We start from the raw sequence: 51,917 nt of genomic DNA, 5'->3' as shown, positions 1-51,917 counted from the left end.
CACCGGACGGGTCACGCCGCGCAGGGTCAGGTCGCCGACCACCGTGGCTTCGTTGGGCTCATCGGCGTCGATGGTGATCGACCGCGAGACGAAGGTGGCCGTCGGATGATTGGCGGTGTCGAAGAAGTCGGCGGTCTGCAGGTGCCGGTCCAGACCATCGGAGTTCGAATCGACCTCGGTCAGCGGAATGGTGGCGGTCAGGCTGGAGTTCGCCGGGTTGGCGGCATCCAAGGTCAGCTGCGCCTGCACGTTCACGAACTGGCCGTAGTAGGTCGAGAAGCCCATGTGATCGACCGACCAGGTGATCTTGCCGTGGCTGGTGTCGAGATCATAGGCGCCGGCGCGCACTTCCGACGGGACCTTGGTCAGGGCCGATTGGGCGAAGACCGCGCCTCCGGCGAGCAGAGCAAGGGCGGCGACGCCGGCGGCGGCATGGCGAGCGATGGGACGCATGAAGGAGAGCTCCGGTTAGAACTGTAATAGAGATTGCTACAAATAGCGCCCGCAACCGTGGCCGCAAGCCCTGAAACGCCCCGTCCGGTTGACAGTTCGGATTCGCGGGCTCATTTGCGCGTCCCGCGCCCTTACGGGCCGCCCTCGCTCTCCTCCGTCCCCGGGCCCATGACCTACATCGTCACCGACGCATGCGTGCGCTGCAAATTCATGGATTGCGTCGAGGTGTGCCCGGTCGACTGCTTCTACGAGGGTGAGAATTTCCTCGTGATCGCGCCGGACGAGTGCATCGACTGCGGCGTCTGCGAGCCCGAGTGCCCTGTCGACGCCATCGTGCCGGACACCGAGGACGAACCGGACGGCAAGTGGCTGCAGATCAACGCCCAGTATGCCAAGGTCTGGCCGAACATCACCGTCAAGGGCACGCCCCCGGCGGACAAGGAAGAGTTCGAACGCGAGACCGGCAAGTTCGAGAAGTACTTCTCCGAGAAGCCCGGCAAGGGCTCCTGATCGCCGATTCAGCAGCGGCTGGCCGAATCCGGCGAGGATTTCCACCCGTCCGGGCACGGACGCTGTGGACGTTTTGAAATTCCGCAGATTTGTGATAGGTTACTGTCATTGGGTCGGGCGGTCTGCGAATTTCTCGCGCCGCCCGAGTTTGCGACAGAATCCCGTCCACGTAGGCGGGATCGGCCAGAGGTTGGGTGATCCGTTTCCGCATTTGACGACCAGAACCTTTCACCGACGGGACAATCTTCCGGCGGCGATCGACCTGTTGTCCATGCGCCTGCGCCGCTCCACCGCTGAGCCAGGAAAGGAAGTGACATGACGAGCAAGACCGGACTCGAGTTCAAGGTTGGCGACGCGGTCGTCTATCCGGCGCATGGCGTCGGCAAGGTGGCGGCTGTCGAGACCCAGGAAGTCGCGGGCATGTCGCTGGAAGTCTACGTCGTGACCTTCGACCACGAGAAGATGACCCTGCGCGTCCCGACCAAGAAGGCCAAGACGGCCGGTCTGCGCTCGCTGGCCGCCGACGACGTGGTGACCAAGGCGCTGACGACCCTGAAGGGCCGCGCCCGCATCAAGCGCACCATGTGGTCGCGTCGCGCCCAGGAATACGAAGCCAAGATCAACTCGGGTGACCTGATCTCGATCGCCGAGGTGGTCCGCGACCTGCACCGGGCCGACAGCCAGCCGGAACAGTCCTACTCGGAGCGTCAGCTGTACGAGTCGGCTCTGGACCGCATGGCCCGCGAAGTCGCCGCGGCCAACCGCATCGACAAGGACGCCGCCGTCGAGCTGCTGGGCAAGTCGCTCAGCGCCAAGAAGGCCATCGTCCCGGCCGCCGAGGCCGAAGCCGCCTGATCGACGCGCATCGCCGAACAGACGAAAGGCCCGGGAGCGATCCCGGGCCTTTTTGTTTGCGCGACGCGATCCTGCCGCGCCCGCCTGAGGTGGAGATGGGCATGAAACAGTTTCGTGCAAGGATTGGCGGGCGGCCTTTTATGCGCAGAGTCCGGGACCCTCGATGACAGGGAGAGTGACCGGATGCGTTTTCTTCTGACAACCTGGGGGTCCCGCGGGGACGTGGAGCCGATGGCCGCGCTGGCAGTCGCTCTGAAGGCGCAGGGCGCCGAGGCGGTCGTCTGCGCGCCGCCGGAGAAGGAGTTCATCGAGTTGCTCGACAGGGCCGGCGTGGAATTCGCCCCGGCCTTCATGAGGGTGCGCGACTGGATCGCTCTCGCCGGCAAGCCGCCGATGGATCTGCCGAGACGCGCGACCGAAATGGCTTTCGCCCAATTCGGCGCTCTGAAGGTCGCCGCCGAAGGCTGCGACCTGATCCTGGGCACAGGCCTGATGCCGTCCTGCATCGCGGCGCATACCCTGGCCGAGCGGACGGGCGCCCGCTGGGCCCACGTCTCCTTCTGTCCCATGCTGCTGCCGTCCGAGCACCATGCGCCCTTCGTCTATCCGGGACAGGCTCCAGCGGATGGGACCGCCGACAACCGCACACTCTGGGCGCACAATGTTGAGGTCATGGACGCCCTGTTCGGCGGAGCGGCCAACGACCTGCGCGCCTCGGTGGGTCTGCCGCCCGTCGATAATGTTCGGGATCACGTCTTCGGCGAGCACCCGTTGCTGGCATCCGACCCGGCGCTGTGGCCGTGGGAGCCGACGGATCTGTGCCGCCCGGTTCAGACCGGCGCATGGGTATTGCCCGACACACGGCCCCTGCCGGAGGGACTGGACGCCTTTCTCGGAGCCGGCACGCCGCCGGTCTATGTCGGCTTCGGCAGCATGGCGATGGGCGCCTCGCGGGATGCCGCACAAGCGGCGATCTCTGCGGCGCGGGCCCATGGACGACGCGTGGTTCTGGCGGGCGGATGGGCCGGATTCTCTTTGCCAGACGAAGGCGCCGACTGTTTCCTCGTCGCGGATGTGAACCAGCAGGCGCTATTCCCCCGCGTCGCCGCCGCAATCCACCATGGCGGAGCTGGCACAACCTTCGCCGCCGCAAGGGCTGGCGTGCCGCAGATCATCGCGCCGCAGGTCGTCGATCAGCCCTTCTGGGCCGCCCGGATCGAAGCCCTGGAAGCCGGCGTCGCCCATGATGGGCCGACGCCGACCCACGACAGCCTGAACGCGGCGCTCGCCACGGCCCTGTCTCCCGTAGTCGCCACCCACGCTGTTACGCTGGCGAGCCTCGTCCATATCGACGGCGCCGCCCGGGCCGCGGCCGCTCTGCTGGGTCAGGATGAAAACCGGGCGCCTGAACCCACGCGCTGATACACCGTTGTCAGCCCACGCCGCGTCCCGCGCTCACTCACCAGCTTCCAACGGTCTCCCATGCCCTCTGGTCTCATCGCCCTGCTCGACGACGTCGCAGGCATCGCCAAGCTGGCGGCGGCCTCGATCGACGATGTCGGGGCGGCGGCGGGCAAGGCCGGAGCCAAGGCCGCGGGCGTGGTTGTCGACGATGCGGCGGTGACGCCGAAGTATGTGACCGGGCTGGAGCCCAGCCGCGAGTTGCCGATCATCGGGAAGATCGCGGTCGGGTCGATCCGTAACAAGCTGTTGCTGATCCTTCCGGTCGCCCTGCTGCTGACCGCCTTCGCGCCGTGGGCTCTGACGCCGATCCTGATGCTGGGCGGGACCTACCTGTGTTTCGAAGGCGCCGAAAAGCTGCTGGAGATGTTCGGCGGCGGACATCATGCGGACGACGGCCCGGCGCTCGACGATCCCGCGCATCTGGAGAAGACCACGGTCGCTGGTGCGGTGCGGACCGATCTGATCCTGTCGGCCGAGATCATGGTCATCGCCCTGAACGACGTCGCCGACCGCCCGTTGGCCGTTCAGGCCGGGGTGCTGATCGTGGTCGGTCTGGCCATGACGGTGGCCGTCTACGGCGCGGTCGGCCTGATCGTGAAGATGGACGACATCGGCCTGCACATGGCGAAGAGGCCCTCGCGCGCCAGCCAGACGATCGGACGCGGGCTGGTGAAGGGGATGCCGGTGGTGATGTCGGCCCTGTCGGTGATCGGCACGGCCGCCATGCTGTGGGTCGGCGGCGGCATCCTGTTGCACGGCTCGCACGAACTGGGCCTCGCCTGGCCCGCCGAACCGGTCGAACATCTGGCCCACGTCGTGGCGGCGGCGACCGGCCCGCTGGGTGCCATGACCGGCTGGCTGACGACCGCCCTGCTGTCAGCCGTCATCGGCGTGATCGTCGGCGCGGTCGTCGCCTTCGCGATACACCAGCTGGGTCGCCTCAAGCCCGGCCACTGAAAGCAGAAGGCCCGGGATCGCTCCCGGGCCCTCGTTGATCAGAAGTATTCCGCGCCGGCCGGGCACTGGGCCGCCAGTCGGCGGGCCGTGATCGAGGCCGGCAGATAAGGCGTGCCGCGCGCCAGCTGGGCGCCGCCGCGGAAGGTGAAGCTCTCCTGCGTGTAGGTCCCGTTCAGACGCACGTTCACGCGGCGATTCTTGTGATCGGTGCAGGTGCCCTCGAAGCGGGCGTTGCCGTTACCGACCTGACGCACCGGATAGGTGCAGCGCCAGCGACGCGTCGACAGGCCGCCGAAGAAGCGGTTGATCTCGCTGGGTCGCACGCATTTCTGCTCGGTGTCGCGCACGCCGACAGCCGAGGTCGTGTACTCCCAGTAGCCCGGCAACACGGTGTCGGCGCTGGACTGGACGGTCATGGCGGCCTGCGGCGTGGTCGGCGCGGCCAGGAACAGCGCTCCGGCGAGCGCGGGCGCGGCGATGGCTGCGGTGCGGATCAGCATGGTCTTCATTCTCGTGCCCCTCGGGCTTTCGTTGGCCTTCTGGTTACAGCCGATATATGGCGGCATTTGAACAGGCGCTGAACGAGTCTGTTTGGGCGGAGCAAGCCTTGACGGGCCGAGGAGTCTTCCTCTATACGCCCCCCTCTCGCGCGGGATGCCCTCCCGCGCGCACCTGTTTCATGCGTCTGCGCACTTCAGCGGACGCCTCCGAAGGATAGTCAGATGTCGCGTCGTTGCGAACTCACCGGTATCGGCCCCATGGTCGGCAACAGCGTGAGCCACTCGAACATCAAGACCAAGCGCCGGTTCCTGCCGTCGCTGAAGGCCGTCAAGGTGACCTCGGACGCCCTGGGTCAGACCTTCTCGCTGCGTATCTCGAACGCCGCCCTGCGCACACTGGACTTCAAGGGTGGTCTGGACGCCTTCATCGTGAAGGCCCGTGACGAGCAGCTGTCGGTCGCCGCCCAGCGCATCAAGCGTCAGGTCAAGGCCAAGCTGGCCGAGCAAGCCGCCGCCTAACTGGCGCTGCTGATCGAGTTCTGAAGGGGCCGGTGGAAACACCGGCCCTTTTGTTTTGTCCGGTTCATCGACGCATTCCGGCGCTTCATCGACGAGCGTTGGACCGGGCTACAAGGTCGTGACAGGGAGCGGTCCAGTCTCCCCCCGATGCGCCACGGCAACCGATGCTGCTCCTCGATCTGATCCTGTTGGCCGTCGTTCTGGCCGTCGCCATATGGCGTCTGTTCGCGCCAGCATGGCGGCCCGAACGGCGAATTGCCGGGGCCTGCCTTGGGTTGCTGCTGGCGGCGGGCCAATGGATCCTTCTCGGCTTCACCTGGCAGAGCTTGCCGGCATGGCTGCTTCTGGCGCTGAGCGCCCTGCGCGCCCTGCGCACCCACGTCGTCCTGCGCTGGATCGGCCGACTGGCGCTGGTCGGGATCGCCGCCGCAAGCGTCGGCGTCTGGGCGCTCCTGCCCGCCGTGCCGTGCCTGCCCCAGCCCGACGGTCCGCACGCCGTCGCGACCGAGGTCTATCGCTGGACCGACGCTTCGCGTGACGAGCCCCACACCGACGATCCGGCCGACCGCCGCGCCGTCATCGCCCAAGCCTGGTACCCGACCACCGCCCGCCCCTCGGGCCAGCCCGTCCCCTACATCGATGGTCTCGGCCGGATGCCCGGTCAGGTCAGCGTCATGCCGGGCTTCCTGCTGAACCGATATGGCCAGATCGACACCCACGCCGCCGCCTCGGCGCCGATCGCGACGCGCGACCGTCCGTGGCCCGTGGTGATCTTCTCACCGGGGTACGGCGCGCCGCGGGCGGTCTACACCGGTCTGGCGAGCCGACTGGCCAGCCGCGGCTTCGTCGTCTTCGTGCTGGACCATCCCTATGAGTCGGCCCTGACCGAGCTGCCGGATGGCCGCGTGGTCGGTCTGGTGGAGAACATTCCCGCCGATCACACACAGTACATGCCGCAGCAGCAGGTCCTGCGCACCGCCGACATCCGCTTCGTCATCGACCAGATCGCTCGCCCGGAGCTCCTGTCACCGCGTCTGCGGGGCCAGATCGAGACTGCGAAGGTCGCCGTGATCGGCCATTCCTTCGGCGGAGCGGTCTCGGCCATGGCGATGAGCGAGGATCCGCGCGTCGCCGCCGCCGCCAACATTGACGGCACCCCCTATGGCGACCTGCCGGACCGCCAGCTGACCCGGCCCTTCATGCTGATCCAGAGCGACTATGCCGAGACGCACCACAGCGACCTGTTCGTCAACGGCAACAGCCGGCTGCTGAGGCAGTCGATCGCGCCCGGCTTCCGCTACGAGATAAAGCGCGCCAACCACTACAGCTTCACCGACACGCCCTTCTTCTTCGCCCCGCCGGGTCGGTGGCTGCTGACGCAGGTAATGGGCGGCGCGCGGGGGCCGGCGGCGACGCAGCAGGCGACGGCTGACATCGTGGCGGCCTTCCTGACCGGCCCGCTGACCGGCGCGCCCGCCGATGTCGTCGCGACGGCCGCCCGCTATCCCGACATCGAGGGCGGAACCGTGCGTCGCCCCATAGGGCCGACGAACGGCTGATCTTCCGGGCTTGCCCCCTCCACCACTTCGTGGTCCCCCTCCGCCAAGGGGGAGGATCAGAATGACCCGCGACGAGATGTTCGCCTATGCCCTGAGCCAGCCGGGCGCGGAGGACTCCACACTTCACGGCGGGCGCTGCATCCGCGTGCGGACGCACTGGATCGTCAACGACTCCAGCGAACCCGGCTCCCTCGCCCTCGCGCTGGACAAGCCGACGGTCGAGTTCCTTATCGAGACGGAGCCGCAGACCTACTGGCAGACGCCCCATTTCGAGGGCTGGCCGGCGGTGCTGGTGCGCTACAAGGCCGCTGACGATGGCCGCCTGAAGGAGCAGATCGACAAGGCCTGGGCCCGGCGGGCGACGAAGACCCAGCGCAAGGCGCGCGGATTCGACTGAGGGCGCCCGGTTGCGCCCAAGCGCCGGCCCGGCCAGTCTGCCGCCCTGTTTCAGGAGAGCCGCCCTTGTCCCTGTCCGTTCGTTCGCTGTTGCTGGCCGGCGCCTCCGCCCTGCTGCTGACCTCCGCCGCCTCGGCGCAGGAGACCACCGCCCCGGCCGCGCGCGAATCGACCGCCTTCACCCTGGCCACCGACCAGCCGCGCACGCCCGAGCAGGAGGCCGTGCGGTTCGACAAGGCGGACCTGTCGATCAGGGTCCTGCCCGAGCAGAAGGCGATCGACGCGGTCGCCGTTCTGGACTTCACCGCCCTTTCGCCTGTCAGCGTCCTGCCGGTCGAACTGGATACCCGCTTCGAGATCTCGTTCGTCGCCGTGGACGGAACGACGCTGGACGCCGCCGACTGGCGCAATGACGAGGGCCGGCTGTGGATCCAGCTGGGCCGCGACCTGGCCCAGGGCGACACTGTCAGCATCCGTATCGCCTACGCCGGCCAGCCCCGCGAGGCGCCGCGCGCGCCTTGGAATGGCGGCTTCGTCTGGGGCACGGCGCCGACCGGCGAGCCCTGGATCGCCACGTCAGTGCAGCCGGAAGGCTGCGACCTGTTCTGGCCCTGCATCGACAATCCGTTCGGCGAGCCGGGCCGGGTCGATCTGCACATCACTGTCCCGTCCAACCTCGCCGCTCCGTCCAACGGCCGCTTCCTCGGCAAGCAGGACCACGGCGACGGCTGGACGACGTGGAACTGGTCGGCGGCCAACCCCAACACCTATGCGATCGCGCTGAACATCGGCCCGTATGAGGAGATGACGGCGCAATACGAAAGCCGCTTCGGCAACACGATCCCGCTGTCCTACTGGTATTTGCGCAGCGACGACCCGGCCAAGGTCCGCGCCCTGTTCGCCGAGTTCGCGCCGATGATGGACTTCTACGAATCCACCGTCGGCCCCTTCCCGTTCGGCGACGAGAAGATGGGCGTCGTCGGGACCCCGCACCTGGGCATGGAGCACCAGACCATCAACGCCTATGGCAACGACTACCGGCTGGACGGCAAGGGCTACGACTGGCTGCTGCACCACGAACTGGCACACGAGTGGTTCGGCAACCAGCTGACCAACGCCAACGCCGACGACATGTGGCTGCATGAGGGGTTGGGTTCCTACATGCAGCCGCTCTACCTGCGCTGGCTGCACGGCGAGCGCTACTTCCAGGCCGAACTGCTGGAGCAGCGCAACGACCTGATCAACCGCTTCCCCGTCGTCTCGGGTGAGCGTCGATCCGAGGACCAGGTCTACCAAGGCGACGTCGGGCCCGGCCTGGACATCTACAACAAGGGTTCGCTGATCGCCCATTCGCTGCGCATGCTGGTCGGGGACGAGGCCTTCTTCCGGTCTGTGACCCGGCTGGTCTACGGCCGGCCCGACCCGCAGCCGGGGAACTTCACGACCCGCCACGCCTCGACCGACGACTTCCTGGCCATCGTCAACGAGGAGGCGGGCCGCGATCTGACCTGGTTCTTCCGCGGCTACCTCTATCAGGCGGCCCTGCCCGATCTGCGCGAGACTCGCGAGAACGGCCGGCTGCGGCTGGAGTGGGTGACCGGCGACGGCGCCGCCTTCCCCATGCCGATCGAGGTCGAGGTGAACGGCGAACGCACCACCGTCCCGATGACCGGCGGCCGGGGCGAGATCGCGGTCGGCGAGCGCGCCCATGTCCTGATCGACCCGGACAGCAAGGTGCTGCGCCAGCTGGACTTCATCGAGATCTGGAAGGGGCGTCAGCCGCGCTGACTATTCGGCGACGGCCATCACCGATTGCCGCACGAAGGTGCAGGTTCCCTGCGTGGTCAGGAAGGCGATGTCCGCCGCATCGCGGCCGCAGGCGATGCGGACCAGCCCTTCGACTGGCGCCAGACCGGTCGGATCGACCAGCCACCAGCCGTCCGACAGCCAGACCTCGAAGATGGCGTGGAAGTCCGGCGGCGTCAGTTGATGCGCATAGGCGCTGACCGCCCGCGCCGGGATGCCCGACGCCCGGCACAGGGTGATACCCAGATGGGTGAAGTCGCGGCAGACGCCGGCCCGGTCGATGAAGGTGCGCGCCGCCGTGGTTTCGCTGTCCGACACGCCCGGCTCGTAGTCGATATTGGCGCGGATCCATTCGAGGATCTTCAACACACGGTCGCCGCCCGTCGTGCCGGCGAAGGTGCGCTCGACGAACCGGCCGAACTGATCGGACGGGCAATAGCGGCTGGGGTTTAGATAGGTCAGGACCTCGGCCGGCAGCTCGTTCCAGTCGTGCTGGACGGTGACCGGCGGCAAGCCCTTGAGGATGCCGTTATCGACCACGGCCTCATAGGTCAGCGTGACCTCGCCTGACAGACGGGCGCGCAGGGTCCGGGCGCCGAACTCGTCGTCCTCGTTCTCGATGAAATCGACGGACGGCGTCGTCTCGAGACGCTCCTCGAGCAGGTTCTGCCCGGGCCAGTGGGCGACCTGGATCTTGTAGATGGCGTCGGTCGGAGGATCGAACCGATAAACCAGCTCAGCGCGCACGCGAATTTTCATCGACGCTGCCTGACCTCACCTCCGACCGACGTCAAGGAAATCAGTCGCTTTCCGAGTCGTCGTCGCTGGCGACAACGATCACGGCGGCGAGAACGCCAATCCCGGCGAGAATGCCGACGAGCGGAATACCGGCGAACTCGCTGGATTCACCCGACTGGGCGCCGACGCGGTCGGCGATCCGGGGAGCGGCCGAGGTTTGACCCGCAGCAACCGCCTGGCCGGCGACGAGCAACAGACCCGCGGTGACGGCGGCAATGGTTTTCTTCATGTCGCGTTCCTTCTGGGAGGGAGAGAGAGAGCCCCGTCACCAAAAGCGCGGCGCGGCGCGCGGGTTCCCCGGCGAACGGGGAAAGGCGAGCTTGCTCCCCGCTTGGACGAAGGGAGCGACCGCGTTCACCTCTCCATTCCCCCAGGAATGGAGAGGACAGATCGGCGCGCAGCGAAGATCAGGAGAGGCGACGCCGGCAGATGGGATCGGAGCTCTGGTAACCGCGGCCACCGCCGCACCTGACCGCTTCGCGGCCTGTCCGCCATCGCCTTGAGGCGGGCGATGGAGAGATGAGCCCATTGCAGATGTCCGCAAATCATCCACCGCGAACACACTCACGGCTCCAGTTCGATGTCCCAATAGAGGTAGTCCAGCCAGCTCTGGTGCAGGTAGTGCGGCGGGAAGCGGCGGCCGAGTTCCTGTAGCTGGAACGAGTTGGGTCGGTGGGGCGCGCGGCGGACCAGCATGCCCGCCTGCGCCGGCGTCCGGCCGCCCTTGCGCAGGTTGCAGGGGCCGCAGGCGGCGACGATGTTCTCCCATGTGGTCCGGCCGCCGTAGCAGCGCGGCACGACGTGGTCGAAGGTCAGTTCCTTCGCGTCGCCGCAGTACTGGCAGGTGAAGCCGTCGCGCAGGAAGACGTTGAAGCGGGTGAAGGCCGGCTGGCGGTCCTGATCGACGTAGCTCTTCAGCGCGATCACGCTGGGCAGCCGGATTTCCATCGACGGGCTGCGAACGACCTTGTCGTACTCGGAAACGACGTCGACACGGTCCTGGTACACCGCCTTGACCACCTCCTCCCACGGCCAGATCGACAGCGGGTAGTAGGACAGCGGCCGGAAGTCGGCGTTCAATACCAGAGCGGGCCAGCCCGAAGGGGGACGACTGAGGACCTGCATCAGGCCCGCTCCGCGTGACGGAGGGTTATGGAGGCGACAGGACTGAAGACACGTCTCCTTCCCTGGTCAGGCAAGTGAACGGTAGCCGTGATTCGAGGGCTTGGCGATGACGTGGAGGCGAAGGTTTCGCGACGTCAGCGCGTGACGGTGCCCGGGAAGGCCGGCAGGCTCCAGCCCCAGACCAGCGCTCCTGCCCGCAGGGCGAAGCCGCAGGCGGCCGCGAGGAAGGCTGCGGGCCATGCCCAGAGGCCGAAGGCCTGGGCGACCACGAAGACCGTCGCCGCCACCAGCGCGGCGGACACGGTGATCTCGCGCCTCAACAGGATCGACGGCTCGCCGGCCAGCAGGTCGCGCACCACCCCGCCGAAACAGGCCGTCAGGGCGCCCATGACGATGCAGATCAGCGGCGCGATGCCGGCGGCGTCCGCCTTGGCCGCGCCCAGCACGCCATAGGCCGCCAGACCGATCGCATCGAGCCACAGCAGAGCCCGGAAACGCCACGGCCGCGCCCCGACCAGCCAGACCGCCAACGAGGCCGCCAGACAGACGGCGATATAGCGCCAGTCGTGGACCCAGAAGACCGGAGCGCCGATCAGCAGGTCGCGCAGCGTCCCGCCGCCCACGCCGGTGATGGCGCCGAAGAAGGCGAAGGTGACGAGGTCGTGCTTCTGCCGCGCGGCGGCCAGCGCCCCGGTCGCCGCGAACACGGCGACGCCCGCGAAATCCAGCGCGCCGAGAACCGTCTCGGGCGTGGCCAGGTTGGGATCGACAAGCGGCGTCACGGTGCGGCGGCATCCTCCAGCGCGACCTCACCGCGCTTCACCGCCCCATACCACCCCCAAAGCAGATGCGCCGCAACGCTTCGATGCGGCTTCCATGCTTCGGATCGCCGATACGCGTCCTTTTCACGCGGCCGCAGCGTCGCCCCGTCCGCCCACTTCATCGCTTCCTGCAGGGCGATGTCGCCGGCCGGGAAGACGTCGGTACGCCCCTCGCAGAACATCAGGAAGGTTTCAGCCGTCCAGCGCCCGACCCCCTTGATCGCCACCAGCCGCGCCGTGGCCTCCTCATCGGACAGCCGTTCCAGATGGTCGAAGTCGATCCGGCCATCGACGTGGGCGCGCGCGATCTCGTGGCCATAGGTCGCCTTCTGGATCGACAGTCCCATGGCGCGCAGGGCCTCGATATCCGTGGCCAGCACCCGCTCCGGCGTCAGTTCGTGGTCCAGCCCCTCGGTCACCCGCTTCCAGATCGCCGCCGCCGAGGCGAGCGACACCTGCTGCTCGACGATCATCCGGAACAGGCCCTCGTATCCGCCGACGCGTGTGCGCCATTCGAAGACCGGGGTCGCGGCGTGCGCGCGCGCAAGCGCAGGGTCGATTTCGACCAGCGTTTCGCGGGCGGCGGCGATCTCCTGCGGGCCGGGCGTAATGTTCATGAAACCTCGTCGACAGCCGTGCGCGGGGCATCTAGCGTCCGCCCATGTTCACTCTGGATGATCTGCTGGCGCCGGTCACGACCGAGACGTTCCGGGCCGACTACGACGACCGGAAACCGCTGCACGTGCCGGCCGACGCGACGGGGAGCAAGCGCGCCCTGCTGGACTGGAGCCGGTTCAACGCCCTGCTGGACCAGTCATCGATCTGGACGGCCCAAACGCTGAAGATGGTCTTCAACGGCGAGCCCATCGACCCTTCCGCCTACTGTAGCGAAGCGCGCAGCCAATCCGGCTCCACCCTCCGCCCCGCGCCCGCCAGGGTCCAGACCCTGCTGGCGAACGGAGCCAGCCTGATCGCTGGCGACGTGCAGTCCCTGACGCCCGAATTGCGCGCGATCAGCAAGGCCCTGTCCAAGACCTTCGCCGGCCTGACCGGCGCCAAGGTCTACTGTTCGTTCGGCGGGGTGCAGGCGTTCGACACCCATTTCGACCTGCACCACGTGTTTGCGGTGCAGGTAGAGGGCCAGAAGGTCTGGCGGCTGTATCAGAACCGCGCCGACGCGCCGATGAGCCTGCCGGATGACAGCGACGAGGCGCGCCGCTGGTTCGCCCGCACCCGTGGTCCACTGATGCAGGAGGTCATCATGAGTCCCGGCGACGTGCTGTACCTGCCGCGCGGCTGGTATCACGATGCATTGGCGACCGAGGGCGCATCGCTGCATGTGACCTTCTCGGTGACGCCGCTCTACGGCCGCGTGCTGTTCGGCCTGCTGGAGTCGGCCGCGTTGCAGGATCCAACGTTCCGCGCGTGGTTGCGCCCGGCCGACGAGGCCGGGGGGAAGCCGCTGCGGCAGCAACTCGCGGACCTAGGCCGGCGCCTCGCCACCCTGACCGAGCGTCCCGAGTTCGCCGACGAGATCGCCATGAGCCAGGAGCGGCTCATACCGCGCGACCCCGACTATGGACTGCCGGCGCGTCAGCCCCTGACCCTCTATCAGTCCACCGGCCTGGCCGCGCCGCGCATCACGGGGCCCGGCGCGGTCGCGATTGAATGGGCCATGACCCAGCGACAGGTGGCGCTGGAGGACATGCTGGCGCAGTTCGACTTCATTCCGCCCGATACGCTCCGGCAGGCGGTCGAGACCGCCGCCAGCGCCGGTGCGTTGAAGCGGCTATGACCGGCCTCGTCACCCGCTTCGCCCCCTCGCCCACCGGCCTGCTGCATCGGGGCCACGCCTTCTCGGCCCTGACGGCGTGGACGGCGGCGCGCGCGGCGGGCGGGCGGTTCGTGCTGCGGATCGAGGACATCGATCCGACGCGCTGTCGGCCTGAGTTCGAGGCCGCCATCCTGGAGGACCTCGCCTGGCTGGGTCTTGACTGGGAGAAGCCGGTGCGGCGGCAATCGGATCATCTGGCCGACTTCGCCGCCGTGGTCGATGCGCTGGATCGGCGCGGCCTTCTCTACCGCTGCTTCCGGACCCGCAAGGAGATCCTGGACGCCATCGGCGATGCGCCGCACGGGCCGGCGGAGGCGGTGCGGCCGGGGCCCCATCCGGCGGAGGAGGAGGCCGCCCTGCTGGCCGAGGGCCGAGGTTACGCCTGGCGCCTGTCGCTGGACCGCGCCCGCGAGGTGCTGGGCGGCCGGGCCTGGGAGGCGCTCGCCTTCGTGGAGGAGGGCGAGGGCGACGAGCGGGGCCTGATCCGCACCCGGCCCGAGACCGCCGGCGACGTGGTCGTGGCCCGCAAGGACGCCGGCTCGGCCTATCATGTGGCCGTCACCCACGACGACAACCTGCAGGGCGTCACCCGCGTCATCCGCGGGCTGGACCTGTTCGAGGCCACACACATCCAGGTCCTGATCCAGGCGCTGATGGGCTGGGAGACGCCGGTCTACCAGCACCACCGCCTGCTGACGGGAGCCGACGGGCGGCGCTACGCCAAGCGGGACCGGTCGGTAACCCTGGCCGAGCTGCGCGCGGCGGGAATGAGTCCGCAGGTGCTCAGGGGCGAGCTGGGGTTCGGCTGATCAGTCGAACAGCCTTCCCTTGGCCTTGCCCGCGCCGAAGACCACGTCGCCGTCCGGCTTGTCCGCCTCCACGCCCGGCCCGCCGATGGCGCGCAGGACATGGCGGATGATGTTCAGCCGCGCCGTCTTCTTGTCGTCGGTCGAGATCACCGTCCAGGGCGCGGCTTCGCTGTCGGTCTCCTTCAGCATCCGGTCGCGGGCGGCGGAATAGGCGTCCCAGCGCGCCTGCGCCTCCGCGTCCAGCGACGAGACCTTGAACCGCTTCAGCGGATCCTCGACCCGCGCCTCCAGCCGCTTCGCCTGCTCGCCCCTGGAGATGTCCAGCCACAGCTTGATCAGCTTTACCCCGTCATCCGCCAGCATCCGCTCGAAGCGCGGCGCGGCCTTCAGGAAGGCCTCGTACTGCTCGGGCGTGCAGAAGCCCATCACCGGCTCCACCCCGGCCCGATTGTACCAGGAGCGGTTGAACAGCACCGTCTCGCCCGCCGCCGGCAGGTGCGGGACGTAGCGCTGGAAATACCATTGCGTCGTCTCGCGCTCGGTCGGCTTGGGCAGGGCGACGACCCGCGTCTGTCGCGGCGACATGTATTCGGTCAGCCGCTTGATGGCCCCGTCCTTGCCCGCCGTGTCCCGGCCCTCGAACACGATCACGGTCCGCAGGCCCTTGTCGATCGTCTTGGCCTGGGTCTCCACCAGCCGGATCTGCAGCGCCTCAAGCGCCCGGTCGTAGTCGTTGCTCTTGCCCATCGGTCCACCCTGCGCCCCGGAGGCGGAACGGGCAATGTCGCCATCGTGTTTCAACACTGCAACCCGACGGACCGGATCGCGCCCCGATCCTGTCGGCGTTGTCACGGGTCTTCGCGGTCCGCCGCGGCTACGCTTGAGCCTCAATCCTCCGGGGGAAGCCTCATGATCATCCATCGCCGCTGGCTGCTGGCCGGCCTCGCCGCTGGGCCGGCTCTCGCCGCCCTGCCCCGTTTCGCCTTCGCGCAGGACACGGCCGCACAGGCCGATGCCGCCCTCGACGCGGCCTTCGCCGAGCATGCCCCGCCGGCCATGATCTCGGCTGTCGTCGGGCGCGAGGGCGTGGTCTGGTCCGGCGTGCGCGGCGTGCGTCGCACCGGCCAGCCGGAGGCGGCAACGACCGACGACCTGTGGCACCTCGGCTCGAACGGCAAGGCGATGACGGCGGCGCTCTACGCCAAATTGGTCGAGCAGGGCCGCGCCCGCTGGGACGCCCCGCTGTCGAGCCTCTTCCCCGACCTGAAGCTCGATCCCGGCCATGCCGAGACCACCATCGACGACCTGCTGCGCCACCGCGCCGGCATCGACGACCGTCAGGCCGTGAGCCGCGATGTGCTGATCGGCGCCCATCAGGACCAGCGCCCGATCCGCGAGCAGCGCACCGCCTTCGCCGCCGACCTGCTGGGCAAGGCCCCGACCGGCCAGCGCGGCGCCTTCGCCTATTCCAACGCAGGCTACGCCCTCGCCGGCGCCGCCATCGAGCGCATCACCGACCAGTCGTGGGAGGACGCCATCCGCGAGCACCTGTTCGCGCCGATGGGCGCTGCCTCGGTCGGCCACGGCGCGCCCATGGGTGACAACCCGTGGGGCCACCGGATGATGGGCGAGGTGCTCACCGCCGTGGATCCGGCCCGCGGCGCCGACAACCCGCCTCTGCTGGGTCCGGCCGGGCGTATGCATATGACGCTGGCCGACTACGCCCGCTTCCTGCGCCTGTATCTGAACGACGGCGACGGCCAGCTGAGCCCCGCGACGATGACCCGTCTGGTCACGCCGCCGGAGGGCGCGCCCCCGCCCTATGCCTATGGCTGGGGGACCAGCACCCCGCCTTGGGCGCAGGGGACGGCGCTGGCGCACGAGGGCTCCAACACCATGTGGCATGCCATCGCCGTGGTCGCCCCGGCACGGGGGCTGGCCGTGGTCTCCATCGCCAACGACCGGGTGAAGGGCGGGCCGGCCAATCAGGCGATGGCGCGGGCGTTGACGGGGATCTTCGCGGGCTGAGGGTGGTGGATCCGTCGGGTTCTTCGCCAAGGACACCAAGGGGGCACGAAGGACACGAAGGGGGCGGTGCGGAGGTTCGAGCGCGCCCGGGCGGCTGACAGAAGTCTCCCGGCCGCTTCGCGGCCCTTCATGTCCTCGACCGCGCCAGCCGGACTCCGACGCCCCAACACGCTCGTTCCCTTGGTGTCCTTCGTGAAACCTTGGTGCTCTTGGTGATGAACCAACCCCGCCCCGAAGCCGAACCCGATAGCGCCCGCCCCCGTCCTCGGTTAACGCTTTCCCCGCATGAAGCGCGACTTCGCCGATTTCTGGAACCTGCTTTGGGAGGCCGCGCTGGGCGTCTGCGCGGCCTTCGCCCTGCTGAACGCCTTCGCGCCGGATCAGGACCTGCCGTGGAAGCCGCTGGATCTCAGCCAGCCGATCGGCCAGGCCACCGCCGCCAAGGTCGCGGACTTCGAGCTCGGCCACGCCTCGGCGCCCGAGGACGTCGCCGCCACGACCGACGCCTGCATGCAGGTCCTGCGTGAGGCCGGCGTCACGGTCGAGCGGGCCGAGGACCGCGACGACGGCGGCTTCTGCATCGTGCGCGGCGCGGTGCGCATCACCGGCGGCGCCGTCACCCCGCTCAGCCCCGGCGGCCTGGTCATGCAGTGCCCGCTGGCCGTCCGCTATGTCATCTGGGACCGGCAGGTGCTGCAGCCCGCCGCGGAGGAGATCCTCGGCTCGCGCGTCGCCCGGGTCGAGAACTACGGCTCCTACGCCTGTCGCCGCATCTACAACTCGGACAAGCCGCAGGACCGGCCCAGCGAGCATGCGCGGGCCAATGCGCTGGACGTCGCCGCCGTGCGGCTGGAGGACGGCCGCACCGTCAGCCTGACCAATGACTGGACCGGCGAGGGCCGCAACGGGCCCGAGGCCGGGCGCTTCCTGCACCGCATCCGCGACGGCGCCTGCCGGGTGTTCTCGACGGTGCTGACGCCCGACTACAACGAGGCGCACCGCGACCATCTGCATCTGGACGGGGCGCCGCGCGGTCTGTGCGCGTGATAACGAGGGTCCGTCCCGATCTGGAGTAACGCCGGTTCGCGTGCCGCGCGAATCGCTTTCCTGTTGACCGGTCCCGCTTTGCGGGTGAGAACTTCGCTCGCAGTCCGGATTTCGCGCGGCCTCCAACCCCGCGCATCGCTCTTTCGCCTGAACGAGCTTGTCCAGATGGGCTGACGGACGACCCCGTCGGGGCGTCCGCCTGGAAAGCGCGTTTACGGAGACGCAATTATGGCGACCGGCACGGTCAAGTGGTTCAACCCGACCAAGGGTTTCGGCTTCATCCAACCGGACACCGGTGGCGCGGACGTTTTCGTCCACATCACGGCTGTCCAGAAGGCCGGCCTGGCGGGTCTCGATGAGAACGCCAAGGTCGAGTACGAGCTGGAATCCCAGCGCGGCAAGACCTCGGCAGTGGACCTCAAGGTCCTCTAGGAGCTCGAACCCTACAAGGTTGAAGGCGCGGCAGCTTCGGCGGCCGCGCCTTTTTCTTTGGGTGAAATCTCCCTCCCCGTCCCGGGGAGGGAGAGCGGCTCACCGCCTCACGGCCACCACTCCACCACCCCCTCCGGTATCCCGTTGTCCTCGCGCCAGTCGTCCCGGTTGGCCTGCAGCGTCAGCATATCCATCCGCTTCACCGACGCCAGCGAGCCGTCCTCATGCCAGAAGGCGTGGGTCCATTCGTGCGGCTCCAGATAGGCCCGGTCCGCCGCCTGCGCCTCGGCGTCCAGCCGCTGCGCCCGCCAGTCCAGCACGAAGCCGACATGCCAGACCGGCACGCCCTTCAGCGACCCGCCGTTCATCGCCGCAGCCAGGGTGACCGCCAGCGTCCGGGTTTCCTCCAACTGCTGCTCGAACGCCGCCAGCCTGTCCCGCCCGTACCGCTCCCAGCCCTCGACCGGCTCCGGCGCCCGCTCCGGCTCGGGCCGCCGCACCCAGTTCTCGGACTGTCGCCGCCGCCACAGGTTCGACAGCCCGACGTCATAGCGCGCCGCCAGCGAAGACCCGGTCGCCCCGGCCTCCCACTCCCGCCGCACCCGCTCCCAGGTCTCATCCGACCTGATTTTTCGATCTTCGTAGGTCATGACCCGACGGCATAAACCACCGCTACGTCAAATTTGGTCGTATCCCCACCGCCTCAACTCCTCATCGCCCCTTCAAGGCGATGGAGAGGACAGACGCCGCAGGCGTCAGGTGAGGGCGACGCCGGCGGCAGCCGCAGAAACTCAGATCACCCCGCCCGCCCCGATCATTCGTCGCAAACCGATTGAAGCCCGGTCGGCGCCATCTGACGATCCTCTCACCACTTGCGATCCGTATCTTTTATAGTACACTACTGGAGCTCCGCCCGACGAGCGAACCCAAGTGGGAGAAGGCATGGTCAGACACACAATCCCCAAGGATTGGACAGATGCACACCGTCCGCTTCTACCAGACACCCGCCGGCCGTCCCGTTATTCAGGAGTGGCTGCGAGCCTTCGATAAGCCGGACCGCGCGATCCTCGGAGAAGACCTCAAGCGGATCCAGTTCGGGTTTCCGATGGGGCTTCCGCTTTGCCGCTCACTGGGCGGCGGCCTGTGGGAGGTTCGGTCGAGCCTCGGCGGCAACCGCGAGGTCCGGATGATCTTCTTCCACGAGCCTCGGCAGAAGATGCTCGTCGTGGTCCACGGCTTCATCAAGAAGACGCAGAAGACACCACACACCGACATCGAGATCGCGTCCCGGCGTATGAAAGAGTGCAGCCTCTAGAGAGTCGCCTCATGACAGAGATGAAATTCCGCGACCTGTCGCACCTCGGCACCCTCGACGACTTCCTCGACGAGGACGGCATCCGCGAGGAGGTCACGCTACGCGCCATCAAAAGCGTCATCGCCCTTCAGCTCCGCCAGGCGATGAAGGACCGCAACCTGACCCTCTCGGCCATGGCCGCCGAGATGGACACCAGCCGCGCCCAACTGAACCGGGTGCTGGACCCCGACGCCGCGAACGTGACGCTGGAAACCCTCAGCCGCGCCGCGAAGGTGGTTGGGCGGGGGCTGAAGGTGGAGCTGGTTTAGCCCCCTCACCGCCCGAACCACGCGCCCCAGTCGCGCCGGTCGTACCGGTCCCAGCGCCAGTGCCGGCGCAGCTTCTCGGCCACGAACGGCTCGCCCACGGCCCAGCGCTCGACCTCCGTATGCGTCGCGTCGGTGACGACCACGGCCACCCGCGTCGCTGGTTGCCGGCACTCGCCACAGCGGAACCGCCCGGCCAGCCACAGCTCCCCGATCGTCACGCTGCGTCGCACGGCCGGCAGACAGGCGCTCGGTACGCGAACGGTGCGGTTGCAGGGCTTGCAGCGGATATCCAGCGTCATCCGCCGATGCCGCGCCGCGCCGATCGTCACCAGCGGCGGCGGCTTCTCGGGTCCCAGGGGCGCATGCAGCATCGCTCAGAGCCACCCGCACGGATTGTCGCCCTTGGGCCGCCGCAGCACATAGCTGACATGCGCCACCCGCCCGCCGCACAGACAGCGGAAACGGTGCGACAGCCCCTCGGCGGGCCAGGGCCGATCGCCGAACACCTCGCCCGGCTTCAGCACGGCGTCGTGCCCGCAGGAGGGGCGGAGGCAGCACACATGCAGCAGTCGGGCGCCGTCGGTCGGCTCAGGGGGCAGGGTGTGGGTCACGGGTCTCCGATAGCGCGGAGGTCATGCATCGGAAATCTTTTTGTTCCGCGTTTGTTCTCTCGATTGTGGACGGCCCAATCTCCCTACCCGCCCCGGGGAGGGTGGCCGAGCCAAAGGCGAGGCCGGGTAGGGGCGGCCTCACCCCCTTGGCGCCCGATCCCACAGCCACCCCTGGCCGGCCGTTCCGCGACCGCCCTCCCCCAGGGGGAGGGAGAGCGACAATCCCGACCGCCAGGCGCCCCGGATCAGGCTCCACGTCTCGGGACTGGCCGTCCGGTAGTGGGTTACACGCGTCGTCGTCATCCCGTCCTCCCCTGCGCTGGCGACCCGGTCTGCGGGTCAGGCGCGGAGGCTAGAGGGATGGTGGGTCAGATTTGGTCGTACGCACGGCAAGTAGCGTGATTGTGCATCCAATGCCGCCCAGCCCGACAGCCATGCGTTGAAACACGCGCGCACCCCTGATACGCCGGTGGCGTACGTTGAGGACTTGCATGCCGAAATCCCAGAGAAGCAGCCGACATCCCTTCGACACCGGGGTCCGCTTCCCACAGTGGAGCCTCAATGTCGAAGGTTTCGGAAAAATTCGGCGAGCCCAGATTCACATGGCGCCGCTTGTTATGCTCGTGGGAAAAAACAACACGGGGAAAAGCCATATCGCTTCTCTGATATGGGCTCTAATGAATGGTCAAGAGTTGCTTTTTAATCGCTCTGAGAGGCGGGGTAAAGCAACACCGGAGTGGTTCAGGCGTATTCTGTATAGCGCAGATGCGACTGGCGAAGATTCCGTCTACAATCTGACCAGCGATGACCGCTCGATGATTGAGCGCGACATCAACAACACAATCAAAGATCGCAAAGATGCACTCCTCAGGCACGTCCTTTCCTATGACGATGTGTCTGCGCGAAAGATAGAGATCGGACTAGATAGCGACTGTTTTCCGAAATCAATCCAATCCGTTTACATGGCGGAAGCGCGCCACGGACTGTTTGCTTGGGGAGAAGAAGAATCTGACCCCGATCTTAAGGTTGGATTGAAATCTGATCCTGAATCCAACTCAATTCTTGAGTCTGTTTTCTACAACTTTTTCTTGTCTGGAGTGCTTTCCGGTGGCCTTCAACCGTCTTCGGATAGAGGCGCGATCTATGTGCCGGCCGCACGTACCGGACTCATGCTCGCTTTCCGATCGCTGGTATCAGGCCTAATCGACAAGTTAGGCATTAGTGGCGGAGCGACAGCGTCTGCCGAGTTTCCCCTACCAACGATCCGATTTCTGCAGGCGTTGAATGACGCTCCGAGAACTTCGGAACCGAAGTTCTCAAAAATTGCGCAAGCCGTTGAGAAGGAAGTGCTCAACGGGACGATCAAGTCTGGATCAGGGGTCAACCGGCAGTTCAGCTATGTAACAAGCTCAGACGGCAAGGCACTCCCACTTCATGTGTCTTCCTCTATGGTCACCGAACTCGCACCGTTCATGATCCTGCTACGATCAGGCCAACTGAGATCCGGAGTTATATTCGAAGAACCCGAAGCGCACCTTCATCTGTCAGCGCAGAGAAGCGTGGCTCGGGCTATAGCTAGGCTAGTGAACGCTGGGGTACCCGTCGTGCTGACTACCCATAGCGACACTTTCTTGCAGCAGATGAACATCTCCATGCAACTGCACGATCACCCGAGAAAGACGGCGCTGTGCAAGGCCTTCGGTTACGCTAAAGATGAAGTCTTGGATCCTGCCATGGCTCGAGCTTACGAGTTTGCTTCCGAAGAAGACGGGACTGTCGTCAAAGAACTGGGCAAGTCATCCGGTGGATTTGTTGTCCCATCCCTAAATCAGCCATTGGAAAGCCTCTCGAGCGAGGTTGTTGCGATGGACTCACGATAATGAAAGCGGCTTGGGAGGGGAAAGATAAGCTGTGCAAATTATTTCTGAAAGAAAAGACTGTTCAGATAGTCGAGTCGTCGCTGATAGTTGAAGAGAAGGATCCCGGAGGGGCGGGATCCATTAAAATTCAGATCAGTGGAGACGCGCTACAGTTTGGGCCCAGCGAGACCGCTGTGAAATGGCTTGCGTCAAACGAGTGCGCTGACGGTGCATTTTTAGAATTTTCTGAGAATGGCCTGTCACTTCATATTATTGAACTGAAGAGCAAACTCGACACCAAGAAGTGGGAAAAGGCTAAGTCCCAGTTCAGAGGCATGTTCCTGCGAGCAACAGCAATTTGCTCTGTGCTGGGAATCGGCGAACTAAAGAATGTAACCTGCTACATCGCTTACTGTGAAGACGCCATAACACCACACCTAAAAAGCAATCCTATATTACTAAAGAGGACGCTGGGCGATGGAGGTTTGACGTCAAAATACGATGACTGGACGAAAAGAACTGTCAACATAACCGACGCGGTCGTCGCAAATGTTGTCGATGTTGTCAGAGACAATGCTGGAAACTCCACATTGGACCTCGCAGCTTAAACTCACCGCCTCCCCTTCCGGAACGCCTCCACCTTCTCCGCCCGCGCCTCGGCCCTCCACCGCTTCGGCGCTGACGTATCCACCTCTTCCCCGGCCCCCGTCAGGGCCTCGTTGGCGAATTCGAGGTCGAGGAGCTTCATGCGCTTGATCTCGTCGCGGAGGCGGGCGGCTTCCTCGAACTCGAGGTTGGCGGCGGCGTCGCGCATGCGGCCCTCGAGGTCCTTGAGGGCGGCCTGGAAGTTGGAGCCGACGAAGGGTTTGGCGTCCTCGGCGACGCCCGGGCGGGTCAGGCGGTCCATCTCGCGGCTCTCGTAGGGCGAGGCCATGATCTCCTTGATGTCGCGCTTGACGGACTCTGGCGTGATGCCGTGCTCGGCGTTGTACGCCTCCTGCTTCTCGCGCCGGCGGTTGGTCTCGGCGATGGCGCGCTCCATCGAACCGGTCATGCGGTCGGCGTAGAGGATGACGCGGCCGTCGACGTTGCGGGCGGCACGGCCGATGGTCTGGATCAGCGAGGTCTCGGAGCGCAGGAAGCCCTCCTTGTCGGCGTCGAGGATGGCGACCAGGCCGCACTCGGGGATGTCGAGACCCTCGCGCAGCAGGTTGATGCCGATCAGGACGTCGAATGAGCCGAGGCGCAGGTCGCGCAGGATCTCGATGCGCTCCAGCGTGTCGACGTCGGAGTGCATGTAGCGGACGCGGACGCCCTGCTCGTGCATGTACTCCGTCAGGTCCTCGGCCATCTTCTTGGTCAGGACGGTGACCAGGGAGCGGTAGCCCTGGCGGGCGACGGCCTTGACCTCGTCGATGACGTCGTCGACCTGGTTGCGCGTGGCGCCGGTGACCGGGCGGATCTCGACCGGGGGGTCGATCAGGCCGGTGGGGCGGATGACTTGTTCGGTGAAGACGCCGCCGGTCTTCTCCATCTCCCACGGGCCGGGGGTGGCCGAGACATGGACGGTCTGGGGGCGCATGGCGTCCCACTCGTCGAACTTGAGCGGGCGGTTGTCGATGGCGCTGGGCAGGCGGAAGCCGTACTCGGCCAGGGTCGACTTGCGGCGGTAGTCGCCGCGGTACATGGCGCCGATCTGACCGATGGTGACGTGGCTCTCGTCCACGAACAGCAGGGCGTTGTCGGGGATGTATTCGAAGAAGGTCGGCGGCGGCTCGCCCGGCGCGCGGCCGGTCAGCCAGCGGCTGTAGTTCTCGATGCCGGCGCAGGAGCCGGTGGCCTCCATCATCTCCAGATCGAAGCGGGTGCGCTGTTCGAGGCGCTGGGCCTCCAGCAGCTTGCCGTTCTCGACCATCCAGTCGAGCGTCTCCTTCAGCTCGGCCTTGATGCCGCCGATGGCCTGGTTGAGCGTAGGACGCGGGGTGACGTAGTGGCTGGCGGCGTAGACGGTGACCTCCTCGAGGTCGTTGGTCTTCTTGCCGGTCAGGGGGTCGAACTCCTGAATGGCCTCGACCTCGTCGCCGAACAGGCTGATGCGCCAGGCGCGGTCCTCGAGGTGGACCGGGAAGATCTCCAGCACGTCGCCGCGCTTGCGGAACATGCCGCGCTCGAAATGCACGTCGTTGCGCTTGTACTGCAGCGCGATCAGATCGGCCCGCAGCTTCGCCTCATCGATCTGGTCCCCGACCTTCAGCCCGAAGGTCATGGCCGTATAGGTCTCCACCGACCCGATGCCGTAGATGCAGCTGACCGAGGCCACGACGATGACGTCGTCTCTTTCGAGTATAGCCCGGGTTGCAGAATGTCGCATCCGGTCTATCTGCTCATTTATCGAGCTGTCTTTCTCGATATAAGTATCGGTTTTCGGTACATATGCTTCAGGTTGATAGTAATCATAATACGATACGAAGTATTCGACCGCATTGTCCGGGAAGAAACTCTTGAACTCGGAATAGAGCTGGGCCGCGAGGGTCTTGTTGTGGGCCAGTATGAGGGCCGGGCGCTGGGTCTGTTCGATGACCTTGGCCATGGTGAAGGTCTTGCCGGAGCCGGTGACGCCCAGCAGGACCTGATCGCGCTCGCCGGCCTTCGCGGTCTCGACCAGCTCGGCGATGGCGGCGGGCTGGTCGCCGGCGGGGGTGTATTTCGTCTCCAGCCGGAAGGGGATGCGCTTCTTGTCGCCGGGCCGTTCGGGGCGGTGCGGCTTCCAGTCAGAAGGAGCGCCGGGGGCTTCCTCAGGCGTAAGGCGCGGCCCGGAGACCGGCGCGAACATCGGCATTTTCCCGCCGACGGGCCCGTCCTGCACGAAGGGCGCCTGCGCCTCCTGCAGACCGGGGGCGTGCACGGGCTTGGGCGTCCCCTGCGGGGTCGACTTGCTGGGGGAACGGGCCATGAACGGAATGTAGGCGGCGGCGGGCGCTCACGCCAGCCGCGCGGCGCCGACACTGCCGCCACAGGATGGCAGCAGTGTCAGCAGGTTGGCGTCAGCGACGGACGCGGGCGCGGGTTTCCAGATCGCTGATCCGGCGCTCCAGATAAGCGCGGTCGTCGGACGAGGGCTGGATGCGGCCGTAGGCGGCCTCCAGACGGACGAGATCACCATGCTCGACCAGCAGTTGGGCGCGAGCGGTGGCGCTCAGGCCGGCGTTCGGCAGGGCGCGCTCGATGTTCGACAGGCGGGTGCGGTTGTCGACCCTCGTCGAGCCGCCGCCGTAGCTTACATCCCCTACGCGGGCGTCGAGGGCGTCGAGGCGCGCGTCCAGATCCTCGCGCTCGCGGGCGCTGATGCCGTCGCGGGCGTAGCCGGCCTCGACCGTAACCAGCGAAGCGTAGTCGGCCTTCAGGCGGGAGCCCTCTGTGCGGCTGAGACGGCGGGCGGAGACGGCGGCGTCGACGCGGCGATCGAACTCCGTCCGGCCGTTGGCCACAGTCAGGGTCGTGGAGCCGGAACCGCCGCTGGACCAGCCGCCATCGCTGAGCGCCTGGGTGATGGCGCCGTAGCGGTCAGCAAGCTCGTTGCGCTCCTGCGTGGTGAAACGGCCGTCGGCGCCGTAGCGGGTCTCCAGCGCGACGACCTCGTCATATTCGGCCTTCAGGCGGTCGCCATTGGCGCGGGTGAGGTTTCCGGAGCGGACTTCTGCATCGATGCGGGTGTTGAACTGGGTGCGCTGGGTCTGCAGCGGACGACGGCCGGCGGCCCACTGGCTTTCGACCGAGGTGGTGACGCCCAGACGGTCGCCGAAGAGGGCGCCAAGGATGGCGCCGATACGCTCCTGCTGCTGGCTGGGCTCCTGTTGGGTGTTGGTCTGGGCGAAGGCGGCAGGGGCGGCGGCCAGCATCAGGGCGCCGGCTGCGACGGGGAGGATCCGGGGGAGGCTCATCAACTATCTCCGTTATCGTTGACGACGGAAACGGACCGCGCCCTGATCCGGTTGCCTCGGCGAGCCATGATGAGGATGGCCGAAAGCCGCCAGACGACCGCCCGCGCCACGACCACCGTGGCCGGAAACACAGGGAGACCGCCATGACCACCTTCCGCGACCTGCACCGCTCCGGCCTGCTGATCCTGCCCAACGCCTGGGACGCCGGAAGCGCGGCCGTGGTGCGGTCGCTGGGGGCGAAGGCGATCGCCACGACCAGCGCGGGTTGCGCCTGGTCGCTGGGCTGGCCGGACGGCGACGCCCTGCCGGTCGACCGGGCCGTGGCCATGTGCGCCGATGTGGTGCGAGCCTCGCAGGGCCTGCCGGTCAGCGTGGATTTCGAGGGCGGCTATTCCGACGATCCGAAAGAGGTCGCCGACAATGCCCGCCGCATCGTCTTGGCCGGAGCACACGGCATCAACATCGAGGACGGCGGCGGCGATCCGGCGCTGCTGGCGGCGAAGATCGAGGCGATCCGCGCGGCGGTGGGGCCGAGTCTGTTCATCAATGCCCGCACGGACGTGTGGCTGGCGGGGCTGGGCGAGGCGGCGGGACGACCGGCCGAGGCCCTGCGGCGCGGGGTGATCTATGCCGAGGCGGGCGCCGACGGGTTGTTCGTTCCGGGGCTGACGGATGCGGACGGGATCGCCGAAGTGGTGGCCGGAACGAACCTGCCGGTGAACCTGCTGGCCTTCCCGGGCCTGCCGGGCGCGGCGGAGCTGGAGCGGCTGGGCGTGCGGCGGCTGAGCGCCGGCTCGGGGCTGTCGAGCGCTGCCTATGGCCGTGCGGCGTCGCTAGCCGCGGCCTTCCTGAAGGACGGCGACAGCGGGCCGATGATGGAGGGCGCGCTGGGCTGGGGCGAGATGAATGCGATGATGCCGCAAGGCTGAAGCCGGGGCAGACTGCCGCTCATGATTCCGCGCCTGACCACCAGCACCCTGCCCTCGCCCGTCGGCCCTCTGGCGATCGCCACGGACGAGCAGGGCCGTCTGCGCGGCGTGTCGTTCGGCGACGGTCTGACCAAGGCGATGCGGCGCGAGTATCCGCGCGCCAGCTTTCTCGAGGACGAGACGCCGACGGCGGTGCGCGAGGGCATCGACGCCTATTTCGCCGGCGACATGGACGCCTTCACGCGCATCCCTTGGACGCTGGAGGACGCGGCGGCGGACGGCGGGTTCCAGGCGCGGGTCTGGGTCGCCCTGTCCGAGGTGCCGGCCGGGACGACGATCACCTATGGCGAGATGGCGAAGCGCGCCGGAGAGGCCAGTGCGGCGCAGGCGGCGGGCGTGGCCCTGAACCGTAACCCGATCCCTCTGGTCCTGCCGTGTCACCGCGTCATCGGGGCGGACGGCGCCATGGTCGGCTTCGGCGGCGGGCTGGAGCGCAAGACCTGGCTGCTGAGGCACGAAGGCGCGATCCTGATCTGACGCTCTTGACTCATGTAACCGATAGGTGACATGTAACCCGTAGGTGACACGCACTTACGGAGGACAGGTTATGGACGACGCCGCACTTCAGACGGAGGTCCGCAAGCGCCGCGGGCTCTACCGTGGCGCGTTGATCGCGGCGGCGCTGGGCTCGGTCGCGACGGCGGTCGGCTTCGTGGTCGGCCTGCCGAAGACCGGGGACGAGGCGACAGGCTGGGGCGTGCTGGCGGGCGCCGGTCTCGTGATCGCGCTGGCTGGAGTGATCTCGGCGCTGCTGCTGCGTCCGGGACGGCACTGGACACCCGAGGGCGAGCAGACAAAGCGCGACCGGCTGCAGGGCCAGCGTGCGTATCAGCTGTGGCTGTTCCCGCTGGTGACACTCGCCTTCCTGGTACAGGCGACGTTCGCACTTCAGGACATCCTGTCCGGAGAGGGCGGGTTCGGAGACTATCTGAGTGTCGCGCTGCCGGTAATCTACGCCTGGATTGTCGCGGCGATCGCCATGGGCTGGGATCATCTGACCCGGACGAACAAGCGCTACATGGAAGATGAGCTGACGTCTGTGCTGAGGGCGCGGGCGATCGCGGCGGCTTTCATCGTCATGATGGCCGGCGGGACGATTGCCTTCGGCCTGGGCCTTTGGCGCACGGACGCCGCAGTCGTGGCCCTGCCCTTCGTGCTGGCGGCCGGCGGCGCCGCGGCGGGCATCCGCTACGCCTGGCTGGATCGGGAGTTCGGCAAGGATGGGTGATCCACGACTGGCGTCCCGCCTCAAGGAGGCGCGGCTCGCGGCCGGACTGACGCAGGCTGAGCTGGCCGAGAGGGCCAGCGTGTCGCGCAAGACGATCAACACGGTCGAAAACGGGATATTCACCCCCTCGACCATCATCGCGCTGAGCCTCGCGCGGGCGCTGGAGCTGAAGGTCGAGGATCTGTTCTGGCTGGCTGAATAGGGATTAGGGGCTACGGATTAGGGACCAGGGGGCTTGAGCAGTTAAGTGCTGTTCTGTGTGGCGGCTTCATCGGAGCGCCAGCGAATTTCTCATCCCTAGTCCCTAGTCCCTAGCCCCTAATCCCAGTCCTTGGTCCCTCCCCACCATGACCACCCTCCCCCTGACCGAGCTCCTGACCCTGCTGGCCGCGATGGTCGCGGCGGGGTTGTTCGGGGGGATCGTGGCCGGGCTGTTCGGCGTGGGCGGCGGGACGGTGATCGTACCGGTGCTGTTCTACGCCTTCGAGGTTCTGGGCGTCGGCGGCGAGGCCAATCTGCACGTCGCGGTCGGCACCAGCCTGCTGACCATCGTGGCGACCAGCTGGCGGTCGCTGGGGGCGCACCGGGCGCATGGCGCGGTGGACGAGGCCGTGCTGAAGAGCTGGGCGCCCTGGGTCGGATTCGGCGGTCTGGTCGGGGCGGCGATCGCGGGCATCGCCTCGATGGAGGGGTTGGCGATCGTCTATGGCATCTGTCTGGCTCTGATCGGCCTGCAGCTGGGTCTGCTGCCCGAGCGGTTCACCCTGGCGAAGGAGGTGCCGACCGGTTGGGGGCGTCGTGTCGTCGGAACCGGGATAGGAAGCCTGTCGGCCATGATGGGGATCGGCGGCGGCAGCTTCGGCGGCTTGATGATGACCCTGTGCGGACGGCCGATCCATCAGGCCGTGGCGACGGCCTCGGGCTTCGGCGTCGCCATCGGCGCGGCCGCGACACTGGGCTTCGTGGTGTTCGGCTGGGATGCGCTGGGGCGGCCGCCGCTCTCGGTCGGCTACGTCAACATTCCGGCGGCGATCATCATGGGCGGGCTGACCACCGCCGTGGCGCCGTACGGAGCCCGGCTCGCCCACCGGCTGGACCGGAAGCTGCTGCGCCGGATCTTCGCTATCTACATGGTGGCGACGGCCCTGTCGGTCGTGATCAAGGCCTTCCTGCCGGCCTGACGATCAGGGGCGCAGGGTCAGGGCGGCCGGCGTGGCGGTGAAGCCCGACAGGCGGCCCAGATAGCTCATGCCCAGCAGCGAGTGCGGCAGCCCCTGCTGCACAACGAGAGCCTCTACCTTGTCGACGTGCGTGCCGGCGACGGCGACGGCCTTCAGCTCGACACGAGCGGCGGCGACCGGCCCGGAGGCTGTCACGACGGTGGCGGTGAAATCCTCGGGCTTCAGCTTCAGCCCCAGACGGGCGGCGTCCTCGGGCGTCAGGGCGACCACGCTGGCGCCGGTATCGACCATCACACGGACGGCGCGACCGTCTATCATCGCCTCGGCCCAGTAGTGACCATCGGCGGCCTTCAGCACCTGGCCGGGCTCGCCCCGCGCGGGCATGACTACGGCGGGAACCTCGGCGGCCTGGGCCTGACCGCGCAGGCCGGCTTGATCCATCCACCAAAGGACCGCCAGCGAAGACGCGACGGCCATGCCCACGACGGCGGCGGAGGAAAGATCGAAACGCATGAACAACGCACTCGCGGAAACGGTCGCCGCTTCTGCGGCGCATGCGTCTTGTCCCATGTAGCGATTGGGATGCGGTGAAGGAGGATGGTGGACGGCGGGTTAAGCGGAGGGACTAGGGACTAGGGACTAGGGGCCAGGGATTGGGGAATACCGCGATGACCTCAACGCCTCGGTTGCCGACCCTGCGCCCGCACCGTGTCGCGCCCCACTGTAATCCCTAGTCCATAGCCCCAATCCCTGGCCCCTAGCCACCCAGCTTCGCCGGATCGATGCGGTCGCGACGGGACGGGAGCTCCGCCATGATCGCCGCGCGCTGATCGTCGGTCAGGCTGCTCCAGCCGCCGATCTCCTGCAGGGACCGGAAACAGCCCAGGCACAGGCCCGTCGGGCCATCGACGATACAGACCTTGACGCAGGGCGTGGCGATGGCGCGGGGCGGACCGGGGCGTGGCGTGGGAGTGACAGTTGATGACATCGGTGCAAAATATGGTCCGCTAGCGGAGTAAAATGAGTTGACGTTTCGGCACGGTGAACCTACCTTGACCATGACGCGAAACGACTAGGAGGGTGAAAACCCCTGTAAGCACGACGTGTCTCTTTTCATCGTTCAACGAAAGGAGACATCACAGATGAACGACAAGGACCGCAACCTCCAGCACGCCATGATGAGCTTTGCGCTCTTCGGCGGAATGCTGGTGAACACGAAGAACACCAACGGCGCCGGCGATCGCATGATCAGCCACCCGTCCAACTTCGTGCCGATCAAGATCGACAAGGCGCGCCGGTAGGGCGAGACCGTCATCCTGACACACCGCAGAGCCCCGGCCGAAAGGCCGGGGCTTTGTGCGTTTGGGGAGTGATTGGTAGTTAGTGGTTAGTGGGAGCAAGAGATCATGCGCTCTGCGGCACCGGCCAGACCGTGATCGCCACATCCACTCGCGCGATCAACCACTCATCACTAACCACCAACCACTTCGCACGCACCGGCTCCTTGCGATTTGTCTCCGCCGCCAGTTTCCGGCACAGCCGTCCCATGACCCTGATCCGCACCGAGCGCCGCGGCGCCATCGAACTCTGGACCCTGGACCGGCCCGACCGGCTGAACGCCTTGCCCGACCTGGAGGACGGTGAGGCGTTCGCCGCCGCCTGCGAGCGGGTAAACGCCGACCTGTCGGTGCGCTGCGTGGTGCTGACGGGGGCCGGCCGAGCCTTCTCGGCCGGCGGCGACCTGAAGGCCATGCGCGAACGGCGGGACCTGTTCGAGGGCTCGGGCGCCGAGATTCGCGAACGCTATCGGCGGGTGGTGCACCGGATCGTGCGCTCGCTCTACGGGCTGGAAGTGCCGCTGGTCAGCGCCGTGAACGGCCCGGCCATGGGTCTGGGCTGCGACATCGCCGGGCTGGGCGACATCCGTATCGCCTCGGAGACCGCCTCGTTCGGCGTGCCCTTCCTCAAGCTGGGCATCCTGCCGGGCGACGGCGGCGCGTGGCTGATGCCGCGCAACGTCGGCTATGCCCGCGCGGCCGAGATGCTGTTCACCAGCCGGGTGCTGGATGCGCAGACCGCCATGGAGTGGGGACTGGTCAGCCGGGTCGTCGCGCCCGAGCGGCTGATGGACGAGGCCATGGCCATCGCCGGCGACATCGCCGCCCAGGCGCCGCACGCCCTGCGCATGACCAAGGCCCTGCTGCGTCAGGGCCGCGACGCGACCTTCGACCAGATCCTCGAGATGACCGCCGCCATGCAGGCGCTGGCCCACCTGACGGAAGACCACCTCGAAGGGGTGTCGGCCTCGCTGGAGAAGCGACGCGGGACGTTCGAGGGGCGATAGGCCTCACTCGCCGGCCGGGGCCAATCCGAACGTCAGGGCGCACACGCCGAGGCAGATCAGACTCGATAGCGCCAGCGCCAACAGGGGCGACGCGTCTATGGTGAGCGCCCAGGCCGCGGGCGCCACGGCCTGAAAATAGCGCGCGGGCGTCAGGATCATCGCCTGCCGCACGGCGTAACGCTCCGGGCCGAAGACATGCAGCGGAAGAACGCCCGAGGCCGTGGACAACAGGCCGTTACCCGCCCCCTGCCCGACCGCCAGCAATGGCGCCAGCTTCGCACCACCGAAGACCGCCACGGCCGCCCCGAGCGGATGAAACAGACTGGCGAGGCGGACGGTCAGAACCGGATGCGACCGGTGCAGGACCAGCAGATCGAACAGGCGCGCCGCCAGAGCGCTGGCTCCCATCAGTCCGGCGGCCCAGGCCGCGCGAGCCGGCGTCATGCCGAGCCCTTCCAGCAGCCGCGGCAGATGGGCGCCCATGGCTGTGGCGACCACCCATCCGCCGGCGAACAACGCGGCGATCTGGATCATGCGGCGATCCCAGCGCAGTCGGCCACGCGCGCCTTCGGGTTCGGCGGGTCGGGGCGATCGCTTCGGCAGGAGGAAGACGGTAAGCGGCAGGCAGACGAGAAGATGCGCCGACGCCCAGACCACGCAGGCGAGCCGCCAGTCGAAGGCCTGCAGCAGCATCCGGCTGGTCGGCCAGCCAAGCGCGCCGCCCAGCGCGCCCAACATGGCGACCTGGGTGATGTAGGGCCGCGCTCCCTGACCGTGGATCTCCACCAGAATGGCGAAGGCCGAACTGTAGAGGCCGATGGCCATGCCGACGCCCAGACCGACGATGGCGATGACTGCGACGGCGGGAGATGGCGCGGCAGCCAGCAGGAGCAGCGCCGCCGCGAACACCACGTGCGCCCAGCCCTGCATGCGACGGCCTCCATGTCGTTCCAGCCATCTGCCCGCGGCCGGCGTCAGGATGGCGGACACGAGGAAGGCGGCGGACAGGGCGAGGAACAACCAGCCGGAAGGGATATCGAGCTCGGCGGCGATCGGATCGGCCAGCACGCCGAGCAGGTAGTAGCTGGAGGCGAAGGCGACGATCTGACCGAGGCCGAGCACGGGGGCGACGAGGCGGGAGCGGATATCCATGCCGCTGCATCGCGACGTTGCGGCGGCGCGGAAAGCGACTTATCGGTCGCCTGATGTTCGATAAACTCACATCAGGAAAGGCGCTGCCCTCGCTGAACGCCCTGAGGGCGTTCGAAGCCATGGGGCGAACAGGGTCGGCGACACTGGCCGCGGCGGAATTGAACGTCACCCACAGCGCAGTGAGCCGGCAGGTGAAGGCGCTGGAGGCCGCGCTCGGCCTGCGCCTGTTCGAAGGGCCGCGAAACCAGCTGAAGCTGACGACGCGGGGACGCACCCTGCTTGTCGGACTGACGGCGGGTTTCGATGCGGTCGCCGACGCCGTGCGCAGTGTCCGGACCGCGGACGAGGTGCATCTGGCGGTTCATCCGAGTCTGGCGGTGAAATGGCTGGTGCCGCGGTTGCCCACCTTCGAGGCGGCGCATCCCGACATCCATCTGCATCTGAGCGAACTGGAGCCCCGGGCGATGCGGCAACGCGGCGCCGACATCGCCATCCGCTTCGTGGACGCCGATGATCTGGATCGGCCGGGCGTCGAGGTGCTGGCGCGCAACCGCATCGGTCTGGTCTGCACGCCGCGCGTGGCGGAGCAACTGGAGACGGCGTCCCGGCTGACCACGCGGACACGCGAGAGCGCCTGGGGAGAGTGGACCACGTTGGCGGGGCGCGCCGCACCCTCAGGCCCGGAGCGGGCGCTGGCGCATCTTCACATGACCCTCGACGCCGCGACGGCCGGACTCGGCGCGGCGGTCCTGCCGCATTGCATCGCGCATGACGCGCTCGCCGCCGGGCAGCTGATCCCCCCTCACGGCTTCGTCGAGGACAAGGGCGCGCTTGTGGCTATCCGACTGGCCGGAGACCCGACCCGCAGCGAACGCAGGGTGTTGCGCTGGCTGCGGGAGCTGGCGGTCGAAACCCGGTAGGCCGGGACGTCAGCCCTGACGCTGGGCCGGTTGCTGCATCGCGCGGTTCGCCGGGACGCCGGTCGACGTGGCGCGGGCGGCGCCGGCGGTTTCGCCGGGCTTCATGAACTTGACCAGCACGCGCTGGCCGATCAGCAGCGGGGCGTCGCCGGCGCTGACGACGACCTCCACGACGCGCTCGTCCGAACGCTGCGAGGGGTCGTCGGAGGCCAGTTTGCGGGCGCCGAAGACGGCGGCGCGACGCAGGACCGAGCCGATATAGACCTTGGACGGATCGCCTTCCGGCGTGATCTCGACGGCCTGGCCGGCGGTGATGTTCGGGATGTCCGACTCGACGATCTCGGCGCGGGCGATGCGCGGGGCGTCGGGCTCCAGATCGAACATGTTCGACACGTTCAGGGTCGAGGCCCCAGCGCCGGGGTTGGCGTAGCGGCGGACGATGCGGCCGTCGGCCGGTGATCGGATCACGGTCAGTTCGACGTTGTAGGCCGCCTGATCGCGACGGGCGCGGGCGGTCTGGACGGCGGCCTGCTGCGAGGCCAGACGGGCCTGGGCGGTGGCGATGGCGTCGCGAGCCTGATCCATACGCTGGGCGGCGACGAAGTTGGTGGCGACCAGACGCTCCAGACGCTCGGCCTCGCGCTGGGCCGTGCGGATGTCGACCTGGATCAGACGCAGCTGGCTCTCGGCGGCGGCGAGGTCGGCATTGGCCGTCTGCAGCGACAGGCGCGGCTCGTCGTCTTCCTGACGGGCAAGGATCTGGCCGGCGACGACGCGGTCGCCTTCCTGCACCAACACCTCACGGACGACGCCGCCGCGACGGGCCGCGATCTGGATGATGCCGCCCTCGATATCGACCTTGCCGTTGGCGATGGCCGCATAGGGGCTCTCGACGCGCTCGGCCGCAGCCTTCTCGTCGGCGGCCTTCTTCTTCGCGGCGTTGCCCTGCACCATGAAGAAGCCGACAGCGAGGACGACGATCAGGGCGACGCCGATCCAGAGCCACTTGTTTTTGAGGAAGGCAGGCATGGTGGTTCCCGGTTCTCGGAGTGCGGTCAATGGGACGCCAGGGCGGCGTCGGGATTGGGCGTGCGGCGCTGGTCGTCGATGATGACGCCGTCTTCGATGTGGATGACCCGGTCGGCCCAGGCCTCGAGGCGCGGGTCGTGGGTCACGCAGATGACGGCGGCGCCATGCTCGGTCGCGGCGCGGCGCAGCAGACGGATGACGACCTGACCGTTCTCGCCGTCGAGGGCGGAGGTCGGCTCATCGGCGAACAGGATGTGCGGATCCTTGGCGAGGGCGCGGGCGATGGCGACGCGCTGCTTCTCGCCGCCGGACAGTGCCGCCGGGCGCTGGTGCAGGCGATGGCCGAGACCGACCTCCTCGAGGGCGGTCGTGGCGCGCTTCTTCGCATCGGCCTTGGACAGGCCCTGGAACTTCAGGACGGTCTCGACCTGCTGCAACGCCGTCAGGGCGGGGAACAGGTTGAACCCCTGGAAGATGAAGCCGCAGTGGTCGAGGCGGAATTTGTCGATCCGGCCGGTGGAGAAGCCCCACAGGTCATCGACGTCGAGCGCATCCACCCGCCCTTTTTCGGGACGCAGCAGGCCGGACAGGGCGGCGATCAGCGTCGACTTGCCCGAACCGGACGGGCCCATGACCATGGTCAGGTCGCCGTGGCGCGCATCGAAATCGACGCCTTTCAACACCTCGACGAACGACTTGCCGGACTTGAACCGCTTCACGAGGCCCTTGGCCTCGATAGCGAAGTCGCCGTGTTTTCCGTGAACCTTCGTCTTCGTGCTCATCGCAGCAGGTCCGCCGGTTGGCTGTTCTTGAGGATGCCGAGCGACAGAAGTCCGGACAGCATGGCGATCAGGATCAACCCGCCGCCCACGACGATGAGCAGGATCGGCGGCAGGGCGATAATTACGGCGTTCATGGCGGCTAGGGCCTTGATCAACAGGGTCAGGCCAATGGCTGCGAGCACGCCGACGCAGCCGACCCAGAAGCTGAGCTCCATGACGATGCGGCGCAGGCTGCCCATGCCGACGCCAAGGGCGCGCAGCGAGGCGAACTCCTTGATGTTGGCCATGATGGCGCCGCGCAGGGTCTGCCAGGTGATGGCCACGCCAATGATGGTGCCCAGCACCACGCAGCCGCCGATGATGATGACGAGGATGCCTTCCTCGAACATGGCGCCGGCGTTGGCGTCGGCCAGTTGCTGGCGCGTCCAGGCCTTCCACTGGCCTGCGCCCTGTTCGTTCAGTTCGGCAGCGACACGCACCGCCTGGGTCGGATCGTCCAGCTTGACCATCAGGGGACCGACGCGAGGTCCGGTGTCGGCCTGACCCAGCATGCGCAGGGTGTCGCGCGACATGATCACGGTGGACTGCATCATGTTCGGATAGCCGCGGGTCACGCCAACGACCGTGACGGTCTGGCCGTTGTACAGGGCCTTGTCGCCCAGCTTCACGCCCAGCTTGGCCAGCGCGGTTTCGTCGATGGCGACGGTGTAGGGCTGGCGCAGGGCATTCACCAGCTCGGGCGAATAGTCGGTCGGGATGGTCACCGACCCCGGCGTGGTGTCGATGATGCTGCTCTGCACATAATTCATGCGCGGCGCGCCCTGCCGAGCCCGTTCGGCCTGCGACATGGTCGGGTCGAAATTCTTGACCGACTGGAACGAGCCGCCGGCTCCGTCCAGCGGCTGGACCTCGACCACCGAGGGATTGCGGTAGGCCTGCGGAATGAACCGACGCGGCACACCGGACGGGCCGCCAATCAGGCTCTTGGCGCCCGGCTGCATGATGATGATGTCGGCGCCCGACCGCTCGATCGTGGCGGTGAAGCCCTTGCCGATGCCGATGAAGACGCCGGTCATGGCGAGCACCAGCAAGCCCGACAGCGCGAGCGCCATCACGGCGGCCATATAGCGACGCCACTCGAACAACAGGGTGGAAAGCGCAAGCGACATTAACTGGACGTGTCCCCCGACATGGACCGCTATCTGACGACCGGTTTGGTTGGGGCCAAGTTAAATCGGGGTAAGGCGATCAACGATCACCGAGCACCAGCCTGCTGAGCCTGTGGACTGATACGCCGTAACGGGTCTAGGTATCGCTCCGCAAAGGTCAGGCGACGTCAGCCGACCTGTCGGGAGAAGTCCACAATGCTGTTCCGTTCGCTGCGGGCCGCCGTCACGGCGACCGCTTCCATCGTCGCCGTAGGCGGCGTCATGGCCATCATGGGCGCCGCGTCGCCGGCGAAGGCCGATGAAGGCATGTGGACCTACGACAATTTCCCGATCCAGACGGTCAACCAGCGTTACGGCACCCGCATCGACCAGGCTTGGCTGGACCGGGTCCGCAACGCCTCGGTCCGGATTCAGGGCTGCTCGGCGTCGTTCGTGTCTGAACAGGGCCTGATCCTGACGAACTGGCACTGCGTGGTCGGCTGCTCGCAGGAGCTGTCGACGCCGGAACAGGACTTCGTGAAGAACGGCTTCATGGCCGCGACCCGCGAGGAAGAGCGTCGCTGCCCCGGTCAGACCGCCGAGGTCCTGACCGAGATCGTCGACGTCACCGACCGCGTGCTGGGCGCCGGTCAGGGGCTTGAAGGCGCCGCCTTCAACGCCGCCCGCTCGGCCGAGATCAACCGCATCCAGACCGAAGCCTGCGCCGGCGACGAAAAGTTCAACTGCCAGGTCATCAGCTTCTACCGCGGCGGCAAATACGCCCTGTACAAGTTCCGCAAGTATGACGACGTCCGCATCGTCTTCGCGCCGGAAAACCAGGCCGCCTTCTTCGGTGGGGACCCCGACAACTTCAACTTCCCGCGCTACGCCCTCGATGCCGCCTTCCTGCGCGCCTACGAGAACGGCCAGCCGGTGAACGTCGGCACGAACTTCCTGCGCTGGAACCCGAACGCTCCGGCCGAGGGCGACGTGACCTTCGTCTCGGGCAACCCCGGCTCGACCTCGCGCCTGCTGACCATGAGCCAGCTGGAGCGCCTGCGTGATCAGCAGCTGCCGATCACCCTGATCCAGGCGTCGGAACTGCGCGGCCGCCTGCTCGAATATTCGCTGACCGGCGACGAGGCCAAGCGCGTCTCGTTCGACCCGATCTTCGGCCTCGAGAACAGCTTCAAGGTCTTCTACGGCCAGCAGGGCGCCCTGACCGATCCGGCCTTCATGGCGACCAAGCGCGAGGCAGAGAACGAGCTGCGCGCCCGCGTCGCGGCCGACCCGGCTCTGGTCCAGCAGATCGGCGATCCATGGGGTGATCTGGAGCGCGTCCAGACCGTGGCCCGCGACCTGTACCTGCCATTCCGCCAGCTGGAGCAGTCGGCCGGCGGCGGCTCGCAACTGTACGCCTATGCCCGCGCCATCGTCCGCGCCTCGAAGAACCCGAACCGGACGGACGCCCAGCGCGCCCAGATGGCCACCGCGATCGGCGCCGAGACGCCGATCTACACGGACATGGAAGAGATCCGTCTGCGCTACTGGCTGTCGAAGACGCGCGAGTATCTGACGGTCGACCATCCGTCGGTGAAGACCCTGCTGGGTCGCGAGAGCCCCGAGGCCCTCGCCGAACGCCTGATCGCCGGGACGAAGCTGGCCGATCCGGCCTTCCGGACCCAGGCGCTGTCGATGACCACGGAAGAGCTGATCGCCGCCGATCCGCTGTTCGCCTTCGTGGCCGCCAACGACGCCGACGCCCAGGCGATCGGCGCCCGCTGGGCCGCCGAAGTCAACGCCCCGACCTCGCGCGCCGCCGAAAAGGTCGCCCAGGCCCGCTTCGCGGTCTACGGCACCAACCAGTATCCGGACGCCACCTTCAGCCTGCGCCTGTCGTACGGCCAGGTGCAGGGCTGGACCTACCGCGGCGTAACCGTGCCGGCCTTCACCAACATGGGCGGCGCCTATGAGCGTGCAACCGGCTCGGAGCCGTTCAACCTCGCGCAGGCCTTCATCGACAACGAAAGCCGCGTGAACAAGGAGACGGTCTTCGACTTCGTCTCGACCAATGACATCATCGGCGGCAACTCGGGCTCGCCCGTGATCAACGCCGCCGGCGAAGTCATCGGCACGGCCTTCGATGGCAACATCCACTCGCTGGGCGGCTCGTTCGGCTACGACGGCGAGCTGAACCGGACGGTGTCGGTCTCGACCGCCGCCGTCACCGAAGCCCTGCGCAACATCTACCCCAGCCCGCGCCTGCTGCAGGAACTGGGTGTGGATCGTCCGCAGCGCCGTCGGCGGTAAATGCTCTGACGGATAGCCTTGTCGCCTTGCGGGAGAAGGTGTCAGGCGAAGCCTGACGGATGAGGGGTCGCTCCGGTCTTGCCGGGCGGCCCCTTCGTCTGCATGGTCGCCGCCTCCTTCGGCAATCGCCGACAGAACCCCTCATCCGACCCGCTGCGCGGGCCACCTTCTCCCGCAAGGGGAGAAGGGAAGGAGTTGAATATGCGCTACGCCCCCGCCCTCGCCGCCGCCCTGCTGACCCTCGCCGCCGGTTCGGCCGCCAAGGCCGAGGAAGGCATGTGGACCTTCGACAACTTCCCCATCGCGCGGGCGAACCAGACGCTGGGCACCAGCATCGATCAGGCATGGCTGGATCGGGTGCGCCTGTCGTCGGTGAAGTTCGGCGGATGCTCGGCCGGTCTGGTCTCGGCCGAGGGGCTGGTGATGACCAACAACCACTGCGTCGCCACCTGCGTGGCCAACCTGTCGACGCAGGCGATCAACTACGCCGAGACCGGCTTCAGTCCGCGCACCCGCGAGGAAGAGCTGAAATGCCCCGGCGGCTCGGCCGAAATCCTGACGGACATCGCCGACGTGACCGAGCGGATGCACGCCGCCGGCGCCGGTCTGGAGGGCCAGGCCTTCACCCGCTCCCGTGACGCCGAGGCCAGCCGGATCGAGCAGGAAGCCTGCGGCGGCGCAGCCGACAAGCGCTGTCAGGTTGTCAGCCTGTACCGCGGCGGCCAGTTCAAGCTATACACCTACAAGAAGTTCTCGGACGTGCGTCTGGCTTGGGCCCCGGAGGATCGTGCGGCGACCTTCGGCGGCGATCTGGACAACTTCAGCTTCCCCCGCTTCGCCATCGATGCGGCCTTCATCCGCCTGTACGAGAACGGCGCGCCGGCGCAGACGCCGACCCACTTCACATGGAACGCCGGCCAGCCCGTCGAGGGCACGCCGGTGTTCGTCTCGGGCAGCCCCGGCGCGACCCAGCGCCTGCTGACGCAGGACCAACTGTTCAGCGTGCGAGACGTGGTCCTGCCGATGGACCAGCTGATCGCCTCGGAACTGCGCGGCCGCCTGATCCGGTTCAGCGAGGAGAGCGAAGAGAACGCCTTCATCGCCATGGACCCTATCGTCAGCATCGAGAACACCTACAAGCGCGGTCTGGGCCGGATGCGGGCGCTGACGGACGCCCAGTTCATGACCATGAAGGCCGAACAGGAAGCCGACTTCCGCCAGCGCGCCGAGGCCGGCGCGGGCGACAACAATCCGTGGACGACCCTGACCTCGGTTCAGCCGATCCTGCGCGAGAGCTATGCCGCCTACGCCTTGCTGGAAGGCGGTACGGGCATCGGCACAACGCCGGTCGCCGGCGGCTCGCAGCTGTTCCTCTGGGCCCGCACGCTGGTGCGCGGCGCGCAGGAGCGGGCCAAACCCTCGGCCGAACGTCTGCCCGAGTTCGCCGACAGCCGCCTGGCCGGCGTCCAGTCCGGCCTTTTCGCCGAGCGCCCGGTCTACAAGGCGCTGGATCAGGTCCGGATGGAGTGGTGGCTGTCCAAGACCCGCGAGTGGCTGACGGTCGACAATCCGAACGTCCGCGCCCTGCTGGGCAATGAATCGCCGGAACAGCTTTCGGCCCGCCTGATCGAGGGCACGACCCTGGGCGATCCGGCCGTGCGCCGCGCGCTGTGGGAAGGCGGCCTGGCCGCCATCGAGGCGTCGAACGATCCCCTGATCCAGTATCTGCTGTCGATCCAGGACGAGACCCGCGCCGTGCGCTCGGACTGGGAGGCCCGCGTGCAGGCGCCGACCGACCGGGCCTCGGAGCGTCTGGCCGCCCTGCGCTTCCAGACCTATGGCGACAGCGTCTATCCGGACGCCACCGGCACCCTGCGCCTGACCTACGGCCGGATCGAGGGCACGGACGTTCCGGGTCAGCGCTTCGGCGCCTTCACCACCTTCGACGGCCTGTGGGATCGCGCGACCGGCGCCGCGCCGTTCGACGTCGCGCCGAAGCTGCTGGCCGCGCGCGAGCGGATCGACGGCGACACGGTGCTGAACATGGCGGTGTCGTCGGACACCATCGGCGGCTCGTCGGGCTCGCCGGTCGTGACCGCCGCGGGCGAGATCGTCGGAGCGAACTTCGACTCGACCGTCCTGACCCAGCGCAACGCCTACGGCTACGACGTCAACGTCAACCGCTCGGTGATCGTGACCACCGGCGCGGTGACGACGGCGCTGCGCGATGTGTATGGCATGCAGCGGCTGGTGGACGAGCTGGGGGTTCGCTGAGACGCGGTTATCGACTGAAACGAGAAAGGGCGGCCCGACGGGCCGCCCTTTTTTGTTGTTCGTAACCGTGAGCCCTACAGCTGGCTCATCTTCTGCTGGGCCTTCGAGAAATACTGCCAGCCGGTCCAGAGGGTGACGATGGCGGCCAGCCAGATCAGGACGTAGGCGAAGACCTGGAAGTGGGGCTGGAATTCCAGCGGCAGGCCGAAGCCGTCCCACAGCAGGGCGATCTGCAGGGCGCCGAGCGCGACCATCTGCAGGACCGTCTTCCACTTGGCCAGCAGGGTGACCGGCAGCTTGACCTTGCCGGCCACGGTCTCGCGCAGGGCCGAGACGGCGAACTCGCGGAACAGGATCAGGCCGCAGGGGATGGCGATCTGAGGCAGGGCGCCCCAGGCCAGCACGCCCAGGATGGCGCCGGTGATCAGAACCTTGTCCGCGATCGGGTCGAGGATGGCGCCCCATCGGGTCGTCGAGTGCCAGCGGCGGGCGAGGAAGCCGTCGATCCAGTCGGTCGAGGCGGCGATCACGAAGATGATGAAGGCGGTCCGGCCGAAGCGGAACTGGTCGTCCGGCGACAGATATTCCGACAGCACCGGAATGCCCTGCGGCGCAGCGCCGGCCAGGATCAGGAACATCACCACGCCCGCGAACAGGCGCAGGCCGGTCAGGATGTTGGGAATCGGGTTGGCGTGAGGATTGGGGGTCATGATCGGGCTCCGGTCCTTGAACGTCCGTCTGCCACGCTTCGCTGCATCAGGCGAGCGAGATCAGTCCAACGGGACGAAAGGCCCCGGCCCCTTGAGCGCCCGAAGGATGCCGTCGGCGATGCCGAAATGCAGGCCGATCAGCTTCAGCTCGCCCGCATCTTCTCGCTCGGCGATCCAAGGGAAGGTGCGCAGATTGTCCAGCGACAGCCGCACCACGGCCTCCTCGGCGGCCTGTCCCTGTTGCTCGAGCGCGACCTCCTCGCAGACGCGGCGCACGGTCGGGCGGCCCTGTTCGACCCACGGACCGACGAAATCCTGAACGCTTTCGGGCGTGCCGTTGATCATGGCGTTCACCCCGCCGCAGGCCGCGTGGCCCATGACGACGATGCGCGAGACCTTCAGCACCTTGACCCCGAACTCCAGCGCCGCCGAGACGCCGTGCAGATGGCCGTCGGGCTGGTAGGGCGGAACGAGGTTGGCGACGTTGCGCACGACGAACAGCTCGCCCGGCGCGGCGTCGAAGATCAGGGCCGGATCGGCGCGGCTGTCGGAGCAAGCCACGATCAATGTGTGCGGCTTCTGGCCCTTGGCCAGCGCCTCGTACTCGGCCCGGGCCTCGGGCCAGCGCTCTTCACGGAAACGGCGATAGCCGGCGGCGATCTGATCGGTCATGGGGGCCGTTCTAGGCGCAGATCACGGCTTGCGGAAGAAGGCGTGGATACGTTCGGCCAGCGCCTGGCTGACGCCGTCGACCTTCACCAGATCGACGACCGAGGCGCGGCCGACGCCCTTGGCGGAGCCGAAGGCGTGCAGCAGGGCCTTCTTGCGGCCCGGTCCGACGCCCTCGATCTCGTCCAGCGGATTTTTGCGGATGTCCATCGAGCGACGCTTGGCGTGCGCGCCATTGGCGAAGCGATGCGCCTCGTCGCGCAAACGCTGGATGTAGTAGAGGGCCGGCGACTTCAGCGGCAGCATGAAGGGCGGCTTGCCGGGCACGAAGAAATGCTCCTTGCCCGCGTCGCGATCCGGCCCCTTGGCCACGCCGACGGCGAGGATGTCGTCCAGCCCCAGATCGGCCAGCACCGCCTGCACCTCGGCCAGTTGGCCGGCGCCGCCGTCGATCAGCAGCAGGTCTGGACGTTCGACCTCCTCGCCCTCGTCCTCGTCCTTCACGAGGCGGCTGAAGCGACGGCGCATGACCTCGCGCATCATGCCGTAGTCGTCGCCGGGGGTGAGCTCGTCGCCGCGGATGTTGAACTTGCGGTACTGGTTCTTCCGGAAGCCCTCGGGGCCGGCGACGATCATGCCGCCGACGGCGTTGGTCCCCTGGATGTGGGCGTTGTCGTAGACCTCGATCCGCTCCGGCACGCTCTCCAGCCCGAAGGCCTCGCAAACCTCGTCGAGGATCTTCGACTGGGCTGAGCTCTCGGCCATCTTGCGGCCCAGAGCCTCGCGGGCGTTGGTCAGGGCGTGGTCGATCAGGGCCTTGCGGTCTCCGCGCACGGGCTTATCGATCGAGACCACCCGGCGGCCGTCGTCGAGCCTGGCCTTCATGGAGAAGGCCTCTTCCAGCAGCTCCTTCTCGTGCGGGACGACGTTGGACAGGATCTGCCGCGGCACCGGCTTGTCCTCGTAGAACTGGCCGAGGAAGGCGGCGAGGATTTCCGGGTCAGTGTCGGACTTGTCGACGCGGGGGAAGTAGGCGCGGCCGCCCCAGTTCTGGCCGCCGCGATAGAAGAAGACCTGCACGCAGGCTTGGCCGCCATCGGAATGGAGGGCGAAGACGTCGGCCTCGGCCACGCCCTCGGCGCTGACCGAGTTCTCCATCGAGATAGCCGAGAGGGCGCGGATTCGGTCGCGGACGCGGGCGGCCTGTTCGAAGTCCATGTCGTCGGAGGCGGCCTGCATCTCCGTCGACAGACGGCCGATCACCGCCCGCGACTTGCCACGCAGAAACTGCTCGGCCTCGCTGACCAGCTCGCCGTAATCCTCAAGGCTGATCAGGCCGGTGCACGGCGCCGAGCAGCGCTTGATCTGATGCAGCATGCAGGGCCGGGTGCGGGTCTCGTAGACGCTGTCCGAACACGATCTCAGCAGGAAGGCCTTCTGCAGGGTGGTCAGGGTCCGGTTCACCGCCCAGGTCGAGGCGAAGGGGCCAAAATAGTCGCCCTTGATGGTGTGCGCCCCGCGATGCTTGCGGACCTGAGGCGCGCGGTGGTCGCGGCGGATCATCAGTTCGGCGAAGCTCTTGTCGTCGCGCAGCACGACGTTGAAGCGGGGCTTCAGCTTCTTGATGAAGTTGGATTCCAGCAGCAGGGCCTCGGTTTCCGAGGCCGTGACCACCAGCTCCATCGAGCGGGTCAGCGACACCATCATGCCGATGCGCTGGGTGTGGAAGCGGCCTTGGGCGTACTGGAGGATGCGCTTCTTGATGGACCGCGCCTTGCCGACATAGAGGCAGGCGCCGTCCTCGCCGTACATGCGATAGACGCCCGGCTTGTCGGGCGCACGCCGGGCCTCGTCGCGGATCAGGTCCGCGGCCTTCAGCGCCGAATCGGGGGCAGGCGTCTCCTCGGTCATCGGCGGCAATATAGGCGTCCGGGCGCTGTCGCGAAGCGTCAGCAGACGCCTAGAAGCGCCGAACCATCAGCACGCCCCCGATCACCAGGGCGACGCCGGCGAGGCGGCCGAGGCTGATCGGGCTCTGGGGCGAACCGAAGGCGCCGAAATGGTCAAGGATGATGCCGATCAGGAGCTGTCCGGCGACCATGAGGGTGATGGTCAGGGCGACGCCCAGACGCGGCACGCCCCACGCCGCCGCCACCACGAAGACCGCGCCGTAAAGTCCGCCGATCCAGGCGTACCAAGGCAGGTTGCGGGCCGCGACCATGTCCGGCTTCGCCTGCAGAATCATCGCCAGGATACCCAGCGCCGCCGTGCCGACGGCAAAGGAGACGAAGGCGGCGTTCACCGGCGAGCCGACGGCCGTCATCATCTTGGCGTTGGTCGGCGCCTGAAGGGCGGTGGCGCCGCCGGCGATGACGACAGCGATCATGGAGAGCAGCATCGGGTTCATGCGCTGACGATAGCCGCCTTTGGCGTCTTGAATAGCGGGCTCGGCTTGAAGATTTTCAGGCGGCGCTCTATTGCGGGCGGCAAGACAGGAGCTTTCCATGCTGGCCCTCTACATCATCCTCGGCTTCGTCGCCGTTCTCGCCGCGATCAACTTCATCGAGTTCGGCCGGGTTGACTAAGCCCCCTGCCGATCGCGGCGCCGCGCTGGTCACCGGCGGCGGCAAGCGGATCGGACGGGCGATCTGTCTGGAGTTGGCGCGCGCCGGCTTCGACATCGTGATTCACTATCGCGGATCAAAGGGCGCGGCAGAGGCCGTGGCCGACGAGGTGCGCGCGATCGGCCGCCGGGCGGCGACGGTCGCCGGCGACCTGTCGAACGAGGGCGAGGTCCGGGGAATCGTCCCCGCCGCCGTCGAGGCCCTCGGGCCGCTGACCGCGCTGGTCAACAATGCTTCCATGTTCGAGGACGACCGCGTCGGCGGGCTGGCTCGCGACAGCTGGGACGCGCACATCGAAACCAATCTGCGGGCGCCGATCGTCCTGATCGAGGCCTTCGCGGCGCAGGCGGACAAAGGTGGCTGCGTGGTCAACCTGCTGGACCAGCGCGTACTGAAGCCGGATCCGCGCTTCTTCTCCTACGCCCTGTCGCGCAACGGCCTGTGGTGGGCGACGCGGACGATGGCGCAGGCGCTGGCGCCGCGCATACGTGTCAATGGTGTCGGGCCGGGTCCGACCCTGCCGTCGATCCACCAGACGGCCGAGGATTTCGCCGCCGAGGCCGCCGGGACCCTTCTCGAAAAACCCGGCAGTCCGGACGCCGTCGCCGCCGCCGTGCGTTGGCTGGTGGACTCGGATCTGGTCACCGGTCAGATGATCGCCGTCGACGGGGGCCAGCATCTCGCCTGGAAGACCCCGGACATTCTGGAGTAGCCGCGTGGCCGCACCGTCCCCCCTGCCCTTCCCCGCGAGCGGCGCGCCGGTCCGCGAGGCGATGACCGTCTTCGTGAGCGGTCTGGAGGTCGCCGCCGGCATCGGCGTGTACGACCACGAGCACGGTCGGCTGCAGCGCCTGATCATCGATGTGACTCTGGAACTGACCCCGGCGCCGATCGAGCATCTGGCCGACACCATCAACTACGAGACCGTCGCCAATGCGGCGCGCGCGATCGTCGCAGCCGGGCACATCGGCCTGGTCGAGACCTTCGCCGAGAAGCTGGGTCTGGCCATGCTGGAAGACCTGCGGGTCCGCCGCTGCACGGTTCGGATCGAGAAGCCGGGCGCGCTCGGTGGCGAGGCCGTGCCGGGCTGCGAGCTGGTTCTGGCGCGCTAGAAGAGCCGATGGCCGGTTGCGCCTCGCGAGCGGGGCCGTCATACCTTGGCTTAAGGAATTGAAGGACCTCCGATGGCCGAACCCGGCGATCCCAAAGCTCCGGCAGACCATCCGGACGACCACGACGACCTGATCGGCTTCTCGAGCGCCGCGTCGTTGCATGGTCGTGCCCGGGAGGTCGAACCAGCCCCCGAGCCTGTCGCCGAACCGGAGCCCGCCGTCGCGGCGGCGGAGCCCGAGCGCGCTCCGCCCCCGGAGCCGGAACCCGACCTGTTCACGCCACGCGCCGAGGTCCGCCCGGAGCCGGAACCCGAGCCCGCACCGGTGATCGCTCCGGCGCCTGCCCCCCGTCCGGCTCAGGCGCAGTCGATCTTCGAGGCCTCGCCGGAGTTCGCATCGAAATCCCGCCGCCGCCCGCTGGTGCCGGAAGCTCCGGGCAGCATGGGCCTGTACGCCGTCTACGCCCTGATCCTGTTCGCCGTGCCGACGCTGGGCGTCTCGGCCGTCGTCGGCCTGCTGGCGGTGACCGGGCGAGAAGGCCCGGATTTGCCGCCGTCACGCTCGCACTTCGTCTATCAGCAACGGACCCTGTGGGCCGCGGCCGTCGCCGCCGTCGCCGGGGTGATCCTGCTGGCCGCGCCGTTCGCGCTGGGCGTGCCGGTGCTTTTCCTGCTGGCGCTATGGACCGTGATCCGCGGGGCGTCCGGTGTCTGGAACCTGAAGTCCGGCAAAGCCATTTCCGATCCCCGAAGCTGGTGGATCTAGAGGAGAGCCCGCATGTCCTACGTGCCCCCCGAACAGCGTGATCGCGCCGACTATCGGAGCGGCGGCGAACCCGAGGGTAAGGTCGCGGCCTTGGCCGTCTGGGCGCTCTACATCCTGTCGATCCCTAGCGCGAACATCCTGGTTCTGGTCGGGCTGGTCGTGGCCTATGCCGCGCGTGGAACGGCCACCGGCCTCGCCCGCGAGCATATGGACGCGCAGATCCGGCTGTTCTGGTCGGTGTTCTGGTGGACCATCGCCTGCTGGATCGCGATCGTGGTCAGCATCATCGCCTCGATGGTCCTGATCGGCATCCCCTTCCTGATCGTGTTCGGCATCCTGTGGTTCCTGATCAGCGTCTGGTTCACGGTGAAGAGCATCTTCGGCATCCTGAACCTGCTGGGCGACCGCGCGCCCTGAGCGCGGATCTGGCCTGTCGAACACAGTCCCCAGGCAATCCTTCTTCCGCATGGAACGGGCGGGCGCTCTTCGTGTTGGCGGATCAGTCAGTCCGCCAGTGCAAGGAAGCCCGCCGATGACCGATCTCCGTGACGTTCGCGCCGAGCAACGATTCGAGCAGGGCTTCGTCGATCCGGAAGGCCAGGTCCGGGCCGTCTTCGCCGACTATGCCGTTCAGGGCGACACGCGAGTGATCCTGCACGTCGAGGCCGACCCGGCGCTGCGAGGCAGCGGCGCTGCCGGCAAGTTCATGCAGGCGCTGGCGGATCATGCGCGAGTGGAGAAGCTGAAGTTGGCTCCGCGATGCAGCTATGCGGTCGCGTGGTTGAAGCGGCACCCGGAGTACGACGACGTGGTGGCCTGAGCTCACCCACCGCCGTAGCCGCCGATGATCGGCAACACCTCGCCGGTGATGTAGCTGGAGCACTGGGGCGAGGCGAGGAAGACGAACGCAGGCGCGATCTCCTCGGGTTGCGCGGGGCGTTTCATCACCGTCTGAGAGCCGAATTTCGAAGTCGCCTCGGCGTCCTTGTCGGCCGGGTTCAGCGGTGTCCAGACCGGGCCGGGCGCGACGACGTTCACCCGAATGCCGCGCGGGGCCAGATGGGTGCCCAGCGAACGCGCGAAGGCATGAATGCCGCCCTTTGTCATCGAATAGTCCAGCAGATCCTGATTGCCCATGATGCCGGTGACCGAGCCGGTCATCACGATCGAGCCGCCCGCCTTCAGATGCGGAACGGCCGCCTTCACAAGGTTGAAGTAGCCGTAGAGGTTGGTCTTCAGCGTCCGGTCGAAATGCTCGAAGGTCAGGTCCTCGAGCGCCTCGACATGCTCCTGGAAGGCGGCGTTGGGGACGACGACGTCGAGACGACCGAAGGCGTCCAGCGTGGCTTTCACCGCCGCCTCGGAGAACGCGGGGTCGGAGACGTCACCCTTCAGGACAATGGCCTTGCGGCCTTCCGCCTCGACGGCAGCCTTCGTGTCGGCGGCGTCCTCCTCTTCATCGAGATGGCAGATGGCGACGTCACAGCCCTCGCGGGCGAACAGGACGGCGACCGCACGGCCGATGCCGCTATCGCCGCCGGTGACGATCGCCGCCATGCCGTCCAGCTTGCCGGAGCCCTTCCAGAACGGGGCGTCGTACATGGGCGCGGGATCGAGCCGGGCCTCATCGCCAGGCTTGGTCTGGTGCTGTTTGGGGAAGGGCGGCTCGGGGTACTTTCGAGCGCCGGCCTGAACAGCCCCGCCGTCATTGTCGTCGCCCGAGCCAACATCCTTCGCGTCGATCTCGGCCTGGATCTTGCGCTCCTGATCGGCGATGCGATCGGCGGCGGATTCGAAACGGTCGGTCATTGCGGGTTCCTCGGGCTTGTGTCCTGCGAACAAGCTGTGGGAGCGTCGGGACGTTCCCGAACGTTGTGATGCGCAACCGGGACGCAGGAGGCCTCATGCCCGAACTCGACATGGATGCCGTCGGCACGGCGCTGGGGCCGTTGCAGGTGTGGGTGTTGCCCGCGCTGCTCGGGCTGGGGCTGGCGTCGGCGACGGGGCTGCGAACCTTCCTGCCGCTGCTGATGCTGGCGCTGGCGGCGAAGTTCGAACTGTTCGGCGTGCGCCTGATCGATCAGATGGAGTGGATCGTGTCGTGGCCGGCGATCGCTGCGCTCGGGACGGCGGCGACGGCCGAGTTCGCGGGGGACAAGATCCCGGCGGTCGATCACTTCCTGAACGCCATTGGCTATGTCGTGCGGCCTCTGGCCGGGGCAGTAGCGGCAGGCAGCGTGTTCTGGGCCGTCGATCCGACGGCGGCGGCGATCGCCGGCCTGATCGTCGGCGCGCCGGCCGCACTGGCGTTCAATGCGGCGCAGACCGGGGCGAGGGTGACCTCGACGGCGGCCACCGGCGGGCTGGGCAATCCGGTCGTGTCCTTTATCGAGGACGTGCTCGCGTTCCTGACGGTGATCGTCGCTTTCCTTGCGCCGGTCATCGTTCCGGTCGTGCTGATCGTGCTGGCGATCGTGGTGTTCCGGCTGGCGCGCCGGATCCGGGACCGGAACGAACCCAGACCGGCCTAGAAGGCGCGGCCGACGATGGCTTTCAGCGTCTCGGCCTTTGACGGCAGGTCGGTGACGAGGCGGCTGGCGATCTCGCGGGCGCCGACCGGATAGGCGTCACCGCCGTCTGCGATCTCCTTCGCGAGGGCGGCAGCTTCGAGCAGCGCCTTTTCCAGCACCTCGACCTGTTCGACGGCGAGGGCGCGGGCCTCGAGCTGGAGCCTTCTGACCCGGTCGGCCGTGGTCTCCGGCTGACGCATCAGGTCGTAGACTTCGGCCTCGGCGTGGACGAGGCGCAGATCAGGTTTCGCAGGCGGTCGCTTGGGCATGGCTTGCTCTCCTGCAAAGCCAATGCGGGTGCGACGCCGACGTTCCGGAACAAACCGTCGTTACGCCACAGCTTGTGGACAGTGTGGCGCTGAAGACTCAGGCCGCCTCGCGGCGCGCCTCGGCCTCGCGCACGGCGTCGACGGCGCGGTCCACGACCTCCAGCCCCGCGCCGGGACGGATGGCTTCGACCGTCAGGATGCGGCGGAAGGCGCGGGCGCCCGGACGACCGTGCATGAGCCCCAGCATATGGCGCGTCATGGCCGGCAGATGGACGCCCTCGGCCAGACGGGCGGCGAGGTAGGGCTTGTAGCGCTCAATGGCCTCATAGGCGTCGACGTCCGGCGTCGTGGCGCCGAACAGGCGGCGATCCGCCTGACCCAGCAGGCCCGGCTCGTGATAGGCGGCGCGGCCCAGCATGACGCCGTCCAGCTGGACATCGTCGGCGGCATCCAGATGGGCTTCGGCCTCGTCCAGCGAGCCGATGCCGCCGTTGATGGTGATGGACAGATGCGGACGCTCGCGCTTCAGCCGGCGCACCAGACCGTAGTCCAGGGGCGGCACGTCGCGGTTCTCCTTCGGCGACAGGCCCTTCAGCCAGGCCTTCCGCGCGTGGACGATGAACGTGTCGATACCGACGGCGGCGCAGGCGTCGGCCGTGGCGAACAGGGAGACCTCGGGGTCCTGATCGTCCACGCCGATGCGGCATTTGACGGTGGCCGGAACGGCGACCGCGTCCTTGATCGCTGCCATGCAGTCGGCGACCAGCTCGGGCTCGCGCATCAGGCAGGCGCCGAACTTGCCGGACTGGACCCGGTCGGACGGGCAGCCGACGTTCAGATTGATCTCGTCATAGCCGAAGCGCTCGCCGACCCTGGCGGCCTCGGCCAGCTGCGTCGGATCTGAGCCGCCCAGCTGCAGGGCGACCGGGTGCTCGACCGCGTCGAAGCCCAGCAGGCGCTCGTGGTCGCCGTGCAGAACGGCGGGCGCCGTGACCATCTCGGTATAGAGCAGCGCCCGCGCCGACAGGGCGCGGTGGAACGCCCGGCAGTGCCGGTCGGTCCAGTCCATCATCGGGGCGACGGACAGCCTGCGGTCGAGCGGTTGGCGCATCAGATCCTTGCGGGCGCGAGTTCGAAGGCGCGCTCCATAGCCGAAACCGACGACGATGGCGACGACTGCGCCACCACGCCAGTCGCCGTGTCGCCTTCCGGACAGAAACGGACGTCGCAGGAACCTGCGCCGCGCGCATCGGTTCAGGTGGTCTCCAAGGAGGATTCCCCCGATGCTGAAACCACTTCTCGCAGGCGTAGCCTGCGCCGCCCTGCTCGCTGCCTGTAGCCAGGAAAGCAGCCCCGAACCGGTCGACAAGGCGCAGGATGCGATCTCGGCCCCGGTCGGTCAGGTCTCGGCTGCAACGGTCGGCGCCAACACCGTCGCCGGCTATGTGCCTGCCGCCGCCATGGGCGACATGTACGAAATCCGGGCATCGGACATCGCCCTGCAGCGCTCTCAGAACGCTGACGTCAAGGCGCTGGCGACCATGATCAAGACCGATCACACGGCGGCTTCGAATGCCTTCAAGGCCATGCTGCCCCAGGCCGCGCCGGACGCCACTGTCCCGACCGCGCTGGATCAACGCCGTCAGGGCCTGATCGACAATTTGAGCTCGGCGGCGCCCGCGAATTTCGACATGGCTTGGCTGGACCAGCAGATCGCTGCCCACAACGAGGCGCTGACGTTGCACCGCGGCTTCGCCGATCAGGACTCGCCGCTGTCGGCGCATGCTCGCTCGGTGGTCCCGAAGATCGAGGCCCATCTGCGCGAAGCCGAGCGCCTGAAAGCCGCGATGTAATCGCTTCGCCTGGCGAGTGACCGGGGGCCGGCGTCCTAGAC

60 protein-coding genes and 1 pseudogene (1 of these 61 cut by a window edge) are annotated in these 51,917 nt (G+C 67.6%); 35 read left to right on the top strand and 26 right to left on the bottom strand.

The genetic code is table 11. The features are described from left to right. Window positions 1-453: the 5' portion of a YceI family protein gene (locus tag ABDZ95_RS06140; protein ID WP_343791754.1), read on the bottom strand. It extends 177 nt beyond the left edge of the window; the window shows 453 of its 630 coding nt (coding positions 1-453); its start codon is at window positions 451-453; the stop codon falls past the left edge of the window. Between the two features lie 168 nt (window positions 454-621). Here ABDZ95_RS06140 and fdxA point away from each other — a divergent pair, with 168 nt between their 5' ends. The 4 genes from fdxA to ABDZ95_RS06120 all read left to right on the top strand — a co-directional run bounded on the left by fdxA (window position 622) and on the right by ABDZ95_RS06120 (window position 4,239). Continuing rightward, entirely contained in the window at window positions 622-963 is a 342-nt protein-coding gene (gene fdxA, locus ABDZ95_RS06135; protein WP_343791752.1) for a ferredoxin FdxA, read from the top strand. A 315-nt stretch (window positions 964-1,278) separates the two neighbouring features. After that, window positions 1,279-1,818, top strand: coding sequence for a CarD family transcriptional regulator (locus ABDZ95_RS06130; RefSeq protein ID WP_343791750.1), 540 nt, complete (start codon window positions 1,279-1,281; stop codon window positions 1,816-1,818). Between the two features lie 183 nt (window positions 1,819-2,001). Next, a complete protein-coding gene (locus ABDZ95_RS06125) occupies window positions 2,002-3,240 on the top strand; it encodes a glycosyltransferase (protein ID WP_343791748.1) in 1,239 nt (412 codons plus the stop codon). A 60-nt stretch (window positions 3,241-3,300) separates the two neighbouring features. Continuing rightward, window positions 3,301-4,239, top strand: a complete 939-nt coding sequence (locus ABDZ95_RS06120) for a DUF808 domain-containing protein (protein WP_343791746.1) — start codon at window positions 3,301-3,303, stop codon at window positions 4,237-4,239. Between the two features lie 38 nt (window positions 4,240-4,277). Here the strand turns inward: ABDZ95_RS06120 and ABDZ95_RS06115 are convergent, their stop codons facing one another. After that, the gene (locus tag ABDZ95_RS06115) at window positions 4,278-4,748 is read right to left on the bottom strand and encodes a DUF3617 domain-containing protein (protein ID WP_343791744.1); all 471 of its coding nucleotides are present in this window, start codon (window positions 4,746-4,748) and stop codon (window positions 4,278-4,280) included. A 213-nt stretch (window positions 4,749-4,961) separates the two neighbouring features. Between ABDZ95_RS06115 and rpmB the strand changes: the two genes are divergently transcribed. The 4 genes from rpmB to ABDZ95_RS06095 all read left to right on the top strand — a co-directional run bounded on the left by rpmB (window position 4,962) and on the right by ABDZ95_RS06095 (window position 9,001). Further along, the gene (gene rpmB, locus ABDZ95_RS06110; RefSeq protein WP_343791742.1) at window positions 4,962-5,258 is read left to right on the top strand and encodes a 50S ribosomal protein L28; all 297 of its coding nucleotides are present in this window, start codon (window positions 4,962-4,964) and stop codon (window positions 5,256-5,258) included. A 164-nt stretch (window positions 5,259-5,422) separates the two neighbouring features. Next, window positions 5,423-6,817, top strand: coding sequence for an alpha/beta hydrolase family protein (locus ABDZ95_RS06105; RefSeq protein WP_343791740.1), 1,395 nt, complete (start codon window positions 5,423-5,425; stop codon window positions 6,815-6,817). Between the two features lie 61 nt (window positions 6,818-6,878). Then, window positions 6,879-7,214 (top strand): MmcQ/YjbR family DNA-binding protein, encoded by a 336-nt coding sequence (locus ABDZ95_RS06100; protein ID WP_343791738.1) that lies wholly within the window; start codon window positions 6,879-6,881, stop codon window positions 7,212-7,214. Between the two features lie 65 nt (window positions 7,215-7,279). Then, a complete protein-coding gene (locus ABDZ95_RS06095) occupies window positions 7,280-9,001 on the top strand; it encodes a M1 family metallopeptidase (RefSeq protein WP_343791736.1) in 1,722 nt (573 codons plus the stop codon). On the opposite strand, the gene ABDZ95_RS06090 is transcribed toward ABDZ95_RS06095, so the two are convergent. From ABDZ95_RS06090 to ABDZ95_RS06070, 5 genes are all read right to left on the bottom strand, one after another. Beyond that, entirely contained in the window at window positions 9,002-9,766 is a 765-nt protein-coding gene (locus ABDZ95_RS06090) for a transglutaminase-like domain-containing protein (RefSeq protein WP_343791734.1), read from the bottom strand. Window positions 9,767-9,818: 52 nt separating this feature from the next. Beyond that, complete coding sequence (locus tag ABDZ95_RS06085; protein WP_343791732.1) at window positions 9,819-10,046, bottom strand: hypothetical protein; 228 nt, start codon at window positions 10,044-10,046, stop codon at window positions 9,819-9,821. 335 nt (window positions 10,047-10,381) lie between these two features. Continuing rightward, window positions 10,382-10,942: an HNH endonuclease gene (locus ABDZ95_RS06080; RefSeq protein WP_343791730.1), complete on the bottom strand. Its 561-nt coding sequence runs from the start codon at window positions 10,940-10,942 to the stop codon at window positions 10,382-10,384. Between the two features lie 134 nt (window positions 10,943-11,076). Then, window positions 11,077-11,724 (bottom strand): trimeric intracellular cation channel family protein, encoded by a 648-nt coding sequence (locus ABDZ95_RS06075; RefSeq protein WP_343791728.1) that lies wholly within the window; start codon window positions 11,722-11,724, stop codon window positions 11,077-11,079. Beyond that, window positions 11,721-12,380 (bottom strand): DNA-3-methyladenine glycosylase family protein, encoded by a 660-nt coding sequence (locus ABDZ95_RS06070; protein WP_343791726.1) that lies wholly within the window; start codon window positions 12,378-12,380, stop codon window positions 11,721-11,723. Before ABDZ95_RS06070 ends, ABDZ95_RS06075 begins: the two co-directional genes overlap by 4 nt. 44 nt (window positions 12,381-12,424) lie before the next feature. Here ABDZ95_RS06070 and ABDZ95_RS06065 point away from each other — a divergent pair, with 44 nt between their 5' ends. After that, window positions 12,425-13,558, top strand: a complete 1,134-nt coding sequence (locus tag ABDZ95_RS06065; protein WP_343791724.1) for a JmjC domain-containing protein — start codon at window positions 12,425-12,427, stop codon at window positions 13,556-13,558. After that, window positions 13,555-14,406, top strand: a complete 852-nt coding sequence (gluQRS, locus tag ABDZ95_RS06060) for a tRNA glutamyl-Q(34) synthetase GluQRS (RefSeq protein ID WP_343791722.1) — start codon at window positions 13,555-13,557, stop codon at window positions 14,404-14,406. Before ABDZ95_RS06065 ends, gluQRS begins: the two co-directional genes overlap by 4 nt. On the opposite strand, the gene ppk2 is transcribed toward gluQRS, so the two are convergent. Further along, a complete protein-coding gene (gene ppk2 / locus ABDZ95_RS06055; RefSeq protein ID WP_343791720.1) occupies window positions 14,407-15,153 on the bottom strand; it encodes a polyphosphate kinase 2 in 747 nt (248 codons plus the stop codon). It abuts the gene before it with no gap. Between the two features lie 162 nt (window positions 15,154-15,315). On the opposite strand from ppk2, the gene ABDZ95_RS06050 reads away from it, so the two are divergent. The 3 genes from ABDZ95_RS06050 (at window position 15,316) to ABDZ95_RS06040 (ending at window position 17,913) form a co-directional block, all read left to right on the top strand. Next, a complete protein-coding gene (locus ABDZ95_RS06050; RefSeq protein WP_343791718.1) occupies window positions 15,316-16,434 on the top strand; it encodes a serine hydrolase domain-containing protein in 1,119 nt (372 codons plus the stop codon). 285 nt (window positions 16,435-16,719) lie between these two features. Further along, complete coding sequence (locus tag ABDZ95_RS06045) at window positions 16,720-17,481, top strand: extensin-like domain-containing protein (RefSeq protein WP_343791716.1); 762 nt, start codon at window positions 16,720-16,722, stop codon at window positions 17,479-17,481. Between the two features lie 228 nt (window positions 17,482-17,709). Further along, window positions 17,710-17,913, top strand: a complete 204-nt coding sequence (locus ABDZ95_RS06040) for a cold-shock protein (protein ID WP_125900630.1) — start codon at window positions 17,710-17,712, stop codon at window positions 17,911-17,913. 107 nt (window positions 17,914-18,020) lie between these two features. Here ABDZ95_RS06040 and ABDZ95_RS06035 read toward each other — a convergent pair whose 3' ends face one another. Further along, window positions 18,021-18,563, bottom strand: coding sequence for a hypothetical protein (locus ABDZ95_RS06035; protein ID WP_343791712.1), 543 nt, complete (start codon window positions 18,561-18,563; stop codon window positions 18,021-18,023). A gap of 326 nt (window positions 18,564-18,889) precedes the next feature. Here ABDZ95_RS06035 and ABDZ95_RS06030 point away from each other — a divergent pair, with 326 nt between their 5' ends. After that, window positions 18,890-19,228 (top strand): type II toxin-antitoxin system RelE/ParE family toxin, encoded by a 339-nt coding sequence (locus ABDZ95_RS06030; RefSeq protein WP_343791710.1) that lies wholly within the window; start codon window positions 18,890-18,892, stop codon window positions 19,226-19,228. Between the two features lie 11 nt (window positions 19,229-19,239). Then, complete coding sequence (locus ABDZ95_RS06025; protein ID WP_343791708.1) at window positions 19,240-19,536, top strand: helix-turn-helix domain-containing protein; 297 nt, start codon at window positions 19,240-19,242, stop codon at window positions 19,534-19,536. A gap of 5 nt (window positions 19,537-19,541) precedes the next feature. Here the strand turns inward: ABDZ95_RS06025 and ABDZ95_RS06020 are convergent, their stop codons facing one another. Both ABDZ95_RS06020 and ABDZ95_RS06015 read right to left on the bottom strand, forming a co-directional pair. Then, window positions 19,542-19,907 (bottom strand): hypothetical protein, encoded by a 366-nt coding sequence (locus tag ABDZ95_RS06020; protein WP_343791706.1) that lies wholly within the window; start codon window positions 19,905-19,907, stop codon window positions 19,542-19,544. Window positions 19,908-19,910: 3 nt separating this feature from the next. Then, window positions 19,911-20,147 (bottom strand): hypothetical protein, encoded by a 237-nt coding sequence (locus tag ABDZ95_RS06015; RefSeq protein WP_343791704.1) that lies wholly within the window; start codon window positions 20,145-20,147, stop codon window positions 19,911-19,913. Between the two features lie 491 nt (window positions 20,148-20,638). On the opposite strand from ABDZ95_RS06015, the gene ABDZ95_RS06010 reads away from it, so the two are divergent. Together ABDZ95_RS06010 and ABDZ95_RS06005 are read left to right on the top strand one after the other, a co-directional pair. Further along, window positions 20,639-22,027 (top strand): AAA family ATPase, encoded by a 1,389-nt coding sequence (locus tag ABDZ95_RS06010; protein ID WP_343791702.1) that lies wholly within the window; start codon window positions 20,639-20,641, stop codon window positions 22,025-22,027. Further along, complete coding sequence (locus ABDZ95_RS06005; RefSeq protein ID WP_343791700.1) at window positions 22,027-22,614, top strand: hypothetical protein; 588 nt, start codon at window positions 22,027-22,029, stop codon at window positions 22,612-22,614. Before ABDZ95_RS06010 ends, ABDZ95_RS06005 begins: the two co-directional genes overlap by 1 nt. Before the next feature lie 2 nt (window positions 22,615-22,616). On the opposite strand, the gene uvrB is transcribed toward ABDZ95_RS06005, so the two are convergent. Together uvrB and ABDZ95_RS05995 are read right to left on the bottom strand one after the other, a co-directional pair. Then, a complete protein-coding gene (uvrB, locus tag ABDZ95_RS06000) occupies window positions 22,617-24,959 on the bottom strand; it encodes an excinuclease ABC subunit UvrB (protein WP_343791698.1) in 2,343 nt (780 codons plus the stop codon). Between the two features lie 91 nt (window positions 24,960-25,050). Continuing rightward, the gene (locus ABDZ95_RS05995; RefSeq protein ID WP_343791696.1) at window positions 25,051-25,947 is read right to left on the bottom strand and encodes a hypothetical protein; all 897 of its coding nucleotides are present in this window, start codon (window positions 25,945-25,947) and stop codon (window positions 25,051-25,053) included. Window positions 25,948-26,090: 143 nt separating this feature from the next. On the opposite strand from ABDZ95_RS05995, the gene ABDZ95_RS05990 reads away from it, so the two are divergent. The 5 genes from ABDZ95_RS05990 to ABDZ95_RS05970 all read left to right on the top strand — a co-directional run bounded on the left by ABDZ95_RS05990 (window position 26,091) and on the right by ABDZ95_RS05970 (window position 29,345). Beyond that, window positions 26,091-26,876 (top strand): isocitrate lyase/PEP mutase family protein, encoded by a 786-nt coding sequence (locus tag ABDZ95_RS05990; RefSeq protein WP_343791694.1) that lies wholly within the window; start codon window positions 26,091-26,093, stop codon window positions 26,874-26,876. A 21-nt stretch (window positions 26,877-26,897) separates the two neighbouring features. Beyond that, window positions 26,898-27,413 (top strand): methylated-DNA--[protein]-cysteine S-methyltransferase, encoded by a 516-nt coding sequence (locus ABDZ95_RS05985; RefSeq protein ID WP_343791692.1) that lies wholly within the window; start codon window positions 26,898-26,900, stop codon window positions 27,411-27,413. A 70-nt stretch (window positions 27,414-27,483) separates the two neighbouring features. Beyond that, the gene (locus ABDZ95_RS05980; protein ID WP_343791691.1) at window positions 27,484-28,164 is read left to right on the top strand and encodes an LPXTG cell wall anchor domain-containing protein; all 681 of its coding nucleotides are present in this window, start codon (window positions 27,484-27,486) and stop codon (window positions 28,162-28,164) included. Further along, window positions 28,157-28,366: a helix-turn-helix transcriptional regulator gene (locus ABDZ95_RS05975; RefSeq protein ID WP_343791689.1), complete on the top strand. Its 210-nt coding sequence runs from the start codon at window positions 28,157-28,159 to the stop codon at window positions 28,364-28,366. The genes ABDZ95_RS05980 and ABDZ95_RS05975 overlap by 8 nt, the downstream gene beginning before the upstream one ends. Before the next feature lie 145 nt (window positions 28,367-28,511). Then, on the top strand, window positions 28,512-29,345 hold the full coding sequence (locus ABDZ95_RS05970) for a sulfite exporter TauE/SafE family protein (RefSeq protein ID WP_343791687.1): 834 nt from the start codon (window positions 28,512-28,514) through the stop codon (window positions 29,343-29,345). Between the two features lie 3 nt (window positions 29,346-29,348). Here the strand turns inward: ABDZ95_RS05970 and ABDZ95_RS05965 are convergent, their stop codons facing one another. Both ABDZ95_RS05965 and ABDZ95_RS05960 read right to left on the bottom strand, forming a co-directional pair. Continuing rightward, on the bottom strand, window positions 29,349-29,858 hold the full coding sequence (locus ABDZ95_RS05965; protein WP_343791685.1) for a retropepsin-like aspartic protease family protein: 510 nt from the start codon (window positions 29,856-29,858) through the stop codon (window positions 29,349-29,351). A gap of 244 nt (window positions 29,859-30,102) precedes the next feature. Beyond that, entirely contained in the window at window positions 30,103-30,333 is a 231-nt protein-coding gene (locus tag ABDZ95_RS05960) for a DUF1289 domain-containing protein (protein ID WP_343791683.1), read from the bottom strand. Between the two features lie 154 nt (window positions 30,334-30,487). Here ABDZ95_RS05960 and ABDZ95_RS05955 point away from each other — a divergent pair, with 154 nt between their 5' ends. After that, window positions 30,488-30,646, top strand: coding sequence for a hypothetical protein (locus tag ABDZ95_RS05955; RefSeq protein WP_343791681.1), 159 nt, complete (start codon window positions 30,488-30,490; stop codon window positions 30,644-30,646). Window positions 30,647-30,891: 245 nt separating this feature from the next. Then, window positions 30,892-31,689 carry a crotonase/enoyl-CoA hydratase family protein gene (locus tag ABDZ95_RS05950; RefSeq protein ID WP_343791679.1) on the top strand — a complete coding sequence of 266 codons (798 nt, stop codon included), beginning with the start codon at window positions 30,892-30,894 and terminating at the stop codon, window positions 31,687-31,689. 3 nt (window positions 31,690-31,692) lie between these two features. Here the strand turns inward: ABDZ95_RS05950 and ABDZ95_RS05945 are convergent, their stop codons facing one another. Then, entirely contained in the window at window positions 31,693-32,841 is a 1,149-nt protein-coding gene (locus ABDZ95_RS05945) for an MFS transporter (protein ID WP_343791677.1), read from the bottom strand. A gap of 53 nt (window positions 32,842-32,894) precedes the next feature. On the opposite strand from ABDZ95_RS05945, the gene ABDZ95_RS05940 reads away from it, so the two are divergent. Further along, the gene (locus ABDZ95_RS05940; RefSeq protein ID WP_343791675.1) at window positions 32,895-33,761 is read left to right on the top strand and encodes a LysR family transcriptional regulator; all 867 of its coding nucleotides are present in this window, start codon (window positions 32,895-32,897) and stop codon (window positions 33,759-33,761) included. 9 nt (window positions 33,762-33,770) lie between these two features. Here the strand turns inward: ABDZ95_RS05940 and ABDZ95_RS05935 are convergent, their stop codons facing one another. From ABDZ95_RS05935 to ABDZ95_RS05925, 3 genes are read right to left on the bottom strand one after another with little or no spacing between them, the layout of a single operon-like run. Next, complete coding sequence (locus ABDZ95_RS05935; RefSeq protein WP_343791673.1) at window positions 33,771-34,790, bottom strand: HlyD family secretion protein; 1,020 nt, start codon at window positions 34,788-34,790, stop codon at window positions 33,771-33,773. 26 nt (window positions 34,791-34,816) lie between these two features. Next, window positions 34,817-35,572, bottom strand: coding sequence for an ABC transporter ATP-binding protein (locus ABDZ95_RS05930; protein WP_343791671.1), 756 nt, complete (start codon window positions 35,570-35,572; stop codon window positions 34,817-34,819). Next, a complete protein-coding gene (locus ABDZ95_RS05925) occupies window positions 35,569-36,741 on the bottom strand; it encodes an ABC transporter permease (protein ID WP_343791669.1) in 1,173 nt (390 codons plus the stop codon). Before ABDZ95_RS05925 ends, ABDZ95_RS05930 begins: the two co-directional genes overlap by 4 nt. Window positions 36,742-36,936: 195 nt before the next feature. Here ABDZ95_RS05925 and ABDZ95_RS05920 point away from each other — a divergent pair, with 195 nt between their 5' ends. The 3 genes and pseudogenes from ABDZ95_RS05920 to ABDZ95_RS05910 all read left to right on the top strand — a co-directional run bounded on the left by ABDZ95_RS05920 (window position 36,937) and on the right by ABDZ95_RS05910 (window position 41,304). Then, window positions 36,937-39,030, top strand: coding sequence for a S46 family peptidase (locus ABDZ95_RS05920; protein ID WP_343791666.1), 2,094 nt, complete (start codon window positions 36,937-36,939; stop codon window positions 39,028-39,030). Window positions 39,031-39,035: 5 nt separating this feature from the next. Next, window positions 39,036-39,219: pseudogene (locus ABDZ95_RS05915) on the top strand (hypothetical protein); the annotation flags it as partial. A 12-nt stretch (window positions 39,220-39,231) separates the two neighbouring features. Continuing rightward, window positions 39,232-41,304: a S46 family peptidase gene (locus ABDZ95_RS05910; protein WP_343791664.1), complete on the top strand. Its 2,073-nt coding sequence runs from the start codon at window positions 39,232-39,234 to the stop codon at window positions 41,302-41,304. 74 nt (window positions 41,305-41,378) lie between these two features. Here ABDZ95_RS05910 and pgsA read toward each other — a convergent pair whose 3' ends face one another. The 4 genes from pgsA to ABDZ95_RS05890 are packed head-to-tail and all read right to left on the bottom strand — an operon-like array spanning window position 41,379 to window position 45,069. Then, window positions 41,379-42,014, bottom strand: a complete 636-nt coding sequence (pgsA, locus tag ABDZ95_RS05905; RefSeq protein ID WP_343791662.1) for a CDP-diacylglycerol--glycerol-3-phosphate 3-phosphatidyltransferase — start codon at window positions 42,012-42,014, stop codon at window positions 41,379-41,381. Window positions 42,015-42,074: 60 nt separating this feature from the next. After that, window positions 42,075-42,686 (bottom strand): carbonic anhydrase, encoded by a 612-nt coding sequence (locus ABDZ95_RS05900; RefSeq protein WP_343791660.1) that lies wholly within the window; start codon window positions 42,684-42,686, stop codon window positions 42,075-42,077. Between the two features lie 21 nt (window positions 42,687-42,707). Beyond that, on the bottom strand, window positions 42,708-44,594 hold the full coding sequence (gene uvrC / locus ABDZ95_RS05895) for an excinuclease ABC subunit UvrC (RefSeq protein ID WP_343792281.1): 1,887 nt from the start codon (window positions 44,592-44,594) through the stop codon (window positions 42,708-42,710). 49 nt (window positions 44,595-44,643) lie between these two features. After that, window positions 44,644-45,069, bottom strand: a complete 426-nt coding sequence (locus tag ABDZ95_RS05890) for a DMT family transporter (protein WP_343791658.1) — start codon at window positions 45,067-45,069, stop codon at window positions 44,644-44,646. A 191-nt stretch (window positions 45,070-45,260) separates the two neighbouring features. Here ABDZ95_RS05890 and ABDZ95_RS05885 point away from each other — a divergent pair, with 191 nt between their 5' ends. The 5 genes from ABDZ95_RS05885 to ABDZ95_RS05865 all read left to right on the top strand — a co-directional run bounded on the left by ABDZ95_RS05885 (window position 45,261) and on the right by ABDZ95_RS05865 (window position 48,004). Beyond that, window positions 45,261-46,019 carry an SDR family oxidoreductase gene (locus ABDZ95_RS05885; RefSeq protein WP_343791656.1) on the top strand — a complete coding sequence of 253 codons (759 nt, stop codon included), beginning with the start codon at window positions 45,261-45,263 and terminating at the stop codon, window positions 46,017-46,019. A gap of 4 nt (window positions 46,020-46,023) precedes the next feature. Continuing rightward, on the top strand, window positions 46,024-46,419 hold the full coding sequence (gene folB, locus ABDZ95_RS05880) for a dihydroneopterin aldolase (RefSeq protein ID WP_343791654.1): 396 nt from the start codon (window positions 46,024-46,026) through the stop codon (window positions 46,417-46,419). Window positions 46,420-46,491: 72 nt separating this feature from the next. Then, window positions 46,492-47,184, top strand: a complete 693-nt coding sequence (locus ABDZ95_RS05875) for a hypothetical protein (protein ID WP_343791652.1) — start codon at window positions 46,492-46,494, stop codon at window positions 47,182-47,184. A 12-nt stretch (window positions 47,185-47,196) separates the two neighbouring features. Further along, on the top strand, window positions 47,197-47,601 hold the full coding sequence (locus ABDZ95_RS05870) for a hypothetical protein (RefSeq protein WP_343791650.1): 405 nt from the start codon (window positions 47,197-47,199) through the stop codon (window positions 47,599-47,601). 115 nt (window positions 47,602-47,716) lie between these two features. Further along, window positions 47,717-48,004 (top strand): GNAT family N-acetyltransferase, encoded by a 288-nt coding sequence (locus ABDZ95_RS05865; protein WP_343791648.1) that lies wholly within the window; start codon window positions 47,717-47,719, stop codon window positions 48,002-48,004. 2 nt (window positions 48,005-48,006) lie between these two features. Here the strand turns inward: ABDZ95_RS05865 and ABDZ95_RS05860 are convergent, their stop codons facing one another. Further along, window positions 48,007-48,993: an SDR family oxidoreductase gene (locus ABDZ95_RS05860; RefSeq protein ID WP_343791646.1), complete on the bottom strand. Its 987-nt coding sequence runs from the start codon at window positions 48,991-48,993 to the stop codon at window positions 48,007-48,009. 95 nt (window positions 48,994-49,088) lie between these two features. Here ABDZ95_RS05860 and ABDZ95_RS05855 point away from each other — a divergent pair, with 95 nt between their 5' ends. After that, on the top strand, window positions 49,089-49,715 hold the full coding sequence (locus tag ABDZ95_RS05855) for a DUF4126 domain-containing protein (RefSeq protein WP_343791644.1): 627 nt from the start codon (window positions 49,089-49,091) through the stop codon (window positions 49,713-49,715). Here ABDZ95_RS05855 and ABDZ95_RS05850 read toward each other — a convergent pair. Continuing rightward, entirely contained in the window at window positions 49,712-50,023 is a 312-nt protein-coding gene (locus ABDZ95_RS05850; protein ID WP_343791642.1) for a hypothetical protein, read from the bottom strand. The genes ABDZ95_RS05855 and ABDZ95_RS05850 overlap by 4 nt on opposite strands. 97 nt (window positions 50,024-50,120) lie before the next feature. Further along, complete coding sequence (gene dusA, locus ABDZ95_RS05845; protein ID WP_343791640.1) at window positions 50,121-51,134, bottom strand: tRNA dihydrouridine(20/20a) synthase DusA; 1,014 nt, start codon at window positions 51,132-51,134, stop codon at window positions 50,121-50,123. Between the two features lie 172 nt (window positions 51,135-51,306). On the opposite strand from dusA, the gene ABDZ95_RS05840 reads away from it, so the two are divergent. Next, window positions 51,307-51,876, top strand: coding sequence for a DUF4142 domain-containing protein (locus ABDZ95_RS05840; RefSeq protein WP_343791638.1), 570 nt, complete (start codon window positions 51,307-51,309; stop codon window positions 51,874-51,876). Window positions 51,877-51,917: the final 41 nt, after the last annotated feature.

The sequence above is a fragment of the Brevundimonas kwangchunensis genome, from assembly GCF_039523815.1.
GTDB lineage: Bacteria > Pseudomonadota > Alphaproteobacteria > Caulobacterales > Caulobacteraceae > Brevundimonas > Brevundimonas kwangchunensis.
The sequence above is the reverse complement of the archived record's forward strand: the minus strand, read 5'-3'. Positions and strand labels throughout refer to the sequence as shown.

What these genes read in the sequence shown, in the direction of transcription:
- ABDZ95_RS05975 (WP_343791689.1), top strand. Translation starts at nt 28,157, where the DNA reads ATGGGTGATCCACGACTGGCGTCCCGCCTCAAGGAGGCGCGGCTCGCG.
- ABDZ95_RS05995 (WP_343791696.1), bottom strand. Translation starts at nt 25,947, where the DNA reads ATGAGCCTCCCCCGGATCCTCCCCGTCGCAGCCGGCGCCCTGATGCTG.
- ABDZ95_RS06130 (WP_343791750.1), top strand. Translation starts at nt 1,279, where the DNA reads ATGACGAGCAAGACCGGACTCGAGTTCAAGGTTGGCGACGCGGTCGTC.
- ABDZ95_RS05960 (WP_343791683.1), bottom strand. Translation starts at nt 30,333, where the DNA reads ATGTCATCAACTGTCACTCCCACGCCACGCCCCGGTCCGCCCCGCGCC.
- ABDZ95_RS06010 (WP_343791702.1), top strand. Translation starts at nt 20,639, where the DNA reads ATGCCGAAATCCCAGAGAAGCAGCCGACATCCCTTCGACACCGGGGTC.
- ABDZ95_RS05870 (WP_343791650.1), top strand. Translation starts at nt 47,197, where the DNA reads ATGTCCTACGTGCCCCCCGAACAGCGTGATCGCGCCGACTATCGGAGC.
- ABDZ95_RS05940 (WP_343791675.1), top strand. Translation starts at nt 32,895, where the DNA reads ATGTTCGATAAACTCACATCAGGAAAGGCGCTGCCCTCGCTGAACGCC.
- ppk2 (WP_343791720.1), bottom strand. Translation starts at nt 15,153, where the DNA reads ATGGGCAAGAGCAACGACTACGACCGGGCGCTTGAGGCGCTGCAGATC.
- ABDZ95_RS06080 (WP_343791730.1), bottom strand. Translation starts at nt 10,942, where the DNA reads ATGCAGGTCCTCAGTCGTCCCCCTTCGGGCTGGCCCGCTCTGGTATTG.
- ABDZ95_RS05965 (WP_343791685.1), bottom strand. Translation starts at nt 29,858, where the DNA reads ATGCGTTTCGATCTTTCCTCCGCCGCCGTCGTGGGCATGGCCGTCGCG.
- ABDZ95_RS06120 (WP_343791746.1), top strand. Translation starts at nt 3,301, where the DNA reads ATGCCCTCTGGTCTCATCGCCCTGCTCGACGACGTCGCAGGCATCGCC.
- ABDZ95_RS05855 (WP_343791644.1), top strand. Translation starts at nt 49,089, where the DNA reads ATGCCCGAACTCGACATGGATGCCGTCGGCACGGCGCTGGGGCCGTTG.
- ABDZ95_RS05950 (WP_343791679.1), top strand. Translation starts at nt 30,892, where the DNA reads ATGACCCTGATCCGCACCGAGCGCCGCGGCGCCATCGAACTCTGGACC.
- pgsA (WP_343791662.1), bottom strand. Translation starts at nt 42,014, where the DNA reads ATGACCCCCAATCCTCACGCCAACCCGATTCCCAACATCCTGACCGGC.
- ABDZ95_RS05990 (WP_343791694.1), top strand. Translation starts at nt 26,091, where the DNA reads ATGACCACCTTCCGCGACCTGCACCGCTCCGGCCTGCTGATCCTGCCC.
- ABDZ95_RS05890 (WP_343791658.1), bottom strand. Translation starts at nt 45,069, where the DNA reads ATGATCGCTGTCGTCATCGCCGGCGGCGCCACCGCCCTTCAGGCGCCG.
- ABDZ95_RS06020 (WP_343791706.1), bottom strand. Translation starts at nt 19,907, where the DNA reads ATGCTGCATGCGCCCCTGGGACCCGAGAAGCCGCCGCCGCTGGTGACG.
- ABDZ95_RS06065 (WP_343791724.1), top strand. Translation starts at nt 12,425, where the DNA reads ATGTTCACTCTGGATGATCTGCTGGCGCCGGTCACGACCGAGACGTTC.
- ABDZ95_RS06045 (WP_343791716.1), top strand. Translation starts at nt 16,720, where the DNA reads ATGAAGCGCGACTTCGCCGATTTCTGGAACCTGCTTTGGGAGGCCGCG.
- ABDZ95_RS05850 (WP_343791642.1), bottom strand. Translation starts at nt 50,023, where the DNA reads ATGCCCAAGCGACCGCCTGCGAAACCTGATCTGCGCCTCGTCCACGCC.
- ABDZ95_RS05945 (WP_343791677.1), bottom strand. Translation starts at nt 32,841, where the DNA reads ATGGATATCCGCTCCCGCCTCGTCGCCCCCGTGCTCGGCCTCGGTCAG.
- ABDZ95_RS05910 (WP_343791664.1), top strand. Translation starts at nt 39,232, where the DNA reads ATGCGCTACGCCCCCGCCCTCGCCGCCGCCCTGCTGACCCTCGCCGCC.
- ABDZ95_RS06105 (WP_343791740.1), top strand. Translation starts at nt 5,423, where the DNA reads ATGCTGCTCCTCGATCTGATCCTGTTGGCCGTCGTTCTGGCCGTCGCC.
- uvrB (WP_343791698.1), bottom strand. Translation starts at nt 24,959, where the DNA reads ATGGCCCGTTCCCCCAGCAAGTCGACCCCGCAGGGGACGCCCAAGCCC.
- ABDZ95_RS05860 (WP_343791646.1), bottom strand. Translation starts at nt 48,993, where the DNA reads ATGACCGACCGTTTCGAATCCGCCGCCGATCGCATCGCCGATCAGGAG.
- ABDZ95_RS06030 (WP_343791710.1), top strand. Translation starts at nt 18,890, where the DNA reads ATGCACACCGTCCGCTTCTACCAGACACCCGCCGGCCGTCCCGTTATT.
- ABDZ95_RS05985 (WP_343791692.1), top strand. Translation starts at nt 26,898, where the DNA reads ATGATTCCGCGCCTGACCACCAGCACCCTGCCCTCGCCCGTCGGCCCT.
- ABDZ95_RS05840 (WP_343791638.1), top strand. Translation starts at nt 51,307, where the DNA reads ATGCTGAAACCACTTCTCGCAGGCGTAGCCTGCGCCGCCCTGCTCGCT.
- fdxA (WP_343791752.1), top strand. Translation starts at nt 622, where the DNA reads ATGACCTACATCGTCACCGACGCATGCGTGCGCTGCAAATTCATGGAT.
- ABDZ95_RS05865 (WP_343791648.1), top strand. Translation starts at nt 47,717, where the DNA reads ATGACCGATCTCCGTGACGTTCGCGCCGAGCAACGATTCGAGCAGGGC.
- ABDZ95_RS05900 (WP_343791660.1), bottom strand. Translation starts at nt 42,686, where the DNA reads ATGACCGATCAGATCGCCGCCGGCTATCGCCGTTTCCGTGAAGAGCGC.
- gluQRS (WP_343791722.1), top strand. Translation starts at nt 13,555, where the DNA reads ATGACCGGCCTCGTCACCCGCTTCGCCCCCTCGCCCACCGGCCTGCTG.
- ABDZ95_RS05935 (WP_343791673.1), bottom strand. Translation starts at nt 34,790, where the DNA reads ATGCCTGCCTTCCTCAAAAACAAGTGGCTCTGGATCGGCGTCGCCCTG.
- ABDZ95_RS05920 (WP_343791666.1), top strand. Translation starts at nt 36,937, where the DNA reads ATGCTGTTCCGTTCGCTGCGGGCCGCCGTCACGGCGACCGCTTCCATC.
- ABDZ95_RS05970 (WP_343791687.1), top strand. Translation starts at nt 28,512, where the DNA reads ATGACCACCCTCCCCCTGACCGAGCTCCTGACCCTGCTGGCCGCGATG.
- dusA (WP_343791640.1), bottom strand. Translation starts at nt 51,134, where the DNA reads ATGCGCCAACCGCTCGACCGCAGGCTGTCCGTCGCCCCGATGATGGAC.
- ABDZ95_RS05930 (WP_343791671.1), bottom strand. Translation starts at nt 35,572, where the DNA reads ATGAGCACGAAGACGAAGGTTCACGGAAAACACGGCGACTTCGCTATC.
- ABDZ95_RS05875 (WP_343791652.1), top strand. Translation starts at nt 46,492, where the DNA reads ATGGCCGAACCCGGCGATCCCAAAGCTCCGGCAGACCATCCGGACGAC.
- ABDZ95_RS06115 (WP_343791744.1), bottom strand. Translation starts at nt 4,748, where the DNA reads ATGAAGACCATGCTGATCCGCACCGCAGCCATCGCCGCGCCCGCGCTC.
- ABDZ95_RS06005 (WP_343791700.1), top strand. Translation starts at nt 22,027, where the DNA reads ATGAAAGCGGCTTGGGAGGGGAAAGATAAGCTGTGCAAATTATTTCTG.
- rpmB (WP_343791742.1), top strand. Translation starts at nt 4,962, where the DNA reads ATGTCGCGTCGTTGCGAACTCACCGGTATCGGCCCCATGGTCGGCAAC.
- ABDZ95_RS06070 (WP_343791726.1), bottom strand. Translation starts at nt 12,380, where the DNA reads ATGAACATTACGCCCGGCCCGCAGGAGATCGCCGCCGCCCGCGAAACG.
- ABDZ95_RS06035 (WP_343791712.1), bottom strand. Translation starts at nt 18,563, where the DNA reads ATGACCTACGAAGATCGAAAAATCAGGTCGGATGAGACCTGGGAGCGG.
- ABDZ95_RS06125 (WP_343791748.1), top strand. Translation starts at nt 2,002, where the DNA reads ATGCGTTTTCTTCTGACAACCTGGGGGTCCCGCGGGGACGTGGAGCCG.
- ABDZ95_RS06085 (WP_343791732.1), bottom strand. Translation starts at nt 10,046, where the DNA reads ATGAAGAAAACCATTGCCGCCGTCACCGCGGGTCTGTTGCTCGTCGCC.
- ABDZ95_RS06100 (WP_343791738.1), top strand. Translation starts at nt 6,879, where the DNA reads ATGACCCGCGACGAGATGTTCGCCTATGCCCTGAGCCAGCCGGGCGCG.
- ABDZ95_RS06050 (WP_343791718.1), top strand. Translation starts at nt 15,316, where the DNA reads ATGATCATCCATCGCCGCTGGCTGCTGGCCGGCCTCGCCGCTGGGCCG.
- ABDZ95_RS05955 (WP_343791681.1), top strand. Translation starts at nt 30,488, where the DNA reads ATGAACGACAAGGACCGCAACCTCCAGCACGCCATGATGAGCTTTGCG.
- ABDZ95_RS05925 (WP_343791669.1), bottom strand. Translation starts at nt 36,741, where the DNA reads ATGTCGCTTGCGCTTTCCACCCTGTTGTTCGAGTGGCGTCGCTATATG.
- ABDZ95_RS06040 (WP_125900630.1), top strand. Translation starts at nt 17,710, where the DNA reads ATGGCGACCGGCACGGTCAAGTGGTTCAACCCGACCAAGGGTTTCGGC.
- uvrC (WP_343792281.1), bottom strand. Translation starts at nt 44,594, where the DNA reads ATGACCGAGGAGACGCCTGCCCCCGATTCGGCGCTGAAGGCCGCGGAC.
- ABDZ95_RS05980 (WP_343791691.1), top strand. Translation starts at nt 27,484, where the DNA reads ATGGACGACGCCGCACTTCAGACGGAGGTCCGCAAGCGCCGCGGGCTC.
- ABDZ95_RS06025 (WP_343791708.1), top strand. Translation starts at nt 19,240, where the DNA reads ATGACAGAGATGAAATTCCGCGACCTGTCGCACCTCGGCACCCTCGAC.